Genomic DNA, 45298 nt, shown 5'->3' with positions numbered 1-45298 from the left:
GCGCGCATCATTTCGAAATAGAATCGATCGCAAATCATCGTTGCACAAATGAAATGACGAAGCTTCCGGATTTCGAAGGGCTGGCAATGTTCGGCAAGGTGGCAGAGGAGGGGTCGTTCGCCGCGGCGGCGCGTACGATGGGGATCTCCGTCGCGACGGTATCGCGCGGGGTGGCAAGGCTGGAGGAGCGGTTGGGCGGGCGCCTGCTCAATCGCACGTCCCGGCACCTGGCCCTGACCGAGTTCGGTGCCACGATTGCGGAGCAGGCGGGAAATCTCTATCGGCAGGCAGAAGCAGCCGAGAACGTCGCACGCGAACTGTCGGTCAAGCCGCGTGGGCTGATACGGCTGGCGGTGCCGATGTCGTTCGGGGTCCGATGGGTGGCACCGTTGCTACCGGGATTCTTCGAGGCCTATCCCGAAGTGTCGATCGATCTGCATCTGTCAGATGCCACGGTGGACATCGTGGCGCAAGGGTTCGATGCGGCGCTGCGTATCGCTGCCTTACCGGATTCCTCGCTCGTCGCCCGGCAGTTGTGCCCGGTTTCCCAGATCGTCGTGGCGGCCCCGGCCTACCTGGAACGCGCTGGCCGCCCGACCCATCCGCGCGACCTTGAAGCAAGACCTTGTTTTTCCTATGCGTACCGGGCGCGCAGCGATGTATGGCGCTTCGTCAACGACGCAGGCGAAGAACATCCGGTGACGCCCGTTGGCCCGCTGCGCGTGACCAACTCCGAGGCCCTGCTGCCCATGTTGCTCGCAGGCGAGGGCATTGCCGAATTGCCCGAGTTCATGGCCGGTGAGTATCTGGCCGATGGAAGGCTGGAAACGCTCCTGCATGGCTGGCACCTGACGCGGGGCGGCTTGTATTTCGTCACCCCCTCGGCCCGCGCCAGACCCGCAAGAATCACGGCACTGATGGACTACTTTGCCAAACACCTGTCGTCGCCCGCGTGGGCTGGGCAGCGCGATACAACATTGCTTTCCAGATAGGGGTTTCCGCTGCGATCTGGCCTGATGTCCGCAAGCGGGGTGCGTGACTGGCTAGCGTCGACGCCGCTGGGTCCAGTCCGTTCGGGCTTCGCAGCTGCACATCTCATTTAACATAATGCTTATTCTTGCCAAAACAAATGTTGGCCACAAATAGTAATGTCACAAATAATCCGACATCACGCGAATGACCATCCCCGGTGGGTAGACCCACACGGCGGATGGTCGCTGTGTTGTTCTCGAACCAGGCGGACGGGCTGCTTAAGCGAATTGGCCTGCGGTCTTGAAATACATCACCTCGTCCTTCATACCCACTGCCTGCTCGCGAAGAGCCTGCGCTGCTGCGGAAGACTCCTCGACCAGCGCTGCATTTTGCTGGGTCGCCTGGTCGATCTGGGTAATGGCAAGACTCACCTGTTCAAGGTTCTTGCTTTGCTCGTCGGAAGCCGCGGAGATTTCGCCGATGATGTCCGAGACGCGCTCGATTGCCGTATTGATCCGTTCCATTGCGGCACTGACGCCTTCGGCCTGCTGGGCACCCACTTGCACCTTCACGGTTGATGCCTCGATCAGTTCCTTGATTTCCTTGGCTGCGCCAGACGCCCTTTGTGCCAGCGATCGTACCTCGCCCGCGACAACCGCGAAGCCTCGTCCTTGCTCGCCAGCACGTGCTGCCTCGACTGCGGCATTGAGTGCCAGGATATTCGTCTGAAATGCGATGCCTTCGATCATGCCGGTGATCTCTGCGATCTTCCTCGACTCGGCACTCACCTCACCAACCGTCTGCACCATCGCGGCCACATCGGAACGCCCGGACTCCGTCATTTCTCTGGCACTGCCGGCGAGGGAAGTCGCCTGGCGCGCATGGTCGGCATTCTGATTCACCGTTTCCGTCAGCTCGACCATGCTCGCCGCAGTCTGCTCGATCGAAGCAGCCTGCTGTTCGGTGCGAGAAGAGAGATCCAGATTGCCGGATGCGATCTGGCCCGCAGCGCTGGCGACCGCCACGCTGGCCGTTCGGATATTTCCGACCGTGCCCCCGAGCTTGTCATTCATGTCCTTCAGCGCTTGCAACAGCTCGCCGGTCTCGTCACTGGATTTCACAACGATCTCGCTGGACAAGTCACCATCGGCCACGCGACGCGACACGCTGACAGCTTGTGCCAGCGGACGGCTGATGCTGCGCGTCAGGAAGTACGCACAGATGATCCCAAGTACCAGGATGAGTCCTTCGAGCACCAGCAGCAGTGCGCGACTCTTGGCGGCAACGCCATCAATCTCCTTGGCGGTATCGTCAATGGTGCGTCGCTGCACTTCAACCAGCTCGCGCATCGTGCCCTGATAGGCGTTCGCCGCTGGGGTGAACACCTTGTCCAGAATACGCGTGGCTTCATCGACATTACCAGCCGCCTTGGCCTTGTTGATCTCGTCGCGAGAACTCAGGTAGGCCTTCCGGGATTCGCCGATCTTGCTGAACAGCGCCCTTTCTTGTTCCGTGGAGATCAGTGCTTCCACTTTTTTCTGAAGTTCGCCCGAGCTCTTGGACGACGCCGCGGCCTCTTCGGCGAAATATGGGCCCAGCGCAGGATCAGTACTCTTCGCAATGGCGCTAGTGCGTCGGATGCCCGATGCCAGATTGGCATACCAGTCGCCAATCAGTCTCTCCTTGAGGAGCGGCACCTTCATCATCTCGCGCGTCGCGGCTGCAACGTTGTCAAGCCGCCAGATGGCGATAGCGGTAATAGCAATGGAAAATGCCAGAATCAGGGAGAAGCCAAGCCCCAGCCGCTTGCCAATCTTCATATTGCCGATAAACGCCATCCGTATCTCCGTTGTCCCTACGCCCTCGGCAATAGGGTCTGCTTGGTTTTTGTCTGCCCTGCCGCGTAGTCGACGCGCAAGATTAGGCACTGTCGCTTGCAGAACGGCTGTTCAATTGCCATCCTCAACCCAACTTTGGTGGGGTATAGATAGCGACCAAGACGGATCCTCGGTCCCTGCCGGCCCAGAGCTGGGCCTACTGGCCAAAGGCCGCGAATTTTTCGCCGAGATACTCGACGAACAGCCGGATTCGGGACGACAGTTGATGCCTTTGCTGGTACACCGCGTAGATGTTTGCCTCCGGGGTGGCATATTGCGGCAGCACCTGCACCAGCCTTCCGCTGCGGAGATAGCGGTCGACGTCCCACTCGGCGCGCAGCACGATGCCGTGCCCCTCCAACGCCCAGTTCACGGCAATTTCGCCGTCATTCGTGGTGAGGTTGCCTCGGACATGGATCGCTTCGGTACGTGCCTTGGCACCTTTGACTGGCGTGAGCCGCCAAACGCCGTAGGCATCGCTCCCCTGCCGGATGCCAATGCAGTTGTGGCGCTGCAGGTCTGCTGGCGTTTGCGGCGTGCCGTGCTCGCGCAAGTAACGTGGCGAGGCAACCAGTAGCCGCCGGTTTGGTGCGAGTTTGCGCGCCACGATGCGCGCGTCGGGCGGCTCGCCGAACCGCACGCAGACATCGAATGCATCCTCGGTCAGTGGCGGCGGGTCCGCAGACAGTTGCAGTTGGACATCGACTTCGGGGTACATCCGGCTGTAGCCGGAGATCACCGGCGCCACATGCATGCGGCCGAAGCCGAGCGTGGCATTGACGCGGAGCAAGCCGCTCGGCTTGCCCTTGGCACTGGTCAGCAGTTGCTGCAGATCGTCCAGTTCGCCCAGGATACGGCGGGCATGCTCGAGCAAGACCTCCCCTTCCGGTGTCAGGCTCATGCGCCGCGTGGTACGCGTCACCAACGGCATGCCGATGCGCGCCTCCATCTGGCCCAGCCGCTTGCTGACCGCCGCCGTCGTGATGCCCAGATCCCGCGCTGCGGCGCTCAGGCTGCCAGCCGTGGCTAATGCCGCGAAGAAGCCCAGCTCGGCCGGTTGGATCGCACTGTTGGCAACCATATTCACTTTCAACCTACAGGTTAAGAATGGTTTAACTTTAGCCACGATCCAAAACTTCGTCCACCGTCCAGAATCCGTCCCATGCTCTCGACAGCACGAAGGCACCAAAACGGATTTCCAGACCAGACAGGAGACGAAAGATGAAGACGTACAAGATCGCAACTATTCCGGGCGATGGCATTGGCAAGGAAGTGGTCCCCGCTGGCCGCGAAGTCATGGAAGCCTTGGCCGCCGCTGGCGCAGAATTCCGCTTCGAGTTCGAAAACTTCGACTGGGGCGGCGACTACTACCGCAAGCATGGGGTGATGATGCCGGCCGATGGCCTCGACGCCCTGCGCAACAAGGACGCGATCCTGTTCGGCTCCGCTGGCGACAACCAGATCCCGGACCACATCACACTCTGGGGACTGCGCCTCAAGATTTGCCAGGGCTTTGACCAGTACGCCAATGTGCGCCCCACGCGCATCCTTCCCGGCATCGATGGGCCGCTCAAGCGTTGCGCACCGGAGGACCTGAACTGGATCATCGTCCGCGAGAACTCCGAAGGCGAATACTCCGGCGTGGGCGGCCGCGTGCATCAAGGTCATCCGATCGAAGCCGCGACCGATGTGTCAATGATGACGCGCGTCGGTGTGGAGCGCATCCTCCGGTACGCGTTCAAGCTGGCCCAGTCGCGGCCGCGCAAGCTGCTGACCGTGATTACCAAGTCGAACGCACAGCGTCACGCGATGGTGATGTGGGATGAAGTGGCCGTGCAGGTAGCGAAGGACTTCCCTGATGTCACATGGGACAAGGAACTGGTGGACGCCGCCACCGCACGTATGGTCAACCGCCCCGCCACACTCGACACCATCGTCGCCACCAATCTCCACGCCGACATCCTGAGCGACCTGGCCGCTGCGCTGGCTGGCAGCCTGGGCATTGCCCCCACCGGCAACATCGATCCGGAGCGCCGCTATCCGTCTATGTTCGAGCCGATCCACGGCTCCGCCTTCGACATCATGGGCAAGGGCCTGGCCAATCCGGTCGGCACGTTCTGGTCCGTGGTCATGCTGCTGGAACATCTGGGCGAGAACGCCGCCGCGCAACGCGTGATGGCCGCGATCGAAGCCGTGACCGCCAATCCGGCGCTGCATACCGGGGACCTCGGCGGCAAGGCAAAGACCGTGGACGTGACCAAGGCGGTCTGCGACTACCTGGCGGCGCACCACCAGGCCAAGGCTGCATAAGGCTGCGTTCGCCCCTTCACCTGTAGACCCTTCGCACCCGGCCATGGCCGGGCTGCCAGCAGGCGCGCGCCCACCGTGCGTCTGCTTCCTTGCGGACTCCGACAACGGCCAGCAGAGCCCTCGACCGCAGGCGACTCACCTCGAATCAGCAGGAGACAGCCATGATTCAAAGGCTATTGGGCAAGCTGTACGTGCAGGTATTGCTTGGCGTCGCACGCATGAAGAGCAGGAAGGAACTGGGCCGCGTGGGCGTGCGCGCCCTGCTCTGTCGTTTGTCTCGCGTCGCCGATGCGCACGCTGGCCTGATGCACTGAGGCGATGACGATGACATTCGACACCCCACAGGCCAGCGCGTTGCTGCGCAGCATGTTCGATGCGGCCATCGCCGCCGCGCAGCCGTCGCTCACGCTGGCGCGCCATTTGCCAGACCGCCCCAAGGGACGCACCATCGTGATCGGTGCCGGCAAGGCATCGGCAGCCATGGCGCACGCCTTCGAGAAAGCCTGGCAAGGTCCGATGCAGGGTCTGGTGGTAACCCGCTACGGCTATGCGGTGCCATGCGAGCAGATCGAGATCGTGGAAGCGGCGCATCCCGTGCCCGACACAGCTGGCAACGAGGCGGCCCGCCGCATGCTGGAACTGGTATCCGGGTTGACGGAGGATGATCTGGTCGTAAGCCTGATATCCGGTGGAGGTTCCGCCCTGCTACCGCTGCCGCTTGCAGGTATCTCGCTCGATGACAAGCAGCAGATCAATCGCGATCTGCTCAAGTCAGGCGCCACGATCACCGAGATGAACTGCGTCAGACGCCATCTCTCGGCGATCAAGGGCGGACGGTTGGCAGCGGCCTGCTACCCGGCTCGCGTCTGCAACCTGCTGTTGTCGGACGTTCCGGGCGACGACCCGATCGACATTGCATCCGGCCCCACTGTCCCAGATCCTTCAACCCGTCAGGACGCCATCGATATTCTCCGGCGCTACGGACTGGCGTTGTCAGAGCACGTCATGCGCGTGCTGGAATCGGAGGTGGCCGAATCGGTAAAGCCCGGCGATACGCGACTCCCGCGCATCGACACCACGTTGATCGCCACGCCACGGATGGCACTGCAAGCGGCTGCGAGCGTTGCCCGCGACGCGGGCCTCGGGGTGCATCTGCTGGGCGATGCGATCGAAGGCGAGTCGCGCGACGTGGGGCTGGTGCTCGGCGCTCTCGCGCTGGAATCGGCCAACCACCAGCTGTTCCCGTCGCCGTGCGTGCTGTTGTCGGGCGGAGAAACGACCGTGACCGTACGCGGCACAGGACGTGGCGGTCGCAACGTCGAATTCCTGCTCGCGCTTGCCATGACGTTGCGCGGCGATGCTCGCATCCATGCCCTCGCGGGTGACACCGATGGCGTCGATGGCCAGGAAGAGATTGCCGGCGCCATCGTGACGCCCGACACCTTGCGGCGTGCCTGGGCAATGGGTATCCGTCCGCAGGATGCGCTGGGCAACAACGATGGCCACGGCTTCTTTGAAGCCCTCGGGGATGCCGTCGTAACCGGCCCCACCCTCACCAACGTCAACGATTTCCGCGCGATTCTGATCGCGCCCTGATGGAGTATGACCATGAGACGCCTCCGCAACGCGAAGATCGTGGCGACGCTGGGTCCTGCCAGCACGTCACCCGAGATCATCGAGGCCCTGTTCGACGCTGGCGCCGATGTGTTCCGTCTGAACTTCAGCCATGGCAGCCATGACGACCATCGGCAACGGCTCGATACGATCCGGGAAATCGAGCAAGCGCGCGGTCGCCCTATCGGCGTGCTGCTCGATCTGCAAGGCCCGAAGCTGCGGATCGGCACGTTTGCCGACGGCCCCATCCAGCTTCCGGCGGGCGCATCGTTCCGCCTCGACCTGGACCGCGATCAGCCGGGCACGGTTTCCCGCGTCAGCCTTCCGCATCCAGAGATATTCGCCGCACTGCGTGAAGGCACCGAACTGCTGCTTGACGACGGCAAGATCCGCCTGCGCGTGGACCATTGCGGTAGAGACTTTGCCGAAACCACGGTCGTCAATGGCGGGCCCCTGTCCGACCGCAAGGGCGTCAACGTGCCGGGCGTGGTGCTGCCGCTGTCGGCGATGACCGAGAAGGACCGTCGAGACCTCGACTTCGGACTCACGCTCGGCGTCGACTGGATTGCGCTGTCGTTCGTGCAGCGTCCCGAGGATATCCAGGAGATCAAGGCGATCGTGCAGGACCGCGCCGGAATCGTTGCAAAACTGGAAAAGCCTGCCGCGATCCAGAGTCTGGACGCCATCGTTGCCGAAGCCGACGCGGTGATGGTGGCGCGCGGCGATCTCGGCGTGGAGATGCCAGCCGAGCAGGTGCCATCGCTCCAGAAGCAGATCGTGCGCGCCTGCCGCAAGGCGGGCAAGCCAGTCATTGTGGCCACGCAGATGCTGGAGTCGATGATCGCGACGCCTGTACCCACGCGCGCCGAAGCCTCCGATGTGGCCACGGCCGTCTACGACGGCGCCGATGCGGTCATGCTCTCGGCGGAATCGGCCTCGGGCCGGTATCCCGTGGAAGCTGTGACGATGATGAACAGCATCATCACGCGCACCGAATCCGATCCGCATTATCACGACGCGATTCAGTCTTCGCATACCCCACCGCGCGCCGAGGCAGCCGATGCCATCGGCTATGCGGTGCGACATGTGGCCGGGCTGCTCAAGGTCCCGGCCACAGTCGCCTACACCAGTTCCGGCTATTCCGCGCTACGCATGGCACGTGAGCGGCCCGAAGTGCCAATCCTGGGCATGACGCCGCGTATCGCCACAGCTCGCCGCCTGGCACTCGCATGGGGTGTCCATGCCGTGCTGTGCCATGAAGTCGTCGATGTGCTGGAAATGACCGACCTGGCAAGCCGAACCGTCGTCAAGGAACGCTTCGGCGAACCCGGTCAGTCGATCGTGATCTCCGCCGGCTTGCCGTTCACCGTGGCGGGCACCACCAATCTTCTGCGCATCGCGCAGGTCCAGTAAGGGGAAACCGCATGTCAGTGATCCAGGAAGTGCGTGGCTACGAAATCCTCGACTCGCGCGGCAACCCAACCGTGGCTGCCCGGGTGCTGCTGGCCGATGGCAGTGAAGGGTTCGCGGCGGCCCCCTCGGGCGCTTCGACGGGCGCGCGCGAGGCCATCGAGCTGCGCGATGGCGAGCGGGATCGCTACGCCGGCAAGGGTGTGCGCAAGGCTGTCAGGCACATCGACGTGGATATCGCACGAGCGCTGGCAGGCATGCGTGCATCGGAGCAGTCGGACATCGATCAATGCCTGATTCGGCTCGACGGCACGGCCGACAAGTCGCGACTGGGCGCCAACGCGTTGTTGGCCGTCTCGTTGGCCACGGCGCGCGCGGCTGCAGCTTCGGCAGGTGTACCGCTTTACCGCTCGATTGGCGGCGACCGCGCACAGATGCGCTTGCCCATGCCGATGATGAACATCATCAACGGTGGTGCGCATGCCGACAACAGCGTGGATATGCAGGAGTTCATGATCCTGCCAGTTGGTGCCCCATCGTTCTCGGAAGCCGTGCGTTGGGGTGCGGAAGTGTTCCATACGCTCAAGGCGCTTCTGAAACAGCGCGGCCTTTCCACGGCAGTCGGCGATGAAGGCGGCTTTGCGCCGGACCTGAAATCCAACGAACAGGCGCTGGAAGTCATCATGCAAGCCATCCACGCCGCCGGCTTCCAGGCTGGCCGCGATATCGCACTGGGCCTGGACGTGGCGAGTTCCGAGTTCCATCGGGACGGAAGCTATGTCCTGCAGTCCGAGAACCGCAGCTACGACAGCGGCGGCTTTGTCGATTTGCTCGCAGGCTGGGTGTCGCAATACCCCATCGTCACGATCGAAGACGGCATGGCCGAGGACGACTGGCAAGGGTGGAAGTTGCTGACCGAGCGTCTGGGCGACCGCGTGCAGTTGGTAGGTGACGATCTGTTTGTCACCAACACCGCCATCCTTCAGGAAGGCATCGATTGCGGCGTGGCCAATGCCATCCTCATCAAGCCGAACCAGATCGGCACGTTGAGCGAAACACTGGCGGCCATCGAGATGGCGCATCGCGAGGGCTATGCATCGGTGATGTCGCACAGGTCCGGCGAGACCGAAGATACGACGATCGCCGATCTCAGCGTCTGCACCGCTGCCACGCAGATCAAGACCGGTTCGCTGTCGCGTTCCGACCGCGTTGCCAAATACAACCGCCTGCTCTACATCGAGGCCGAACTTGGCTGCGCAGCCACGTTCGCCGGTCGTGCTGCGTTTTCAAGTTCGCGCCAGATCTAGCACATCAACGCGCATTGCCATCACTACAATCAAAGGAGACAAACATGCGTACATTCACCACTCAACGCGTCCGTAGCCTCTGCGGGCTTTTCGTGATCGGCTTTGGAATCTGCGCAGCGTCGCAGGCATCTGCACAGGACTGGCCGGCCAAGCCGATTAGCTTGGTCGTTCCGTTCCCGTCTGGCGGCACGACCGATGTCCTGGCACGCGCGCTGGGCGATCAGTTGTCCAAAGCGCTCGGCCAGCCCGTCATTGTCGAAAACCGTCCAGGCGCGGGCGCCACGGTCGGAGCTGACTACGTTGCGAAAGCCAAGCCCGATGGCTACACGCTGTTGATGGGCGCTGTGCACCACACCATCGCCACGTCGGTCTACAAGAAGCTCCCCTACAGCTTCCAGAAGGACCTGACCCCGGTCTCCACACTGGCGATGGTCCCCAACGTGCTGGTCATCAACAGCGCGAAGACGCCTGCAAAGAATGTGGCCGAGCTTGTCGCACTGGCGAAGAAGGCATCTCCAGAGTTGTCGTATGGCTCCAATGGCAACGGCACTGCGCAACACCTGATCGGCACCCAGTTCCAGGCGACAACCGGCGTCAAGTTGCTGCATGTGCCGTACAAGGGGAGTGGTCCGCTGACCACGGACCTGCTGGGCGGTCAGGTCTCCATGTCCTTCGACACCCTGACGACGGTGCTGCCGCATATCAAGGGCGGCAAGCTGAAAGCGCTGGCAGTCACCACGGCAAAGCGTTCCAGCGCCTTGCCTGACGTACCGACGATGGATGAGGCGGGTCTCAAAGGCTTCGACATTGGTACGTGGTTCGGCGTGCTCGCTCCCGCAGCAACACCCAAGCCCGTCGTCACCAAACTTAACACCGAAATCGTGAAGATTGTCAGCTCACCCGACTTCCAGCAACGTATGCTCGCTGCAGGTGCCGAGCCAATGTCTAATACGCCTGAAGCTTTTGCCAAGCGCATCAATGATGAGACCAGCAAGTTCGCTACCCTCGTAAAGGAGGGCAATGTCACCATCGAATAGTTTCGAGATGCTGCCTCAGGGGAAGTGAACAGTGATGCGCGACTGGAGACAGGCCGCCGAGTGGGTCTCCTGCGCCCCAGCCGCGCAGAGCATTAGATATGACGTGGCATCTGTCTGATAGGGGATATCAACGGCCCCGCACGCCCGTGCTGACATCTGAAAATGGCCAGCCCTACGACAGATGAGCAAAGCCTGGACACGTGATGTTGGCGCATTATCCGGATGAACAACTTCACCGCGCTTTCTCCGGTTGCATATGAGCGAGTGGCTCATTGACAACTTGAGCATCGTCAATCTTCGCGGCACGGGCCGTCATCCATGCCAGTACTGCACCGATGAGCAGCAGCGTTGCGCTGGCTTCAAGCGTGCTGCGGTAGCCGTATGTATCGAAGAGGATGCCACCCACGGTAGAGCCCAGTGCGATCGAAAGTTGGACGACTGCCACCATCAGGCCACCGCCTGCTTCGGCATGGTCCGGAAACGTGCGCGTGATCCAGCTCCACCAACCGACGGGCGCGGCAGTTGCCACCAGCCCCCACAATGCCAGAAGCACGACCACACTGATGGTGTGATGGCCCAGGCCGATCAGTGCGAGTGCGATGGCGGCCATCAACATCGGAATTGCCACGAGCGTGGCGTGGAACGCCCGCTTCAGCACGGCGCCGATCAGCATGGTGCCGACAAATCCCGCCATGCCGATGGCCAGCAGGATCAGGGACAAGCCGGATGCATCGACATGCGTGACCGTTTCGAGAAACGGCCGGACGTAAGTGAACAGCGTGAATTGCCCGGAGAAGAATACGCCGGCTGCGAGCATGCCCAGCCGCACTACCGGGCGCTTCAGGTGCACGAAAACATTGCTGCTGCCTTTGGGCCGGATCGGCACTGGCATGGCGGGAAGGCTGAACCATTGCCAGGCGAGTGCGAGGAGGGCAATCGGGACGAGGCAATAGAATGCGCCGCGCCAGCCGATGAGTGCGCCGAGATAGCTGCCGACCGGCGCCGCCACGACTGTGGCCAATGCGTTGCCGCTATTGAAGATTGCCAATGCGCGTGGCACCTGGTGCGTGGGCACCAGGCGGATTGCCGTGGCCGCCGACATCGACCAGAAGCCGCCGACCACAACCCCGATCAATGCGCGCCCGGCCATGTAAACGCTGTAGTTCGGGGCCGCCGCGATAACGGCACCCGATGCCGCCATGACCGCCGTAAGCCCAAGCAGCAGCAACTTTCGGTTCATGCTGCCCGCCATGGCTGAGATGAACAGACTCGTGACGACGGCAAAGGCGCCGGAGATGGCAATGCCCTGCCCTGTCATTCCTTCGGTGACACGCAGGTCTGCGGACATTGGTGTCAGCAGACTTACGGGCATGAACTCCGAGGCAATCAGCGCGAAGACACAGAGCGTCATAGCGAAGACGCCGCTCCAGTAGGCCGGCGGCTGCGAACCTTGCGCAGGCGAGTCCGGATATGTTGGGGAGGTGCTGGGTAGTGCGGTGTTTTCCATCGGCCGAATGATCCGGGCTACGGCCGCCGGCGACTAGCCGGTCAATACTTGTTGCCTTGATGAGCCGGACTCATGAAACGATTGATGAACTGCTTTCATGATGGCAATGAGCCATTGTGCGTAATCGAAACGCCGCCTATTCGATACCATACCGCGATCCCCCGCCTCTCTTCCGTCCATGACAACGATAAACATCAACGGCCAGGTTCATGAGGTCGACCTCTCCCCCGACACCCCACTGCTGTGGACGCTGCGCGATGCCCTGGGCTTTACCGGTACCAAGTTCGGTTGCGGCATGGCGCTTTGCGGCGCCTGCACCGTACATGTGGATGGGCAACCCGTCCGCTCCTGTGTCACGCCGATCTCCGGGATTGGTACCAAGCGCGTACGCACGATCGAATCGATGGATGCCGATCGCGTAGGCCGGGCCGTCCAGGATGCCTGGGTCGAGCTGGGCGTGGCCCAGTGCGGCTATTGTCAGGCCGGGCAGATCATGACGGCTACCGCGCTGTTGAAAGCGAATCCGAAGCCCACTGACGAGCAGATCGTGGCGGGGATGAGCGGCAATCTGTGCCGCTGTGGCACGTACACGCGCATCAATGCTGCGGTGAAGCTGGCATCGTCACGCCTTGCGGCCAACAAGACGGGAGCCAAGGCATGACTCGCACCGACCTCGAAACCCTCGAACAACCGGCGCGCCGTCGCATCCTGCAGGCAGGCGCGGTGTTCGCGCTGTCTCTGCAGTTCGGCGGACTGGTCACCAAGGCCGCCGCTGCCGAACCCGAGAAGAAATTCGGTGGCGCGGCGATGCCGGGCGGTGTCGTTGACGATCCGCTGGTGTTCGTCTCGATTGCGCGGGATGGCACCGTGACCATCGTGGCGCATCGAGCCGAGATGGGCACGGGGGTGCGAACCAGCCTGCCGATGGTTGTCGCCGACGAGATGGAGGCGGACTGGAGCCGCGTCAGAATCGTTCAGGCCGATGCCAACGAAGCGCGCTACGGCAGCCAGAATGTGGACGGGTCGCGCAGCATGCGGCATTTCCTGGCGCCGATGCGCCGGGTGGGTGCGTCGGCAAGGCAAATGCTCGAAGCCGCTGCTGCCGCGCAATGGAAGGTGCCGGTCACGGAGGTGCAGGCGCGTAACCACGAAGTGATTCATGCAGCCACGGGACGCCGGATCGGATATGGCGATCTGGCCGCAGCCGCGATGCAGCAGCCAGTGCCGAAGCGCGACCAACTTCGGCTCAAGCAGCCGGACGCATTCCGCTACATCGGCAAAGGCAGGATCATGCCGGCCGACAGTCGTGATATTGCGCAAGGCAAGGCGACCTACGGTATCGACGTGCGGCTGCCGGGCATGGTCTACGCGGTCATCGCCCGCCCGCCTGTCCATGGTGGCAAGCTGCGCAAGGTTGACAGCACCGATACGCTGAAGGTTCCGGGAGTCCTGCGGGTCGTCGAGCTGAAAGGCTACGACGGTCCGCCGTTGTTCAATCCCGTGGGTGGGGTGGCCGTGGTGGCTACCAATACATGGGCGGCGATGCAGGGCCGCGCGGCGCTCAAGCTCGAATGGGACGATGGCGCCAATGGCCGCTACGATTCCGTCGCGTTCCGCCGCACGCTCGAAGCGGCCGTGCGACAGCCAGGCAAGGCGCTACGCAGCGATGGCGATGCCGTGGCGGCGTTGTCGGCGGCCGGCAGCCAGCGCAAGGTCTCGGCCCAGTACTACATTCCGCATCTTGCGCATGCCTCGATGGAAACGCCCGTGGCAACGGCGCGTTTCGTTGACGGCAAGTGCGAGATCTGGGCGCCTTCGCAAGCGCCCCAGGGTGCATTGGAAAGCGTGGCGAAGCACGTCGGCCTCGACGTCAAGGACGTCACGCTGCATGTCACGTTGCTGGGCGGCGGCTTCGGCCGCAAGTCGATGGCCGACTTCATTTCCGAAGCGGCGTTGGTGTCGAAGGCGATGGACGGCAAGCCCGTCAAGCTGCAGTGGACGCGCGACGACGATATCCACCACGACTATTTCCACACGGTATCGGTCGAGCACATGGAGTCCGTGTTGGATGCCAGCGGCAAGCCGACGGCATGGCTGCACCGGTCCGCCGCGCCGACCATTACCTCCACGTTCAAGGTAGGCGCCGAAGGCAAAGCTGCATTCGAAGCGGGCATGACGGCCATCAACGTCCCGTTCCAGATCCCGTCGATCCGGCTGGAGTCGGCCGACGTGCCGGCGCACACGCGCATTGGCTGGTTCCGCTCGGTGTCCAATATTCCGCACGCATTTGCCGTGCAGAGCTTCGTTGCCGAGCTGGCGCATCAGGCGCGGCGCGATCCGAAGGATTACCTGCTGGAGCTGATCGGCCCGCCGCGCAAGATCGATCCCTCGACACTCTCGGACACGTGGAACTACAACGAATCGCCGGACGTGTATCCCCTGGATACCGGACGCATGCGGCGCGTCATCGAGGAAGCGGCGCGCAGGGCGAATTGGGGTCGCAAGCTGCCCAAGGGGCACGGCCTTGGCATTGCCATGGCGTACAGCTTCGTGACCTATGTGGCCACCGTTGTGGAAGTGGCAGTGGATGGCAAGGGCCAGATCACCATTCCGCGCGTGGACATGGCGATCGATTGCGGACCACAGGTCAACCCCGAGCGCATCCGTTCACAGGTGGAAGGCGGATGCGTGATGGGGATCAGCCTGGCGATGCTGGGCGAGATCACGTTCAAGGACGGCCGCGTCCAGCAAAGCAACTTCCACGACTTCGAGATCCTGCGCTCGCACATGGCACCTCGGGCCATCCATACGTGGATGGTCGGTGGCGATTTCGACGTACCGCCCGGTGGTGTGGGCGAGCCGCCCGTGCCGCCCATCGCGCCTGCACTCTGCAACGCGATCTTTGCGGCAACGGGGACACGGATCCGGTCCCTGCCTATCCGTGACCAGCTTTCGCAGGCTTAGCAGCGGTGACGCCATCCGGGTGGTACCGGATGGCGTCGATCACGATCTTGAGCGCGCGCGACGACTGCCTGCGGCTCGGATAGAACGCGTGATAGCCCGGGAAGGTCGGGCACCAGTCCTCCATCACCTTGATGAGTTTGCCTTTCTCCACGTAGGACTGGACGACCGGCGTCGGCAGGAACACCAGCCCAAAGCCATCCAGGGCGGCATTGATCATCTGGTTGACGCTATTGCAAATGACCTGCCCTTCCACACGGGCCTGCAACTTCCTGGATCCCTTCGCCAGTTCCCACGCATAGAGGCCGCCGCTAGTGGGAAGGCGCAGGTTGATGCATCGGTGCGACAACAGGTCGCGCGGCACCATCGGTTTTTCGCGGCCCTTGAAATATGCGGGTGACCCCGCCATGGCCATTTTCACATCGGGACTGATGCGCACTGCAATCATGTCCTTCTCGATCTGGTCGCCAAACCGCACGCCGATGTCGTAGCGATCACCCACAATGTTGGTGAGTCCGTAATCGACCGTCAATTCGACGTTGAGGTCCGGATAGTGCGGAAGTACCTTGGCGAGGCGTGGCCAGATGATGGCATCGATCGGATGGTCGACGGACGTAATGCGAATGGTGCCCGCCGGGCGTTCGCCAAGTTCGGCCACGGCGGACAGGTCGGCTTCGATTTCCTCGAATTTGGGACCAATGGACCGGACCAGCAGTTCGCCCGCGTCGGTCGTCGACACACTGCGCGTGGTCCGCGTCAGCAGCCGCACACCTAGTTTCGCTTCCAGATTGCGGATGGTGTGGCTCAGCGCGGATTGCGTGACGTCGAGGCGCGCTGCTGCGCGCGTGAAGCTCCGCTCGCGGGCGACGGTGACCAATGCAAGCAGATCGTTGAGATTGTGGCGGGGCATCGCAGCTCGCTGTGAAAAAATGCAGCCTGGCGTCGAGAGTGACGCAATGAAACCATTTCATGAATGGTCCGGCTATTGTTCAGCTTGGCACGTGCGACGCGCAAATGTTTTGTGGATAAGCCCTGTGCAACCCTCGGATATTCCAAGTCTCCCCGCTCAGCGTCCTAGCCGACGAAGCACCCATTGCTCGAGAGTTGTAGGTAGCACAGATGTCCCCGCCCTCTCCTGCTCTTACCCGCTGAAATACTGCGACATCACGCGGATGAACATGCCCGGCGTTTCCGAGAACGGAAAGTGCCCGGCATCCTCGAACTCCACCAGCAGCGCACCGGGAATGCCGCGTGCAATGGCGCGGCTGGCGCGCGGCGGGCAGACCCAGTCGTGCTTGCCAACGAGCACCAGCGTTCGGGTATCGATCTTTTCGAGCCGGGGGCGCAGGTCGTAGGACGGTGCCACGGCGGTCATGAAGTGCCGCATCATGTCGACCGAAGCAATGCTGAGTGCGGTCAGGACGGGCGGCACGTCCATATGGGCGGGCGCCGCGTAGTACGGGCCCACATGGCGGAAGAACGCGTCTACGCTTTCGGCGGAGATGTCGCCGCCGAATAGACGGGCCGCCACGGCCAGTGTTTCCGGGTTGGCGCGCGAGGCAAGCGACGGAGCCGGCTCGCCGGTGTCGTCCATGATCGGCTGCACCGTGGGCGAACTGCTGCACAGCACCATTCCCTGCACCAGCGCCGGATGGCGCAGCGCCATGTGCATGGCGACGAAGCCACCCGCCGAGTGGCCGAACACGTGCACGTGATGCAGCCCGAGGTACGCGCAGAGCGCGGCAACGTCATCGGCCATCTGCTCCAGCGTGCAGGTTTCCAGCGGCGGACGCCCCGAGCGACCTTGCCCGCGCAGATCGACGTAGAGCAGTTGTGCCTCGTCGCGCAGGCCGGACAGGCCGGGTTTCAGATAGCCGTGATCGAAGCCGAGTCCGCCGTGGATCACCACCAGCACCGGTTTTTCAATCAGCCTGCCCGCCCCCGGGCGAAAACCTTCGCCGTCGATGTCGAAGAAGATTTCTGTGCCGTTGATCGTGGCCTGCATGAACGTCTCGCGGTGTCTGTGGTTTAAGCCGCGAAGCTTCTCAGGGACGGCGATCGCGATTTGTCGGAATCGCCCGGTTTTTCCGAAGGTGCACCGGCTTTTGGTATTAGCTCGCTAACTTGGAACGCGATGTCTTGCGAAGTGGCGGTCTCGTCGCTGGACGAAAGGATATCTTTCCCGGACGAATTGGCATCCCGGAAGGTCGCCGCGAGCCAATACTAGGGACACCATCAGACGCAGCAGGAGATCCCATCATGAATGCCCGCCACCCCCAACCCGCGCCTGCCCTGGTCGTCGACCAGTGGTTCAACACGGATCAACCCATCACGCTGGAAAGCTTGCGTGGCAAGGTTGTCGTGATCGAAGCCTTCCAGATGCTGTGTCCGGGCTGTGTGTCACATGGTTTGCCGCAGGCGGCGCGCGTGCACCAGACGTTCTCCGCATCAGAGGTGGCCGTGATCGGCCTGCATACCGTGTTCGAGCATCACGACGCCATGACGCCCACGGCACTGAAGGCGTTCCTGCACGAGTACCGCATTCCTTTTCCGGTCGGCGTGGACCGGCCCGACGGGCACGATGGCGTCCCGCAGACCATGCGGGCCTATGCGATGCGTGGCACGCCGACGCTGATCCTGATCGATGCCCGGGGCAATCTGCGCCAGCAGCATTTCGGATCGGTGGCGGACCTCACGCTCGGCGCGCAGATCGCGGAACTGGTGCTGGAAGCGCGGCAGGACTCGGCACAGGAGGCCGTGACGACAAGCCAGCCGGAACACGCCGCGCCAGATACGGACTGCGCATCGGGCGCGTGTCCGGTTGACGCGCGATGAGTGTCGGCAACGCGGTGTGAGCCATGTGGGCGGCGTGGCCTAGCCGCCCTCGCCCCGCACCGCCGCCTCGATCTTCGCCACGTCGATCTTCTTCATCGTCATCATCGCGTTGAAGGCCCGCTTGGCCGCTGCCTTGTCCGATCCCATCACGGCATCGGTCAGCACGCGCGGGGAGATCTGCCACGACAGCCCCCAGCGATCCTTGCACCAGCCGCAGTCGCTTTCCTGCCCGCCGTTGTTGACGATGGCATGCCAGAGCCGGTCGGTTTCTTCCTGATCGTCCGTGGCGATCTGGAACGAGAACGACTCGTTGTGCTTGAAATACGGTCCGCCATTCAGGCCCATGCACGGAATGCCGGCCACCGTGAAATCCACCGTCAGCACATCGCCTTCCTTGCCGTTGGGATAGTCGCCTGGCGCGCGATGGACGGCCGTTACCACACTGTCGGGAAACGTCTCTGCATAAAAGTTGGCGGCGTCGAGTGCGTCGCCGTCATACCACAGGCAGATGGTGTTCTTGCTCGTCATGCGGGTCTCCTGTTTGTCATCACTGCGTAAGAATTGGCGCCCGGCGCGGTGCTGCGCCGATGTGCCTCGCGTGTGTCAATCAATGTACTGCAATGTCGGCGAGCGAATGTGGACACCCGCGTGCGGAAATCGCCCGCAAGTGCGTCTCGCGTCATGAACCTGTCACTGGTGTCTCCTAGTCTTGCGGCCTGCCTCACCGGGCAGCCCCGATTCGAATAACGAGCCGATAAAAAAAGACACCATGGAAGAAACCAGATTCATACGCGGATTCGCAGCCGCGTGCCTCGCCGCGCTGTTGCTGAGCGCCTGCGGCGGGAGCGACGACGACAAGCCCACGCAACCTCCGGCCGGCACGCAACCCGGCGCCTCGGCCCCAGCCGTCGACAAGCGCTGCGCGCCCTGATCCGCTCGCATCGTCTCGCACGCCCGCTCCGCTCACTGACTCATTCGCTCAGTCATAAAAAACATGATCTCCCGCCGCAAGTTTCTGCAGGCGGCCACTGGCACGGCATTCTCCGCCGCCGCCCTGGCCGCCTTCCCGCCCAGTATCCGCCGCGCACTGGCCATCCCCGCGAATAACGCCACGGGCACCATTGCCGATGTCGAGCACGTCGTCATCCTGATGCAGGAAAACCGTTCGTTCGACCACTACTTCGGCACGCTCAAGGGCGTGCGCGGTTTTGGCGATCGCATCACGGTTCCGCTGCCGAACGGTCGCAACATCTGGCAACAAGGCCGCGCCAACGGCAGCATCCTGACGCCGTATCACCTCGATGGCACCAGTAACAACGCGCAGCGCGTGTCCGGCACGCCGCATACGTGGGTAGACAGCCAGAACGCCTGGGACCATGGCCGCATGTCGCGCTGGCCCGTGTCGAAGAACGATGTCTCGATGGGCTACTACAAGGAACAGGAAATCCCGTTCCAGTTCGCGCTCGCCAGGGCGTTCACGATGTGCGATGCGTATCACTGCGCGATGCACACCGGCACCGACGCCAATCGCTCATTCCACATCACCGGCACCAACGGCGTGATGCCGCAGAACCGTGCCTTCGTGAACAACGAGTGGGATGCGATCAACGGCATCGCCGCCGATGCCAACGTGGGCTACACGTGGACCACCTACGCAGAACGTCTGGAGACTGCCGGCATCAGCTGGATCAGCTACCAGAACATGCCCGATGAGTGGGGCGACAACATGCTGGGCGCGTTCCAGAACTTCCGCCGCGCGAACCTGGCTTCGGGCTTCCCGGTCTCCAGCGGCGGCGCGCCGCAGTCGGCTTACACCAACACCGGACAAGCGCTGCCGTACAAGGCTTACGATGCGGCCACGGACAACGCGGCCAATCCGCTGTACAAGGGCATCGCCAACACGCTGCCGGGCACCACGCCTGACCAGTACCTCGACGCCTTCAAGCGCGATGTCACGAATGGCACGCTGCCCAGCGTTTCGTGGATCAATGCCCCGTCGATCTACTGCGAGCACCCCGGTCCGTCGTCGCCGGTACAGGGCGCATGGTTCCTGCAGGAAGTGCTGGACGCGCTGACCAGTAATCCCGAGGTCTGGAGCAAGACTGTCCTGCTGATCAACTTCGACGAGAACGATGGTTACTTCGACCACATCCCGTCGCCGTCCGCCCCGTCGCGCCATCCGGACAACACGCTGGCAGGCAAGAGCACGCTGTCGGATACGGACATGGCTGCCGAGTACTACACGCAGTCACCGCCAGCAGGCAGCACGAGCCAGCCCGCGCGCGATGGCCGCGTGTTCGGCCCCGGCCCGCGCGTGCCGATGTTCGTGATCTCGCCGTGGAGCCGTGGTGGCTGGGTCAATTCGCAGGTGTTCGATCACACCTCGGTGCTGCGCTTCCTGGAAGCCCGTTTCGGCGTGCAGGAACCCAACATCAGCCCGTACCGTCGCGCAGTCTGTGGCGACCTGACCTCGGCCTTCAACTTCAAGACGCCGAACAACGAATTGCTGCCGCAGTTGAACGGACACCAGACGCGCGCCGCAGCGGATGCCCTGCGTGCGTCGCAGGGTGCCCTGCCCGCTGTGCCCGTACCTACCACCGCGCAATTGCCGCAGCAGGAAGCCGGCTCGGTGCCGTCGCGCGCCCTGCCCTACGAGCTGCACACCAGCGCCCGCGCCAACGTCAACGGCACCGTGCAACTGCTGTTCGCGAACTCGGGCAAGCAGGCTGCCGTGTTCCACGTCTACGATCGCAACGATCTGGACAGCGTGCCGCGCCGCTACATGCTCGAAGCGGGCAAGACGCTGTCCGACACCTGGGCTGCATCGTCATCCGATGCCGGTCAGTACGATCTCTGGGTGCTCGGGCCGAATGGCTATCACCGCCACTTCAAGGGCGATACCAAGGTGCTGGCCACTGCGCGTGCCAATCCGGAAATCCGCGTCTGCTACGAAGTGACGAATGGCGATGTCTACATCGACCTGATGAACTTGGGCAGCGGCTCGACCACCTTCCACATCACGCCGCTGGCCTACCGGACCGACGGTCCGTGGGAAGCCACGGTGGCGGCGGGCGCCACGCAGACGCTGAACTGGTCCCTCAAGGACAGCGGCAGCTGGTACGACTTTGCCGTCACCAGCAGCAGCGATCTCACGTTCTACCGCCGCTTTGCAGGTCGCGTGGAGACCGGCAAGGATTCGGTGACCGATCCGGCAATGGGACAGTTGTAAGAATTGCTGCCAGGCCAGCGTCGCGGCGGGCTTCCGGCCTGCTGTGACGTAATCCGTGCAAATCGGAAGGCCATGGCGCGAACCTTCAAGCGGGGAACGTGACGAATGACTATGGTTTAAGCCACGCCACCCACAAACAAGGAGCAGCGCCATGGCCAAGACGATTGCAGCGGACCTCATTACCCAAACGCTATACAACGTGGGGGTCCGCCGGATCTACGGCGTGGTGGGCGACAGCCTCAACGGGCTGACCGAATCGCTGCGCGTGCGCGGTGACATCGAATGGATTCATACGCGCCATGAGGAAGCCGCTGCCTTCGCGGCCGGCGCCGAAGCCCACCTGACCGGCGAACTCGCGGTCTGCGCCGGTAGCTGCGGCCCGGGCAACCTTCACCTGATCAACGGGCTGTTCGACTGCCACCGCTCGCGCGTGCCGGTGCTGGCCATCGCCGCCCATATCCCGAGTGCCGAAATCGGCCGGGGCTACTTCCAGGAAACGCACCCGGACCAGTTGTTCCGCGAGTGCAGTCACTATTGCGAACTGGTCACCAGCGTCGAGCAACTGCCCGGCGTGCTGGAGACCGCCATCCGCGCTGCCGTGGGTCATCGTGGCGTGGCCGTGATCGTCATTCCGGGCGATGTGGCGCTACGCGAGGCGGCCACGGCGATGCTCTCTTCGCCGGCTTCGCTGACCTTCTCGCAACCCGTGGTCACGCCGGATCGCGCGTCGCTCGAATCGCTCGCCACGCTGCTCAACGATGGCAGCAAGACCACGCTGCTATGCGGACGCGGATGCGCTGGCAGCCATGAACAGGTGCTGCGCCTGGCCGAAACGCTGAAGGCGCCCGTGGTGCACGCGCTAGGCGGCAAGGAGCACGTGGAGTACGACAATCCGTACGACGTGGGCATGACGGGCCTGATCGGCTTCAGCTCTGGCTATCACGCGATGGAACAGTGCGACACGCTGGTGATGCTGGGCACCGATTTCCCGTATCGCCAGTTTTATCCGACCGATGCGAAGGTCATTCAGATCGATGTCCGCCCCGAGAACCTCGGTCGTCGAACCCGGCTCGATCTCGGGCTGGTCGGTGATGTCGGCGCCACGCTCGATGCGCTGCAGCCGCTGCTGACCGTGAAAGCGGATCGCGCGCATCTGGACCAGAGCGTGGAGCACTACCATCGCGCCCGCGCCCAACTGGATGACCTGGCCACCGGTGACAGCGGCCGAAAGCCCATCCATCCGCAATACCTGGCAAAGCTGGTCAGCGACATGGCTGCCGACGATGCCGTCTTCACGTTCGACGTGGGCACGCCAACGATCTGGGCCGCACGCTACCTCAAGATGAATGGCCGCCGTCGCATGATCGGCTCGCTGGCGCATGGCTCGATGGCCAACGCGTTGCCGCAGGCCATCGGCGCACAGGCTGCGTTTCCGGGTCGCCAGATCATCAGCCTGTCCGGCGATGGCGGCTTCGCGATGATGATGGGGGACTTCCTGACGCTGGTGCAGGAGCGGCTGCCGGTGAAGGTCATCATCTTCAACAACAGCGTGCTGGGCTTTGTGGCGCTGGAAATGAAGGCGTCGGGCTTCCTGGAAGAAGGTACGCGGCTGGAAAACCCCGATTTCGCGGCCATGGCGCGGGCCATCGGCGTGCATGCGCAGCGCGTGGATGACCCACTGCTGCTGCCTGATGCCATCGAAGGATTCCTGCGCCACGACGGCCCCGCCCTGCTGGACGTGGTCACCAACACGCAGGAACTGGCCATGCCGCCCTCGATCAAGGCCGAGCAGGTGAAGGGATTCAGCCTGTGGGCGCTCAAGGCCGTGATGAACGGCCGGGGCGACGAACTGCTGGAACTGGCGAAGTCCAACCTGCTGCGCTAGGCCAGTTCCACCAAGGGGATCGATGCCCGATCAGTTGGCGCTGATCCCCTTCGCCTTGACGATGGCGCTCCAGCGGTCATAGTCCTTGTTGAGCCGCGCCTGCATCTGCTTGCCGTCCTGGAACGAGGCGATGGCACCTGCGGTGACCAGCTTCTGCTGCAGTTCCTTGTCGTTGCCGATGATGTCGCGTGTCTCCTTTGCGATACGGTCCACGATGGCCTGCGGCGTATCCAGCGGCGCAATGAGGCCGCCCCACGAATCGAAGTCGAAGCCCGGAAAGCCCTGCTCGGACACCGTCTTCACATTCGCCAGCAGCACCTTGGCGTTCGGCGAACTCAGCGCGATGGCCTTGAGCTTGCCCGCGCGGATATGCGGCAGCGCTGCCACCACGTCCGCAAACATCACCCCCACCTGACCACCCAGCAAGTCGGCCACGGCCGGCGCACTGCCGCGATACGGCACGTGCAGCATGTCGAAATGGCCCAGGTCCTTGAGTTGCTCCATCGCCAGATGGCCAAAGCTGCCGGTGCCCGAGCTGGTGTAGCTCAACGGCGTCTTGCTGGCCTTGGCAAAACGGATCAGGTCGGGCAGCGTCTCCACGCCTGGCACCACCGCCGGGTTGATGACGATGGCCATCGGCAGCACGTAGACAGTTGCCACCGACGTGAAATCCTTCTTCACGTCATAGGCGTTGGTCTTGTACATCAGCGGCGCCAGCAGCGCGGGCATGCCGAACATCGACAGGTTGTAGCCATCGGCCGGGCTCTTGATGAAGCTGGCCGTGCCGATCGACCCCGATGCACCCGGCTTGTTCTCGATGATGACTTGTTGCCCGAGCCGCTCCGACAGCTTCTGCGCGACGATGCGCGCGGCCGTGTCCGTGGGGCCGCCGGCGGGGAACGCCACCACCATCTTGATGAACTTGTCGGGCCACTCGCTCTTGGCAAAGGCGGCGGGCATGACGGCCGCCAGCGCGGCAGCGGCGCCAGCCTTCAGTACGTGGCGGCGGGTGATGGTTTGGCTCATGGTCTTGTCTCCTGCTTCCGAAATCTAAATCGTTGAATGTTGTCTTGATGTTCGATGCCTGGTGTTCAGATCACGCCCTGCGCCTGCAGCGCGGCAATGGTGTCGTCATCGAGCTTCAGCAGATCGGTGAACACCTCGCGGTTGTGCTCGCCCAGGTGCGGGGGCGCACGGCGCACCGGCATGCGCTGGCCGTCGAGTGCATAGGGCGGCGCCAGCACGGCCTGCGAACCGGCTTCGCTGTCTTCGAAGCGATGCAGCAGGCCGGCCTGCGCGGTGCGCTCGGACTCCAGCGCTTCCATCAGGCCCAGCACCTCGCCACAAGGAATCTGCGCGGCGGTCAGCCGCTCCAGCAGTTCGGCACGCGTGAATTGTGCGAGCGCCTGCCGTACCTCGGCCAGCAGGATCTCCCGATTGGCCGAGCGCGCGGTGTTGGTCGCAAAACGCTCGTCCTCGGCCCATTCCGGACGCCCGATTACCTCGCGGCAGAAGCGCACGAACTGGCCGTTGTTGCCGACCGTAATGACCAGTGGACCATCGGCGGCTTCGAACACGCCGTAAGGCACGATCGACGGATGCGCATTGCCGAACTTGGGCGGATCGCCGGCCTTGAGCAGCGCTTCCATGCCGTAGTACGAGGTGATCATCAGCCCGCAGTCATACAGCGCCATCTGCACGTGACGGCCCTGCCCCGTGGACTGGCGCGCGAACAGCGCGGCAAGAATGGCCTGCGCCGAGTACATGCCGGTGAACATATCGACGGCAGCCACGCCGAATTTCAGCGGACCCTGCCCGGCTTCACCGTTCGTCGCCATCACGCCCGATTCGCCCTGCACGACGAGGTCGTAGCCCGGACGCTCGGCTTCCGGCGTGAAACGCGCGTAGCCCGAGATCGAGCAATAGACCAGACGCGGATTGATGGCGCTGAGCTGTTCGTAGCCGAGGCCGAGCTTCTCGGCACCGCCTACCTTGAAGTTCTGGATCACCACATCGCTGATCGCCGCCAGTTCGCGCGCCAGCTTCACGCCGGCCTCGCTCTGCAGATCGAGCGTGATCGCGCGCTTGTTGCGGTTGGCGCTGTTGAAATACGAGGTGTTGCGCGACCCGATGCGCACGCCCCAGTCGCGGGTATCGTCACCGCGCGAGGGGTGCTCCACCTTGATGACATCGGCGCCAAGATCGGCCAGCGCCATGGCGCACATCGGCCCGGCCAATACGCGCGAGAGGTCCAGTACCCGCACGCCTGCCAGCGGCAGCGCTGCGGCTGTGTTCGTTGAAATCATGCTGTGTCTCCCCGGTCCACGCGGATCCTGGGAGTGGTCCGGTTGTTTCTGGTGAAGCACGATTGTGGATATGTTCTCGATGCTTGACAATTGCAACGGAATTTCACCATATCTGCATACCAAAGGTTGACAATGGACCCGAATGTGGACCTGAACGCACTGTCCCTGCTGGTCGACATCATCGACGCGGGCAACCTGAGCCGCGCCGCAGCCCGGCTTGGCATGAGCCGAGCCAACGTCAGCAAGCGGCTCAATCACTTCGAACGGCAACTGGGCGCCGAACTGCTCCGCCGCAGCACGCGGCAACTGGAGCCCACGGAACTGGGCTGGCAACTCTATGAAAACGGCCGCGCCATCCGGCACCAGTTGCTGGCCGCGCAGGAATCCGTGCAAAGCCTGGGAAAGAAACTCAGCGGTACGGTTCGGCTCAGCGTGCCGAGCGGCTTTGGGCAACACACGATGTCCGCATGGTTCATCGAATTCATGCGGCGCTACCCCGACATCACGCTCAACGTGATTTTCGACAACGACCTGGAAGACCTGATCAAGGGCGCGGTGGATTTCTCGGTACGGGTGATGGCGGAGACGCCATCGAACGCGGTGGCCTGCAGCCTTGGCGATGTGGAATACGTGGCCTGCGCCACGCCGGGCCTGCTGGCGGAACTCGGCGAACTTCCGGATACGCTCGCCGGCTTTGCAACGTTGCCACTGGTGACATCGGAACTCACGGGCCAGAAACTGCGCGTCAATCGCCCCCGACTGGTGTCGGCCAATTTCTTCTTCCTGCGCGACACCATCCTGCAGGGCCTCGGCGTGGGGCTGGTGCCGCGCTACATGGTGGATCAGGACATCAAGGCCGGGGCACTGGTCCGCCTGCCTCTACCGCAGCAGGAACTGGCATTCCTGCGCACGACGATGTATCTGCTGTATATGCCAGCGCGGTATCAGACAAAGGCAGTGACGACGTTGATTGCGTTTTTGAGGGAGAAGGCGGGGGCGTTAGTCTGACTGCTGCATTTCTCCCCTCTCCCACTTCGCGGGAGAGGGGAGAAAACCGGGAGCGAATCAAATCAATGCCCAGCCTCCCGCACACCCCCCACCTTGTCATGCGTCCCAAACCTCTCCACCATCGTCACGCTCGCACGATTCAGCCCAAACACTTCAACCTCCACCCCATTGCGGCGGAACTTGTGGACGACCCGGTCCAGCGCGTCGATGGCCGTGATGTCCCAGAAATGCGCATGCGAGAGATCGAGCACCACATGGCGCACCGGCTCCTTGAAATCGAACTCGCTGACCAGCGATTCTGAAGAGGCAAAGAAGACCTGTCCGCGCACGAAGTAGCGGCGCGTATCGGCTGCGGTGGATTCCGACGTCACTTGCAGTACACGGGTCACCTTCGACGCGAAGAACAGCGCGCTGAGCAGCACGCCTACCAGTACGCCTAGTGCCAGGTTGTGGGTCAGCACCACGATGGCCACGGTGGCCAGCATCACCACCGACGAGCTTTTCGGATGGGTGAGCAGGTTCCTCAGCGACTGCCAGCTGAACGTGCTGATCGACACCATGATCATCACGGCCACCAGCGCGGCCATCGGGATCTGCTTGACCCACGGCCCGAGGAACACCACCAGCACCAGCAGCAGCGCGCCGGCCACGAAGCTCGACAACCGGCCCCGCCCGCCCGATTTCACGTTGATGATCGATTGCCCGATCATTGCGCAACCGGGCAGGCCGCCGAGTATCCCCGCCACGATATTGGCAATGCCCTGCCCCCGGCATTCCCGGTTCTTGTCGCTGCCCGTATCGGTGAAGTCATCGATGATGGCGGCCGTCATCAGCGATTCCAGCAGGCCCACGACGGCCACCGCCATCGCATAGGGGAAGATGATGCGCAGGGTTTCCCAGGTCAGCGGCACGTTGGGCAAGGCTGGCACGGGCAGATGCTCGGGGAAGGCGCCCATGTCGCCGACGGTGCGCACCGGCAGGTCCAGGTAGATGGCGATGGCGGTCAGCACGACGATGCAGACCAGCGGCGACGGAATCGCCTTGGTAATCCTCGGGAACAGGTAAAGGATGGCCAGCCCGCCTGCGGTCAACCAGTAGACGGCGGCCGGCGCGTGCGTCAGTTCCGGCAACTGCGCAAGGAAGATCAGGATCGCCAGCGCATTGACGAAGCCCGTCACCACCGAGCGCGACACGAATCGCATCAGCGCGCCCAGCTTCAGCCAGCCCGCGCCGATCTGCAGCACGCCAGCCAGCAGCGCCGTGGCGAACACGTATTGCACGCCATGGTCCTTCACCAGCGAGGTCAGCAGCAGCGCCACCGCCCCGGTGGCCGCCGAGATCATGCCGGGCCGACCGCCCGCAATCGATGTCACCACGGCAATCGAGAACGCGGCATAGAGCGCCACCTGCGGGTCCACACCGGCGATCACGGCGAATGCGAGGGCTTCGGGAATCAGCGCCAGCGCCACGACAAGGCCAGCGAGACAGTCGCCACGGATATTGGACAGCCAGTCCTGGCGAAAGGTGTTGGGGGCGAACAAGGGAAAACTCCAGCGGAAACAGCGACTTAGGCGAGGCGCGGAATGATAGGGGGTTGAGGGGTTTTGAGCAACCTGCGTTGGCTTCCTCACCGCTGGTTTTCTCCCCTCTCCCGCGAAGTGGGAGAGGGGCGGGGGTGAGGGCATGAGGTTCAAATTGCGATTTGTTGGTGATTGCACCGCCGGCCCTCACCCCCAACCCCACTCCCGCCATGCGGGAGAGGGGAGCCAAAACCCGAGAGGATCGCCCAAACCGCATATAGTAAAAAACCCCGTCCCCGCGTTAAGGAGTCTCCCCATGGCAGCATTTCGCACCGCTACCGTTCTTGCTTTCGCCCTCCTCGTCACCCCCCTCGCCCACGCCCAGCTCGGCGATCTCATGAAATCCGCCCCCGGCGGCACTTCTGGGCAGAGCGCCACCGGTGCCCTGGGTACGCTAGGCAGCCTCGCACCGTCGTCGGTCAGCGCGGGCACGGCCGGCAATGCCGCAGGCGTGATCGAGTACTGCGTGAAGAACAACTACCTGAACGCCGATTCCGCCACATCGGCGGTCAAGGACAAGCTGCTCGGATCGACGTCGGGCGGGACCAAGGATGCCGGCTATGGCGAAGGCGCGAAAGGCATGCTGTCCACCAGCAGCGGCAGCAAACTCGATCTGAGCGGCGGCGGGCTCAAGGCCGAAGTGACGAAACAGGTCTGCGAGAAGATCCTGGCGCAGGGCAAGTCGATGTTCTGAACCGCAATCTCTCAGCCACGCGGTTTCTTCTCCGTATTGAGCGCCACGGCCGCCCGGATCAGTGCCGTGAGCGCCTTTTCCACCTTGGCATCGATCTTGTCGCCCTCATGGAAGTCGATGGCGCGACGGGTGTTGCCCTCAAGGCTGGCATTGAACAGGCCGGCCGGATCGGGTAGCGACGCCCCCTTGGCGAACGTCATCTTCACCGCGCTCTTGTAGGTCTCGCCCGTGCAGAGGATGCCGTGATGTGACCAGGTCGGCACGCCGCGCCATTTCAGTTCCTCGATGATCCCAGAATCGGCGGCACGGACGATCTTGCGGACCCGCGCGAGGGTCTCGCCCCGCCAGTCGTCCAGCGAGGCAATCTTCTCGTCGATCTGTGCGGACACATCGGATACATCGGAATCCTTGGTCATCGGGTCTCCTTGTCGTTATCGCGGGGGGCTGCGTGTGCGTGAGGATAGTGCCACGGCATCTATCGGCTGTCCTACCATGACAGCACCCGTCCCCACCTTCAGGCCCCCCATGTCCGAGATCGCCTCTCCTGTTGTGCTGCCCCTGCAAACCACCCTCCGAGGCGGCCGGGCCGTGCTGCTGCGCGAGATCTGCGAGGCTGACCGCGCCGGGGTGATCGAAGCCTTCACGCATCTCTCCGACGCGTCGCGTTATACGCGCTTCATGGGTCTGATGAAGACACTGCCCGATGCCCTGCTTGACGATGCCGTGCACTCGGAGCCGGGCCACGACTTCGCACTCGTGGCCATGGCCGTTCCCGGCGAGGGCCTGATCGGCGGCGCCCGCTATGTGGAAATCCCCGACCGTGGCGCCTGCGAGTTTGCCATCACCCTGCTGGACGCCTGGCAGGGGCAAGGACTGGCGCGGCTCTTGTTGCAGACGCTGATCGGGCATGCCCGAACGACCGACATCCGGACGATGGAAGGCTATGTCCTGGCCACGAACCGCCCGATGCGCGGCCTGGCGCATCGGCTCGGTTTCTCCGATGCGCCGTGTCCGGACGATCCCACCGTGCGCATCGTCACGCTGGCGTTGTAGGCCCTCCCCCGCTCCTGAAGTCTCTGACCTATCTGATCCATCCGTGTGGGCAACCGTACGGAAGCGCACCCGTGCGCGCCCGTACATTGAGTTCCGGACAGGTCCGCGGGCACGCCCTGCGGACCATCCGCATGACGCCAACGACAGACGCCCGTAGACAAGACGCCACACCGACGGCGAAACCGGAGAGGCTCCCATGGCACTGACCACCTCGTCGCCGGCCGCGACAATGCAGACGCGTGTCTGCGTGATCGGGTCCGGACCCGCCGGTATCGCGTGCACGCTCGAACTGGCCAAGCAAGGTATCGACGTCATCCTCGTTGAGGGCGGCGGAGATGCGTTGCAGCCAGACAAGCAAGCCGCGAGCGATGCGGAAATCGTCGATGGTCTGCGCCACGCGCCAATGGCCGATGCCGTGGGACAGGCGCTGGGCGGCACTTCCTGGCTGTGGGGGGGCCGCTGCATCCCGTTCGATCCGGTGGATTTTGCGCCCCGTGACCATGCACCGGGCGCGGCCTGGCCGATTGCCTATGAAGACGTGGCGCCGTGGTATCGCGCAGCGTGCGAGTACGCCAACTGCGGCCAGCCGAGCTTCACGCTCGGGGAGATGGACGTGATGGACGCGGCGACGGCCCGGCAGCCGCTGACCGGCTCCTTCCGCGCTGGCGACGTGATTGCCACCGATCTGGAGCGTTGGGCCGGTGAGCCCGTATTTGCGCGCCGCTACGCCGAAACCCTGCGCGACCATCCCAACGTCCGGCTGCTGCTCGACGCGACGTGCATCGACATTGATCTCGATCCCGATACCGAGGAAGTGCGCAGCGTCGTGGTGGCCCAGGGCGGCGCGGAACATGGGCTGCTGCGCATCCGTGCCGACCGCTTCGTGCTGGCCTGCGGCGGACTGGGCGTGACCCCGGACTGGGCGTGACCCAACTGCTGCTGGACGCCAACACGCGATGCGACAACCGGCTCGGGAATCGCAGCGACATGCTGGGCCGACACTACATGGGCCATATTTCCGGCAAGATCGCCAGCGTGCGGTTTCATGCCGACCCCAGGCGCACGGTCTACCACTTCGAGCGCGACCGCGACGGCTTCTATGCGCGGCGCCGACTGACCATGCCGGCCGAGGTGCAGCATCGCGAGCGGCTGCTCAACACCGCGATGTGGCTCGACAACCATCCACCGGCAGATCCCGCGCACGGAAACGGCGTGCTGTCGCTGGCCTACCTCGCGCTGCGCACGCCCGGGCTGAACCGGATGCTGACGGCGCCGGCTATCGCCAAGGCCGTGACCGCTGCCAGCGCGCGCGGCGGGCTCGGCGCGCACTGGGGCAACGTGCTGCGTGCCCTGCCACAGATCGCGGGTTTCGTGCCGCCCTTCATCTATCGACGCTATCTGGCACGGCCCCGGCTGCCCGGCTTCTTCCTGCGCAGCCCGAACAATGTCTACGCACTGCACTATCACGCCGAGCAGTTACCGCATGCGGACAGCCGCGTGACGCTGGCCGATGCCACGGATCGGCACGGCCTGCGCCGGCTCCGAATCGACCTGCGCTACCAGCAGGCCGATGCCGAATCGGTGGTGCGCACCCATCAACTGCTGGACCGGCACCTGCGCGAAACCGGCGCCGGGCAACTGGATTTCTGGATGCCGGAAGCCGAGCGTGTGGATCACGTCATGGCGCATGCGTCGGATGGCTTTCACCAGATCGGCACCGCGCGCATGGCGTTCGACTGGCGCGGCGGCGTGGTGGATACCAATTGCCGCGTCTTCGGCACGCGCAACCTGCACGTGGCCAGCAGCGCCGTGTTCCCGTCATCGGGGCAGGCCAATCCCACCCTGACCATCCTGGCGCTTTCCGCCCGACTGGCCCACCACCTCGGGGCGCAGTTGCGCGGCGGCGGCACGCTGTACGACATCAACACCCTTGCTGCCACCCCCGCAGTGCCAGAAACGATTGCCGATGTGCCCATGGCTGCGCGTGCAGCCGGAGGAATTGCGACATGACCGCCAAGCCACCCTTGCGATCCTGGCCTGATAACCGATCTCCGAGGAGCCTTGCATGAGCCGGCTGGGATTCGGATGCGGCGCCATGCTCGGTCGGGTTGGCCGCGCGCAAGCACTGCGCGCTCTGGAATTGGCGTTCGATAACGGCATCACCCATTTCGATGTGGCGCGTTCCTACGGATTCGGGGAAGCGGAGATGCTGCTGGGCAGGTTCCTGCGCGGCAAGCACGATGCCGTGACCATCACGACGAAGTTCGGCATCGTGCCGCCTCGCAATGCATCGGGGCTGGGCCTTGCCAAGTCCGCCGCGCGTACCGTGTTGTCGCACCTGCCGGGAGGCCGCCGGCTGGCGCGGGTCGCGGCGCGCAAGATGCTGGCGCATCGCGACTATTCGCCGGCCTATGCCCGCGCATGCCTGGATACGTCATTGCGCGACCTCGGCGTGGAGCGCGTGGACAACTATCTCGTCCATGATCCCGCCGAGGCGGACCTGACCGATGAACTGCTGCAGTTTCTGGAAGAGGCGCGCCGCGCGGGCAAGATCGACCGCTGGGGCATCGCCACGGATCATCATCCGGTACTGTCGAGCCCCGCTGCGGCGCATGCCCAGGCGCTGCTCTATGAAGGCAACCTGAACGTGCTCGACGCGCTATGCAAGGCCCCCGACGCCGCCGGCCGCCCGGTATTCCTGGCGCGGCCGTTCGGCGGCGGAGGCGGCGCCGTCCAAGGGGCGGTCATGCGCCCGCCTATCTATCACGTACTGCAGACACTCGGCCTGACGCCGGTGGATGACAGTACGCTGGCCATGTATTTCGCACTGAGTCACGCCGGGCGAACCGGCATGGTCGTCACATCCATGTTCACCGAGGCGCATCTGCGGCAGAACCTGGCGCTGGTCAGCCAGTTCGAGGCGCTGGGCGAACGCGGCCACTGGATCGCGCCGGCCATCCTCCAGGCCGTATGCCCGCCTGACTGCTCCCGCGACCGCGCCCGCAACGCGCTGGCCACCGCACTGAGCGTGGCGGCCACGGTGCCCGTGACGATGCTGCTCGACTAGATGCTGGCCAACTTCTGCCCGGTCAGCCCTGCCCTTTCAGCACGGCCTGCTGACCGCTCAGCTTCGCACCCATGGCCTCGGCCAGCGCGTGCAGGCCGGACATCGGCCGCACCATCACCTCGAATTCCTCGATCTTCCCGGCATCGTCGAAACGCAGCATGTCGATGCCCTTCAGCGCCTTGCCATCGATGGTGGCACTGAACTCCAGCACAAGGCTTTTGCCGTCCTCAGTAGCAAACATGCGGTGATACGTGAAATCGCGGAACACGGTGTTCACGGTCTTCAGCACCAGCTTGATGGCTTCGCGCCCCGGATAGGCCGTATGCGCCACCGGCGAGCGGAACACGATCCTGTCCGAGAGCAGCGGGTCCAGCTCCTCCATGGCATTGCGCTTGAGCAGGTCATGCCACACGGCAAGCGTGGATTGCGCGGCGGGAATCAGGCCAGGTACATGCATGCGTCTCTCCTTGATATGGGTTTTCTTATCCATCTTTATGCAACTGGTTGCATAAAAATGGATGGTAGCCGGTTCCTGCGAAAACCGCCAGTCGGGCTCGCCCAAACGTGCGCACAGGCAGTGGGTGCGCTATCCAACAGACCCTCCGAAGGCACCGCCAGATACTGCGCTGGTCTGCCCGGGGTCTTTGTTGCCCGGCTGCCTGACGCCTCAAGGAGAGAGCCGACGTGCTGCCCAACGCCAATGCGAACGATGCCGTAGCTGCCCACGTGGTCAGGCCCCGTCTGCCCGCGCATGGGTTGGCATGGGCGTTCCCGGTGGGTTACGTGCTGCTGTGGGTGCTCTATGGTGCCGTGGCCTGGCTGTCCTACGGCTACGACGACGAATTCTCGAACATCCTGCAAGTGGAGCGCCACGGCTTTGGCGTGGTGGCGCTGATGCAGACGCAGGATGTCCATCCGCCCGGCTCGTACTTCATCAACTGGCTGTTCCACAGCGTCACGGGCGATTGGTCGCTGGTGCGGCTGGCCACGGCTTTGCTGACTGTGGCGTCGCTGGTCTACGCCACCGAGGCTATCCGCCAGCGCCACGGCGAGCGCGCGGCGGGGCTGCTCTTCGTGCTGCTGTGCCTGAACCCCGCCATCCTGATGTGGTGCACGGGGTTGCGGTGGTACGCCTACTTCGTACCTGTGCTGATCTGGCTCAGCATCACGCCGCGCCGCGATGGCTGGCGCTACTGGGCCAAGTGCTTCGGCGGACTGGTGGTGCTCGGCTACATCGGCTATGCGGTGTTTGTCGTGGCGCTGCCGGTGTTGCTGCTCTACTGGGCGGGCTCGCAGCAAACGGTGCGACAGAAACTCGCGGGCATCTTCTGGGGCGGGCTGATCGGCGCCCTGCTCTATGCCTACCAGTTCCATGTGTTCCTGACCGTCCATCTGCTGTCGAAGGATTCGCAGGTCACGTCGATGGCCAGCAACTTCATGGGCTTTGCCATCGCACAGGTGTCCAATCAGGGCGTGTTCCCGATATCACTGCCCGCCGTGCTGTCGGCGCTGGGCCTGGCGGGCATGGTGATCTTCGCGGTGCAGGGCAACCCGGCGAACCTGCGCGACCGATACCTGCATGCCTACGGCATCGGCGCGGTAGCGACCATCGCGCTCGGCATCGCCGGCAAATGGCGCAACCTCGTGATCATCTCGCCATGGCAGGCGCTATGGCTGGCCACGCTGGACGTGCCGCAGCGCCGCATGCGCGCGTTCCTGTGGAGTTTTGCGCTGCTGGCCGTGGCCAATCTCTGGGGCGTCTACAACGTGGCGACGCATCAGGACACCACCAAGAACAGTTGGGACCTGCGCATCGGGCCGGTGCTGGCCGATCTGGCGCGCGAACGTGACGCCTGCAATGACGACCTGGTCATCGTGGCGCACGATCCGGCGCTGAGCTGGCATGTGGATCATGCGGGCTTTGTGCAACTGGGGCCGTTTTCGCGCCAACACCTGCCGGCAGCCACGCTCGATGCGCCGCACCGCTGCGTGGTGGTGGTGCGCAGTTTTGCGGGGCACCTTGGCGACGACGAGTACGCGCGCATGGTCACTCAGCTCGGCACGCTTGGCACCGCCGAAGGCACACCGCGCCAGTATGGCCGCGATGGGTTCTTCCGCATCAAGCAGCGGCTTGACGCGCGCTATCCCGAATACCAGTTCGAGATCACCACGTACCGCAACGTGAACAGCGTGGCGGGCCTCACCGCATGGCAGCCGCTGACACCATGAACGAGACCACCCTGGAACCCAGCGGCGCGCGCATCGCCACCACGTATGCGGTGCTGGCCGCCATTGCTATCGTCGTGAACATCGGTGCGCAGGACGCCTTCCTTCAGGTGTACGACGGCGACTACGCAGCGCTGCTGTCCGTGGCCGTGGGCACTGCCGTGGGGCTGGTGGTCAAGTACGTACTCGACAAGCGCTACATCTTCGATTTCCAGGCCGACAACGCCGCGCACGACGCGCGAACCTTCGTGCTCTACACCGTCATGGGGCTGGCCACCACTGCCATTTTCTGGGCGTTCGAATTCGGTTTCGACTACGTGTTCGGCACGCTCGCCATGCGCTACCTGGGCGGCGTACTGGGTCTGACGCTGGGCTACTACACCAAGTATCAGCTCGACAAGCGCTACGTGTTCCGGCGCGCCGATACCGAGTCATCTGAACTACCCCTTCGCATGGGAGAAGGACAATGAGCCACGCCGCCGTTCCGCTATGCGTCGATCTCGACGGCACGCTGATCCACGGAGACCTGCTCATGGAGACCTGCGTGGCGCTGCTGCGCAAGAATCCGCTCTACCTCTTCCTGCTGCCGTGGTGGCTGTTCCGGGGCGGCAAGGCACACCTCAAGGCGCAGATTGCCAGTCGTGTGCTGCTCAACCATGCGGTACTGCCTTTTCATCGCGAATTCGTGCAGTGGCTGACCGACGAGAAACGAGACGGCCGGCAGATCTGGCTCTGCACCGCATCGAACCAGCGGCTGGCCGAGGCCGTGGCCACGCACCTGCAACTGTTCGACGGCGTGCTGGCCAGCACCGACACACTGAACCTCTCCGGCAAGCAGAAGGCAGACATGCTCGTGGCCAAGTTCGGCTCGCGCGCCTTCGACTATTGCGGCAACGATCGCGTGGACCTGCACGTCTGGTCCGTCAGCCGTGGCGGCGTGGTGGTCAACGGCCACGGCAATCTGGAAGCGCGCGCACGCAAGGTGACCGAGGTCTATCGCACTTTCGGCTCGCCCGGCCACCATGCCCGCGCCGTGTGGAAGCTGCTGCGTCCGCACCAATGGGCCAAGAACGTGCTGTTACTGGTGCCACTGCTGGCCGCGCATCGTGGGCTCGATCCCACGGCACTGGGTCACGCGGCGCTCGGTCTGCTGGCGTTCTGCCTGTGTGCGTCGTCGGTCTACGTGCTCAACGACATGCTCGATGTCGAAGCCGACCGCCAGCATCCGCGCAAGGCATTGCGACCATTCGCCAGCGGCGCGCTGCCGCTCAAGGCTGGCTTTGTGCTGATTCCGCTGCTGCTGTTCGCCACGGCGGGCATTGCCATGCTGCTACCGCTCAAGTTCGGCCTCGTGCTCGCCGCGTACTACCTGCTGACGCTCGGCTATACGCTCGGCATCAAGCAGTTGGTGATTGTGGATGTGCTGTGCCTGGCCGGTCTTTACACGATTCGCATCGTGGCCGGTGCCGCCGCCGTGGACGTGCCGCTGTCCCTGTGGCTGCTGCTGTTCTCACTGTTCCTGTTCCTGAGCCTGGCGCTGGTCAAGCGCTTTGCCGAACTGCAGGTGATGAAAGGCGAAGGCAAGCTTGAAGCGGCGGGACGTGGATATCGGCTCGACGATCTGGCGCTGCTGGAGAGCCTGGGCACCGGTGCCGGCTATATGTGCGTACTGGTGCTGGCGCTCTACATCAACAACCCTGTGGTGGAGGTCCTGTATCGCCAGCCGCAGGTGCTGTGGGCGCTGTGTCCGCTGATGCTGTACTGGATCACGCGCGTCTGGGTAGTTTCGCATCGCGGCCAGATGCATGACGATCCGGTGATGTTCGCGCTGCGCGACCGCGCCAGCGTGGTCATTGGCGTGCTGGCAGCGGTGGTGGTCTGGGCCGCGACATGATGCAGCAGACGGTCTATGCCTGGGGACACACGACGCCAAGCGATAGCGAGGTGCGCGCACTGCCCAGCCGCTTCGACACCCTGCCACCCGTGCCCGAAGGCCAGACCATGCTGCCATTCGGCAACGGGCGCAGCTATGGCGACAGTTGCCTGAACCCGGGCGGCACGCTGCTCTCCACGCGCTACCTCGACCATTTCATGGCATTCGATCCGGCGACCGGCGTGCTGCGCTGCGAAGCCGGCGTGTTGCTGGCCGATATCCTGCGCGTAGCCGTGCCGCAGCACTGGTTCCTGCCCGTGACGCCGGGCACGCGATTCGTCACCGTGGGCGGCGCCATTGCCAACGACGTGCACGGCAAGAACCACCTCAGCCACGGCACCTTCGGTCGCCACGTGCGGACGCTGGTGCTGCGCCGCTCCGATGGCACGCTGCTGCAATGCTCCCCCACGGAGAATGCCGACTGGTTCGCCGCGACGATTGGCGGCCTCGGGCTGACCGGCCTGGTGCTATGGGCCGAGATTCAGTTGCGCCCCATCGCTTCGCCGTGGGTGGCGGAGACTACCGAGCGCTTCGGCAATCTCGACGAATTCTTCGCGCTGTGCCGCGGCGCCGACGACGAATATACGGTGGCATGGATCGATTGCGCGGGCGGCACACGCCGTGTTGGGCGTGGACTGTTCACGCGCGCGCATCACGCCGAGTCGGGCGCCGAGCCAGCCGGTCAGCATCGCACGGCGTCGCGCAGCATGCCCTTCACCCCGCCGTTGTCGCTGGTCAATCGGATCAGCGTCACCGCCTTCAACACGATGCATTTCCACCGCGCCAGCCGCACACCGGCCAGCAGGCTGGAGCATTGCGAAACGTTCTTCTATCCGCTCGATCACATCCTGCAGTGGCATCGCATGTATGGACCGAAAGGCTTCTTTCAGTACCAGTGCGTGATTCCGCCAGAGGATGCGCCGCGTGTATTGCAGACACTGCTGACCGAAATCGGACGCAGCCGTGCGGCGTCGTTCCTGGGTGTGCTGAAACAGTTTGGGCCGCTGGTGTCGCCGGGCTTGCTGTCGTTTCCGCGTCCGGGCTTCACACTGGCTTTGGATTTTCCGAATGCAGGGCACGCGGTGCATGCACTGTTCGAACGGCTCGACGCCATCGTGATCGGCGCGGGCGGCCGGCTGTATCCAGCCAAAGACGGACGCATGAGCGGCGCGTGCTTCCGCGCAGGCTTTCCGCAGTGGGAAGCACTGGCACCGTATCTCGATCCGGCGTTTTCGTCGGGCTTCTGGCGACGCGTCACGGATGGGCCATCCCATCGGGAGTTGGAAACATGAAGAAGACCTTGATCATCGGTGCAACGTCGGCCATTGCCGAAGCCACCGCCCGACGCATGGCCCAGCGCGGCGACGCGCTGTTCCTCGTGGGCCGCAGCGCCCCACGCCTGCAGACCATGGTGGACGACCTGCGCGCCCGTGGCGCCAAGCAAGTGCATATGGCCGTGATGGACGCCAACGACTTCCACGCTCATGACGCGATCCTCCGCGCGGCCGACACGGCCCTGGACGGCATCGACACCGTGCTGATCTCGCACGGCACGTTATCCGATCAAGCCGCGTGCGCGCAGTCGGTTGACCTGACCATGGCCGAGCTTCGCACCAACGCGTTGTCCGTGGTGGCCATGCTGACATTGATCGCCAACCTGTTCGAACGCCGCCGCGCCGGCACCATCGCCGTCATCTCGTCCGTCGCCGGCGAGCGCGGCCGGCAAAGCAATTACGTGTACGGCAGCGCCAAGGCCATGGTCACGGCCTTCATGTCCGGCCTGCGCCAGCGACTCGCCAAGGCAGGCGTGTCCGTGGTCACGATCAAGCCGGGTTTCGTCGATACACCGATGACCAGCGCATTCCGCAAAGGCGCACTCTGGATCAGCCCAGATGCAGCCGCCGGCCACATCGTCAACGCCATCGACAGCGGCGTGGCCGTGGCCTATGTGCCCGGTTTCTGGCGATACATCATGCTGATCATCCGCGCGATCCCCGACGTGGTGTTTCGACGCCTCGCACTTTAAATTTAGTGGGGCTAATGCCTTGTTGTCTGTTAGATCATGCAATGATGCAAAGCCGCCAAATCCCCGCAAACCGTTGGCACGACTAGGCATTCCGCAGGGCAGCTCAATTTCGCCAAACCTGTATAGAAAATGCTAGAAATGCAAAATCAGACAAACTCCTACAGCCGCATGCTGCGACGCACCCTACGATGCATCACAGGACCTTGACCCGTCCTGTATGACAACTCCCCCTGCAGCCCGCCTGACCTCACCGCCAGGCGGGTTCTTTTTTTGGAAGTCGCACCGGGGTGCGATGCCTGTTCCTCGATGAACGTCCACTCTTTGTACGCCACCGCATATTTCCGCCGCGCCGCTTGGTGAACCATCGCTCTTATCCGACCACACCTGCATAGACGGGGGAGAGAGAAGCCATGGGAGACTTGCCCGAACAGCAGCGCCATGCCGGGACCTTCGGGAGTATTCGCGCCCTGCCCGATTCGCCGTGTCCGATCGAGGCATCGTGGATGCGCAGCGGGTCGCCCACCACGCGCTGCAACCTGCATTCGTCCACCGTCGACGGTTTTGCCTGGACCATGGTATGGGACTGCACGCGCAGCTCATTCGAGTGGCACTACGACATCGACGAGATCGTAGTCGTGCTCGAAGGCAGCGTGCGCGTGACTGACAGCCAGGGGGTGACGCACACGCTCGCGGTGGGCGATGTGGGGTATTTCCCGCAAGGTACGTCGTGGTTCTGGGAGGTGGATGACTACGTGCGCAAGGTGGCGTTCTGCCGCAACGAAGTGCCTCGGGGCGTGCGGCTGCCGATGCGGATCGTGCGCCGACTGGTGCGTGAGTTCCACGGCGCCAATCCCATCCGGGCCATTGCACGTATCGCAGGCGAATGCTGGCGGCGCGTGGTCGGTGTGAGCCGGACCACGGCCACGGTGATGCTGATGGGGATTCCGCTGTAGCCTGAGAAAACTTACCGGGCCGGCGTGGTCTGATCCAGCGCCTGCAAGATCCGATACGCACCCTCGATACGCGCCGGTACGGGCAGATTCCGGTTCGCCAGGATCACTACGCCAATCCGCCGCGCCGGGACGAACGCCACGTAGGTGCCAAACCCGTTTGTCGAACCCGTCTTGTTGAAGAGTGCCGAGGCCGGCTCAGGCTCGGGTGGCGCGATGCGCTGGACGGCGTGCGACTCCAGCACGATGCGCGCGTCGTTGCCGGCCTGCAGGTCCGATAGCGCCACGGGCCAGCCGTATCGCTCCCACCCCAGACCCTGCGTCATGCCACCAAGCCGGAAGTAGCCAGTGTGCGTAGCCACCAGTGCCCGCTGCAGCGTCTCGTCCTTCACCGTGCGGCCGTCGATATTGAGTTCCACAAAGCGGATCATGTCCGTGGCCGTGGTCTTGATGCCATAGGCCTGCGCATCGAACACGCCCGGCGTGACGCGCACCGGCTTGTTGTCCTTGCCGATGCCCCATGCGTAGTCGCCCATTCTCGCCTTGGGAACCTGCAGCCACGTATGGTGCAAACCCATTCCGCCGATGATCCGCTGCGTCATGATCTGGTCGAAAGGTTCGCCCATCGCTTTCGCGGCGAGGTGGCCGAACAGGCCGATGCTGACGTTGGAATAGCGGCGTTGCGTACCGGGCGCGGCCTCGGGTTGCCAGTGGCGCAGCCATTCGGTCATCTGGGCGAGATTGCCAGCTGCGGGCGGTGGCTGCAGCGGCAATCCTCCCGCCGTGTACGTGCCGAGTTCCAGCAGGCTGATGCCGTCGAACGCGCTGCCTGATGGCGCCGGAAGATACTTCACGGCGCTATCGTCGAGCGACAGCGCGCCGCGTGCCTGCGCGTACGCGCCGAGTGTGGCCGTGAACGTCTTGCTGACCGAGCCGATCTCGAAAATCGTGGCGTCCGTGACCGGCTGGCCCGACTGACGGGACGCCACGCCGAAGTTGAACACGCGATGCTTGCCATCCACCGTGACCGCTACCGCCATGCCGGGCACCTTGTACTCGGCCAGGATCGGGCGGATGGCGGCGTCCACGGCCTCCCGTACCGGATCGACCGAGGGTGCGGCGACGACACCCGCGCAGGCGGTCGACAAGGCCAGCGAAGCCAGGATCTGGCGAGACATCGAGCGCGATGGCAGCAGCGGAAGCGAGGGCATGGAACATTCCGATAGCCGCGAAACCCACGGCGGGATGGCATTGTATCTGTCCCCCTGCGCCGTACAATGGCTGCCTCGGCTGACATCCCAGTCGCATCTGGCGGGCTTGCCCGCGCCTGCATCCATGCCAAACGGTGACGCGCTGAACGTAATCGAAATGGGTGGCCTGCTCGTCGGTGGGCTGGCGTTGTTCCTGTACGGGCTCGAATGCATGACCGCCGGGCTCAAGGCGATTGCCGGCTCACGGCTTCAGTCGTTGCTCGGCACATTGACCGCCAGTCGCTGGCGGGGCGTGCTGGCCGGTGCCGGCATCACCGCGCTGCTCAATTCCTCCACGATCACCACGGTCCTGCTGGTCGGCTTTGTGTCGGCGGGGCTGCTCTCGCTGGCGCAATCGGTGCCGGTGATCATGGGCGCCAACATCGGCTCCACGCTGACTGCCCAGATCATCGCGTTCAACATCTCGGCCGTGACGCCGTTCCTGCTTGCGGGCGGCTTCGTCATGCAGGCGTTCGCCAGAAAGGAACTACTGCGCCAACTGGGTGGCGTGCTGCTCGGGCTGGGCCTGCTGTTCCTGGGGATCGAGTTCATGGGCGATGCCACGCGGCCGCTGCGCAACTACCAGCCGTTCATCGCCACGATGCAGGACATGCGCAACCCGGCCATCGGCATCCTGATTGGGGCGCTGTTCACGGCGGTCGTGCAAAGCTCGGCTGCCACACTGGCGATTGTCATCGCGCTCGGCAGCCAGGGGCTGATTCCGCTGGAGTCCGGCATCGCGCTGATCCTCGGCGCCAACGTGGGCACCTGCGGCACGGCGCTGCTGGCGGGCATCGGCAAGAATGCGGAAGCGACACAGGTGGGCATCGTCCACCTGCTGTTCAACGTGCTGGGCGTGTTGTTCTTCGCCTTTCTGATCCCGCAGTTTGCCGATCTGGTGCGCGCCATCTCCCCCAGTGCGCCCGAACTGACCGGCGCCGCGCGGCTGGCCGCCGAGACACCGCGCCAGGCGGCCAATGCCCACACCATCTTCAGCGTGTTTAGTACGGCGATCCTGATCTGGTTCGCGGGTCCGATCGGTCGGCTCGCGCAGCGTCTGGCGCCCGCATCGCCCAGGCCACTGCACGATCCGGGTGTGCCGCGCTACCTGGACGACGCGCTGCTGGCCACCCCGACGCTCGGCATTCCGCGTGTGCAGCTCGAACTTGGCAGCCTTGGCACTCAGGTGCGCGAACTGCTGGAGTGCAGCGCCCAGGTCGCGTTGAACGGCTCGGCACAGGACATCGTCACGCTGGCTGATCGCGACAACTCGGCCGAGGCGCTGAGCACGGCCATCCTGGCCTATATCGGCAGGTTGTCCGACGCAAACGAATCCGAAGACGAAAGTCGGCAACTGCTCGATCTGGCGCGTATCGGCGCCGGGCTCGACGCTATTCGCGAGGTGGCTACCACGAGCATGCTCGCACTGAGCCAGCGGCGCATGGCGCTGGGCGCGGATATCGAAGGCATGCGCAATGACCAGACCACGGCGTTCGCGAGGACGGTGCTCGGCTACTTTGATGAGACGCGCGATGCCATCGTGCATCCCGACGCCACGGCGGTGGGCCGCATCGTCGGCGCCAAGGCCGAAATCGAAGCACTGGCCGGTGCCGCACGTGAATCGATCGTAGCCGCACTGCCGCTACGCAGCGCCGAGGACGTCAGGAATTTCCGGCTGGCGAACGACATGCTGGAACACATGAACGAGGTGGCACGTTTGTCGCGTGCCGTCGCCAAGGCCACCACGAAACTGCGCGATGTGCGAATGGCCGAAGGTGCCGAGGCGACCCCTCCGCCAAATACGGCCCCTACCTTGCAGGAGATGCCATGAAACCGCGAATCACCGTACTGACATTGGGTGTGGCCGATCTCGACCGCGCCGTGGCGTTCTATCGCGATGGACTCGGACTGCCCACCGGAGGCGTCATCGGACGTGAGTTCGAACACGGCGCCGTGGCGTTCTTCGATCTTCAGCCGGGGCTGAAACTGGGACTCTGGCCGCGCAAGGATCTGGCCTGGGACACGGGGCTGCCTGCATCCGCACCCTGCCCGACCGGTTTCTCGATCGGGCACAACGTCGCGGACAAGGCCGAAGTGGATCTCGTGATGGCGCAGGCAAAGCAGGCCGGCGGCCACATCGTCAAACCGGCGCAGGACACCTTCTACGGCGGCTATGCCGGCTACTTCCAGGACCCTGACGGCAACCTGTGGGAGGTGGTCTGGAATCCGCAGATCCTGCCGGCTGACTGACCGCGCTTATTCCTTCGGCTGCGAGAAGCAGAGCCGGTTGCCGAACGGATCGGTCAGCCGCACCTGCCGCGCCCATTCCACATCCTCCACGCCGGGCTTGGCATGGCGGTAATCCTTGGCGATCAGTTCGCGCTGCAGCGCGTCGGCATCGTCGATAGGGATATAGGCGGCCGAGCCGGGGGTGGCGTCGCCGTAGTGTTCGCTCAGATGCAACGTCAGACCGGAGCGCGACACCTGCATGTACAGCGGGAAGTTCTCGCCGAAGGTGTGCTCCCAATCCACCTTGAAACCCAGGAAATCGATGTAGAACTCGCGCGCCTTCTCGACAGAGAAGATCCGCAGGATGGGGATGGCTGGCGACAGGTTCATGGCGAGGGCGACAAATTCAAGGAAAGTGCGTCGTATTGTGCCTGCACTCCATGCTTTCGCCGATGAGCCCGCCAAAAGTTATTGATGACGCACTAAAATCGGCTTTTACTTCGCTTTATGAAATCCCTATAATTATTGGAATTCAATAATTCACGATAAACCGGACGATGAGCGACATCTACCGCCGCCCTGAACTGGCGCGGCAAATGGCAAAACAGTTGCTGTTTCCGGGCGTGCTTGACGAGGGCCTGCGTTCGGGGCTGTTCCTCTCCGGCCTGCGCCGCATCGGCAAGACCACGTTCGTGATGAACGACCTGATCCCGGCGCTGGAGGAAATGGGCGCGCTGGTCATCTACGTCGATCTCTGGAGCGATACCCAACGCAGCCCTGCCGCCCTGATCCTTGCCGCGGTAAAGAAGGCGCTCGGCGAGCTGGAGTCGCCGACCAGCGCCATCACGCGCCGGCTCAGGCGACTGACCGGTGCGGATGTGGGCGCGCTGGGATTCAAGTTCGGTTTCAAGCTCGATAGCCTGGGCGATCCGGGCGGCGCCACGCTGGCGCAGGCACTGACCGAGGTGGTGGATCAGGCGCGCACGGATGTGGTCCTGATCGTCGACGAGGTGCAGCACGCCATCACCTCGGACGAAGGCAACCAGATGCTGCTGGCCCTGAAGGCGGCGCGCGATGCGATCAATCCCCGGCCCGATACGCCAGGACATTTCCTGTTCGTCGGCACCGGCTCGCACCGGGCACTCGTCGGCGAACTCACTGCGCGGCGCAACCAGGCGTTCAGCGGGGCCACGTCGGTGGCCTATCCCGTCCTCGACAAACGCTATGTCGATCACCTGCTGGAGCGGCTAGCCGCCGAAGGCGCCACCGCCCTGCCCTCGCCCGACGTGGCGATGAAAGCGTTCCAGACGCTGGGGCACCGACCCGAGGAAATGATCCGGGCGTTGCGGCAGTTGCACTTCCACCTGCCGGAAGGCAGCAACCCCGACGAATACCTGCCGGTCATCGCGAACACATTGCGTTCTGCGGCGGCCGATCTGGAGCTCGTCAAGCTGGAGCAACTGGGCGGGCTGGCTACCGCAATCTTTGACCGGATTGCCTCAGCGGAAGGCGATGCGCGCGGCCTGTTCTCCGCCGAAGCGGCGGTGGCGTATTCGAAGGCCATCGGCCGGGAGGTCAAGGTCGAAGAAGCCCAGCCGCTGGTCAATGAACTGATGGCCGGCAACCTCATCATGCGCAAGGGGCACGGGCTGTATGGGGTGACAGATCCGTTTGTGCAGGAGATGTGGAAGGAACGAAAGGCGTTGGAAGGCAAGCTCTGACCGCCTGCCTTCCAGCATTTACGCCCGCATCAGCACTCGCCCTTTTTCGCCTTGCCGGGCGGGCAGAACGATTCGTTTCCGTATCCGTCCACGCGGCAGTTGCCCTTCTTGGCCTGCCCCGGCGGACAGCCGGGACCACCGCCGCCTGGTTGATCGTAAGGCGCTACCACGCACCCGCCAAGCAGCACCGCGCATGCTGCCATCAGCAACGTTAGTTTTTTCATTGTGTTTCTCTTTGTTGTGTGAGGACGCGGCGAGGATAGCTTTAGTGATGGTTTGGGGCTGTAACGAAGTGAAAGGTGCGGGCGTTT

General features: G+C 63.8%; 42 protein-coding genes. 28 read left to right on the top strand and 14 right to left on the bottom strand.

Annotated elements, in window-relative coordinates; translation table 11 throughout:
* Positions 1–53 precede the first annotated feature (53 nt).
* Complete coding sequence (locus ABDB81_RS21370) at positions 54–992, top strand: LysR family transcriptional regulator (RefSeq protein WP_346813474.1); 939 nt, start codon at positions 54–56, stop codon at positions 990–992.
* Between the two features lie 258 nt (positions 993–1250).
* On the opposite strand, the gene ABDB81_RS21365 is transcribed toward ABDB81_RS21370, so the two are convergent.
* Together ABDB81_RS21365 and ABDB81_RS21360 are read right to left on the bottom strand one after the other, a co-directional pair.
* On the bottom strand, positions 1251–2810 hold the full coding sequence (locus ABDB81_RS21365) for a methyl-accepting chemotaxis protein (protein WP_346813473.1): 1560 nt from the start codon (positions 2808–2810) through the stop codon (positions 1251–1253).
* Positions 2811–3006: 196 nt separating this feature from the next.
* Entirely contained in the window at positions 3007–3930 is a 924-nt protein-coding gene (locus tag ABDB81_RS21360) for a LysR family transcriptional regulator (protein WP_346813472.1), read from the bottom strand.
* 140 nt (positions 3931–4070) lie between these two features.
* Here ABDB81_RS21360 and ABDB81_RS21355 point away from each other — a divergent pair, with 140 nt between their 5' ends.
* From ABDB81_RS21355 to ABDB81_RS21330, 6 genes are all read left to right on the top strand, one after another.
* A complete protein-coding gene (locus ABDB81_RS21355) occupies positions 4071–5159 on the top strand; it encodes a tartrate dehydrogenase (protein WP_346813470.1) in 1089 nt (362 codons plus the stop codon).
* Positions 5160–5320: 161 nt separating this feature from the next.
* On the top strand, positions 5321–5473 hold the full coding sequence (locus tag ABDB81_RS21350) for a hypothetical protein (protein ID WP_171020366.1): 153 nt from the start codon (positions 5321–5323) through the stop codon (positions 5471–5473).
* 4 nt (positions 5474–5477) lie between these two features.
* On the top strand, positions 5478–6755 hold the full coding sequence (locus ABDB81_RS21345) for a glycerate kinase (protein WP_346813468.1): 1278 nt from the start codon (positions 5478–5480) through the stop codon (positions 6753–6755).
* A 12-nt stretch (positions 6756–6767) separates the two neighbouring features.
* Complete coding sequence (gene pyk, locus ABDB81_RS21340; protein WP_346813467.1) at positions 6768–8186, top strand: pyruvate kinase; 1419 nt, start codon at positions 6768–6770, stop codon at positions 8184–8186.
* Between the two features lie 11 nt (positions 8187–8197).
* Entirely contained in the window at positions 8198–9490 is a 1293-nt protein-coding gene (gene eno / locus ABDB81_RS21335; RefSeq protein WP_346813465.1) for a phosphopyruvate hydratase, read from the top strand.
* A 44-nt stretch (positions 9491–9534) separates the two neighbouring features.
* Positions 9535–10527 carry a tripartite tricarboxylate transporter substrate binding protein gene (locus ABDB81_RS21330; protein WP_346813464.1) on the top strand — a complete coding sequence of 331 codons (993 nt, stop codon included), beginning with the start codon at positions 9535–9537 and terminating at the stop codon, positions 10525–10527.
* Between the two features lie 232 nt (positions 10528–10759).
* Here the strand turns inward: ABDB81_RS21330 and ABDB81_RS21325 are convergent, their stop codons facing one another.
* Entirely contained in the window at positions 10760–11938 is a 1179-nt protein-coding gene (locus tag ABDB81_RS21325; protein ID WP_346813462.1) for an MFS transporter, read from the bottom strand.
* Between the two features lie 274 nt (positions 11939–12212).
* On the opposite strand from ABDB81_RS21325, the gene ABDB81_RS21320 reads away from it, so the two are divergent.
* Together ABDB81_RS21320 and ABDB81_RS21315 are read left to right on the top strand one after the other, a co-directional pair.
* The gene (locus ABDB81_RS21320) at positions 12213–12695 is read left to right on the top strand and encodes a (2Fe-2S)-binding protein (protein ID WP_137924755.1); all 483 of its coding nucleotides are present in this window, start codon (positions 12213–12215) and stop codon (positions 12693–12695) included.
* Positions 12692–14998 (top strand): molybdopterin cofactor-binding domain-containing protein, encoded by a 2307-nt coding sequence (locus tag ABDB81_RS21315; protein ID WP_346813457.1) that lies wholly within the window; start codon positions 12692–12694, stop codon positions 14996–14998. Before ABDB81_RS21320 ends, ABDB81_RS21315 begins: the two co-directional genes overlap by 4 nt.
* Here ABDB81_RS21315 and ABDB81_RS21310 read toward each other — a convergent pair.
* Both ABDB81_RS21310 and ABDB81_RS21305 read right to left on the bottom strand, forming a co-directional pair.
* Positions 14970–15905 carry a LysR family transcriptional regulator gene (locus tag ABDB81_RS21310; RefSeq protein WP_137924753.1) on the bottom strand — a complete coding sequence of 312 codons (936 nt, stop codon included), beginning with the start codon at positions 15903–15905 and terminating at the stop codon, positions 14970–14972. The genes ABDB81_RS21315 and ABDB81_RS21310 overlap by 29 nt on opposite strands.
* 231 nt (positions 15906–16136) lie before the next feature.
* Positions 16137–17000: an alpha/beta hydrolase gene (locus ABDB81_RS21305; RefSeq protein ID WP_346813451.1), complete on the bottom strand. Its 864-nt coding sequence runs from the start codon at positions 16998–17000 to the stop codon at positions 16137–16139.
* A gap of 254 nt (positions 17001–17254) precedes the next feature.
* Between ABDB81_RS21305 and ABDB81_RS21300 the strand changes: the two genes are divergently transcribed.
* Positions 17255–17830, top strand: coding sequence for a redoxin domain-containing protein (locus ABDB81_RS21300; RefSeq protein ID WP_346813447.1), 576 nt, complete (start codon positions 17255–17257; stop codon positions 17828–17830).
* Positions 17831–17869: 39 nt separating this feature from the next.
* On the opposite strand, the gene ABDB81_RS21295 is transcribed toward ABDB81_RS21300, so the two are convergent.
* Complete coding sequence (locus ABDB81_RS21295) at positions 17870–18358, bottom strand: VOC family protein (RefSeq protein ID WP_137924750.1); 489 nt, start codon at positions 18356–18358, stop codon at positions 17870–17872.
* A gap of 241 nt (positions 18359–18599) precedes the next feature.
* Here ABDB81_RS21295 and ABDB81_RS21290 point away from each other — a divergent pair, with 241 nt between their 5' ends.
* The 3 genes from ABDB81_RS21290 to poxB all read left to right on the top strand — a co-directional run bounded on the left by ABDB81_RS21290 (position 18600) and on the right by poxB (position 22944).
* Positions 18600–18761: a hypothetical protein gene (locus ABDB81_RS21290; protein WP_160472402.1), complete on the top strand. Its 162-nt coding sequence runs from the start codon at positions 18600–18602 to the stop codon at positions 18759–18761.
* 63 nt (positions 18762–18824) lie between these two features.
* Complete coding sequence (locus ABDB81_RS21285; RefSeq protein WP_137924749.1) at positions 18825–21059, top strand: phospholipase C, phosphocholine-specific; 2235 nt, start codon at positions 18825–18827, stop codon at positions 21057–21059.
* A gap of 151 nt (positions 21060–21210) precedes the next feature.
* On the top strand, positions 21211–22944 hold the full coding sequence (gene poxB, locus ABDB81_RS21280; protein ID WP_160472397.1) for a ubiquinone-dependent pyruvate dehydrogenase: 1734 nt from the start codon (positions 21211–21213) through the stop codon (positions 22942–22944).
* A 30-nt stretch (positions 22945–22974) separates the two neighbouring features.
* Here poxB and ABDB81_RS21275 read toward each other — a convergent pair whose 3' ends face one another.
* A complete protein-coding gene (locus ABDB81_RS21275; RefSeq protein ID WP_137924747.1) occupies positions 22975–23970 on the bottom strand; it encodes a tripartite tricarboxylate transporter substrate binding protein in 996 nt (331 codons plus the stop codon).
* Positions 23971–24035: 65 nt separating this feature from the next.
* Positions 24036–25250: a CaiB/BaiF CoA-transferase family protein gene (locus tag ABDB81_RS21270; RefSeq protein ID WP_137924746.1), complete on the bottom strand. Its 1215-nt coding sequence runs from the start codon at positions 25248–25250 to the stop codon at positions 24036–24038.
* Positions 25251–25394: 144 nt separating this feature from the next.
* On the opposite strand from ABDB81_RS21270, the gene ABDB81_RS21265 reads away from it, so the two are divergent.
* Positions 25395–26258, top strand: coding sequence for a LysR family transcriptional regulator (locus ABDB81_RS21265; protein WP_137924764.1), 864 nt, complete (start codon positions 25395–25397; stop codon positions 26256–26258).
* A 62-nt stretch (positions 26259–26320) separates the two neighbouring features.
* Here ABDB81_RS21265 and ABDB81_RS21260 read toward each other — a convergent pair whose 3' ends face one another.
* Positions 26321–27799, bottom strand: a complete 1479-nt coding sequence (locus tag ABDB81_RS21260) for a SulP family inorganic anion transporter (protein WP_346813445.1) — start codon at positions 27797–27799, stop codon at positions 26321–26323.
* A 295-nt stretch (positions 27800–28094) separates the two neighbouring features.
* Here ABDB81_RS21260 and ABDB81_RS21255 point away from each other — a divergent pair, with 295 nt between their 5' ends.
* Positions 28095–28532 (top strand): DUF2501 domain-containing protein, encoded by a 438-nt coding sequence (locus ABDB81_RS21255; RefSeq protein WP_160472394.1) that lies wholly within the window; start codon positions 28095–28097, stop codon positions 28530–28532.
* An 11-nt stretch (positions 28533–28543) separates the two neighbouring features.
* On the opposite strand, the gene ABDB81_RS21250 is transcribed toward ABDB81_RS21255, so the two are convergent.
* Complete coding sequence (locus tag ABDB81_RS21250; protein WP_160472393.1) at positions 28544–28948, bottom strand: DUF1801 domain-containing protein; 405 nt, start codon at positions 28946–28948, stop codon at positions 28544–28546.
* Between the two features lie 109 nt (positions 28949–29057).
* Here ABDB81_RS21250 and ABDB81_RS21245 point away from each other — a divergent pair, with 109 nt between their 5' ends.
* The 4 genes from ABDB81_RS21245 (at position 29058) to ABDB81_RS21230 (ending at position 32652) form a co-directional block, all read left to right on the top strand.
* Complete coding sequence (locus ABDB81_RS21245) at positions 29058–29585, top strand: GNAT family protein (RefSeq protein WP_346813443.1); 528 nt, start codon at positions 29058–29060, stop codon at positions 29583–29585.
* A 196-nt stretch (positions 29586–29781) separates the two neighbouring features.
* Positions 29782–30513, top strand: a complete 732-nt coding sequence (locus ABDB81_RS21240; RefSeq protein ID WP_346813442.1) for an FAD-dependent oxidoreductase — start codon at positions 29782–29784, stop codon at positions 30511–30513.
* Positions 30510–31595 (top strand): GMC family oxidoreductase, encoded by a 1086-nt coding sequence (locus ABDB81_RS21235; protein WP_346813440.1) that lies wholly within the window; start codon positions 30510–30512, stop codon positions 31593–31595. Before ABDB81_RS21240 ends, ABDB81_RS21235 begins: the two co-directional genes overlap by 4 nt.
* Positions 31596–31650: 55 nt before the next feature.
* A complete protein-coding gene (locus ABDB81_RS21230) occupies positions 31651–32652 on the top strand; it encodes an aldo/keto reductase (protein ID WP_346813438.1) in 1002 nt (333 codons plus the stop codon).
* A 22-nt stretch (positions 32653–32674) separates the two neighbouring features.
* Here ABDB81_RS21230 and ABDB81_RS21225 read toward each other — a convergent pair whose 3' ends face one another.
* A complete protein-coding gene (locus ABDB81_RS21225) occupies positions 32675–33109 on the bottom strand; it encodes a nuclear transport factor 2 family protein (protein WP_137924739.1) in 435 nt (144 codons plus the stop codon).
* Positions 33110–33336: 227 nt separating this feature from the next.
* On the opposite strand from ABDB81_RS21225, the gene ABDB81_RS21220 reads away from it, so the two are divergent.
* The 6 genes from ABDB81_RS21220 to ABDB81_RS21195 all read left to right on the top strand — a co-directional run bounded on the left by ABDB81_RS21220 (position 33337) and on the right by ABDB81_RS21195 (position 39790).
* Complete coding sequence (locus ABDB81_RS21220; protein WP_346813436.1) at positions 33337–34881, top strand: hypothetical protein; 1545 nt, start codon at positions 33337–33339, stop codon at positions 34879–34881.
* Entirely contained in the window at positions 34878–35348 is a 471-nt protein-coding gene (locus tag ABDB81_RS21215) for a GtrA family protein (protein ID WP_137924732.1), read from the top strand. Before ABDB81_RS21220 ends, ABDB81_RS21215 begins: the two co-directional genes overlap by 4 nt.
* Positions 35345–36772, top strand: coding sequence for a UbiA family prenyltransferase (locus tag ABDB81_RS21210; RefSeq protein ID WP_160472374.1), 1428 nt, complete (start codon positions 35345–35347; stop codon positions 36770–36772). The genes ABDB81_RS21215 and ABDB81_RS21210 overlap by 4 nt, the downstream gene beginning before the upstream one ends.
* Positions 36769–38103 (top strand): FAD-binding oxidoreductase, encoded by a 1335-nt coding sequence (locus ABDB81_RS21205; protein ID WP_346813433.1) that lies wholly within the window; start codon positions 36769–36771, stop codon positions 38101–38103. The genes ABDB81_RS21210 and ABDB81_RS21205 overlap by 4 nt, the downstream gene beginning before the upstream one ends.
* Positions 38100–38837: an SDR family oxidoreductase gene (locus ABDB81_RS21200; RefSeq protein WP_160472371.1), complete on the top strand. Its 738-nt coding sequence runs from the start codon at positions 38100–38102 to the stop codon at positions 38835–38837. The genes ABDB81_RS21205 and ABDB81_RS21200 overlap by 4 nt, the downstream gene beginning before the upstream one ends.
* A gap of 410 nt (positions 38838–39247) precedes the next feature.
* Complete coding sequence (locus tag ABDB81_RS21195) at positions 39248–39790, top strand: cupin domain-containing protein (protein ID WP_137924728.1); 543 nt, start codon at positions 39248–39250, stop codon at positions 39788–39790.
* A gap of 11 nt (positions 39791–39801) precedes the next feature.
* Here ABDB81_RS21195 and ampC read toward each other — a convergent pair whose 3' ends face one another.
* Positions 39802–40998, bottom strand: coding sequence for a class C beta-lactamase (gene ampC / locus ABDB81_RS21190; protein WP_346813431.1), 1197 nt, complete (start codon positions 40996–40998; stop codon positions 39802–39804).
* A 124-nt stretch (positions 40999–41122) separates the two neighbouring features.
* Here ampC and ABDB81_RS21185 point away from each other — a divergent pair, with 124 nt between their 5' ends.
* Both ABDB81_RS21185 and ABDB81_RS21180 read left to right on the top strand, forming a co-directional pair.
* The gene (locus tag ABDB81_RS21185) at positions 41123–42868 is read left to right on the top strand and encodes a Na/Pi symporter (protein WP_137924705.1); all 1746 of its coding nucleotides are present in this window, start codon (positions 41123–41125) and stop codon (positions 42866–42868) included.
* Positions 42865–43287, top strand: coding sequence for a VOC family protein (locus tag ABDB81_RS21180; RefSeq protein ID WP_346813429.1), 423 nt, complete (start codon positions 42865–42867; stop codon positions 43285–43287). The genes ABDB81_RS21185 and ABDB81_RS21180 overlap by 4 nt, the downstream gene beginning before the upstream one ends.
* 6 nt (positions 43288–43293) lie before the next feature.
* Here the strand turns inward: ABDB81_RS21180 and ABDB81_RS21175 are convergent, their stop codons facing one another.
* Positions 43294–43656: a glyoxalase superfamily protein gene (locus ABDB81_RS21175; RefSeq protein WP_160472340.1), complete on the bottom strand. Its 363-nt coding sequence runs from the start codon at positions 43654–43656 to the stop codon at positions 43294–43296.
* Between the two features lie 167 nt (positions 43657–43823).
* On the opposite strand from ABDB81_RS21175, the gene ABDB81_RS21170 reads away from it, so the two are divergent.
* Positions 43824–44987 carry an AAA family ATPase gene (locus ABDB81_RS21170; RefSeq protein WP_137924702.1) on the top strand — a complete coding sequence of 388 codons (1164 nt, stop codon included), beginning with the start codon at positions 43824–43826 and terminating at the stop codon, positions 44985–44987.
* A gap of 29 nt (positions 44988–45016) precedes the next feature.
* Here the strand turns inward: ABDB81_RS21170 and ABDB81_RS21165 are convergent.
* On the bottom strand, positions 45017–45298 hold a 282-nt coding region (locus tag ABDB81_RS21165; protein WP_346813476.1), incomplete at its 5' end, for a hypothetical protein.

Source organism: Cupriavidus sp. DL-D2 (assembly GCF_039710735.1).
Taxonomy (GTDB): domain Bacteria; phylum Pseudomonadota; class Gammaproteobacteria; order Burkholderiales; family Burkholderiaceae; genus Cupriavidus.
The sequence above is the reverse complement of the archived record's forward strand: the minus strand, read 5'-3'. Positions and strand labels throughout refer to the sequence as shown.

Bases quoted from the DNA above. Each gene is read 5' to 3' on its own strand.
- ABDB81_RS21370 (WP_346813474.1), top strand. From the start codon at position 54: ATGACGAAGCTTCCGGATTTCGAAGGGCTGGCAATGTTCGGCAAGGTG.
- ABDB81_RS21365 (WP_346813473.1), bottom strand. From the start codon at position 2,810: ATGGCGTTTATCGGCAATATGAAGATTGGCAAGCGGCTGGGGCTTGGC.
- ABDB81_RS21360 (WP_346813472.1), bottom strand. From the start codon at position 3,930: ATGGTTGCCAACAGTGCGATCCAACCGGCCGAGCTGGGCTTCTTCGCG.
- ABDB81_RS21355 (WP_346813470.1), top strand. From the start codon at position 4,071: ATGAAGACGTACAAGATCGCAACTATTCCGGGCGATGGCATTGGCAAG.
- ABDB81_RS21350 (WP_171020366.1), top strand. From the start codon at position 5,321: ATGATTCAAAGGCTATTGGGCAAGCTGTACGTGCAGGTATTGCTTGGC.
- ABDB81_RS21345 (WP_346813468.1), top strand. From the start codon at position 5,478: ATGACGATGACATTCGACACCCCACAGGCCAGCGCGTTGCTGCGCAGC.
- pyk (WP_346813467.1), top strand. From the start codon at position 6,768: ATGAGACGCCTCCGCAACGCGAAGATCGTGGCGACGCTGGGTCCTGCC.
- eno (WP_346813465.1), top strand. From the start codon at position 8,198: ATGTCAGTGATCCAGGAAGTGCGTGGCTACGAAATCCTCGACTCGCGC.
- ABDB81_RS21330 (WP_346813464.1), top strand. From the start codon at position 9,535: ATGCGTACATTCACCACTCAACGCGTCCGTAGCCTCTGCGGGCTTTTC.
- ABDB81_RS21325 (WP_346813462.1), bottom strand. From the start codon at position 11,938: ATGACGCTCTGTGTCTTCGCGCTGATTGCCTCGGAGTTCATGCCCGTA.
- ABDB81_RS21320 (WP_137924755.1), top strand. From the start codon at position 12,213: ATGACAACGATAAACATCAACGGCCAGGTTCATGAGGTCGACCTCTCC.
- ABDB81_RS21315 (WP_346813457.1), top strand. From the start codon at position 12,692: ATGACTCGCACCGACCTCGAAACCCTCGAACAACCGGCGCGCCGTCGC.
- ABDB81_RS21310 (WP_137924753.1), bottom strand. From the start codon at position 15,905: ATGCCCCGCCACAATCTCAACGATCTGCTTGCATTGGTCACCGTCGCC.
- ABDB81_RS21305 (WP_346813451.1), bottom strand. From the start codon at position 17,000: ATGCAGGCCACGATCAACGGCACAGAAATCTTCTTCGACATCGACGGC.
- ABDB81_RS21300 (WP_346813447.1), top strand. From the start codon at position 17,255: ATGAATGCCCGCCACCCCCAACCCGCGCCTGCCCTGGTCGTCGACCAG.
- ABDB81_RS21295 (WP_137924750.1), bottom strand. From the start codon at position 18,358: ATGACGAGCAAGAACACCATCTGCCTGTGGTATGACGGCGACGCACTC.
- ABDB81_RS21290 (WP_160472402.1), top strand. From the start codon at position 18,600: ATGGAAGAAACCAGATTCATACGCGGATTCGCAGCCGCGTGCCTCGCC.
- ABDB81_RS21285 (WP_137924749.1), top strand. From the start codon at position 18,825: ATGATCTCCCGCCGCAAGTTTCTGCAGGCGGCCACTGGCACGGCATTC.
- poxB (WP_160472397.1), top strand. From the start codon at position 21,211: ATGGCCAAGACGATTGCAGCGGACCTCATTACCCAAACGCTATACAAC.
- ABDB81_RS21275 (WP_137924747.1), bottom strand. From the start codon at position 23,970: ATGAGCCAAACCATCACCCGCCGCCACGTACTGAAGGCTGGCGCCGCT.
- ABDB81_RS21270 (WP_137924746.1), bottom strand. From the start codon at position 25,250: ATGATTTCAACGAACACAGCCGCAGCGCTGCCGCTGGCAGGCGTGCGG.
- ABDB81_RS21255 (WP_160472394.1), top strand. From the start codon at position 28,095: ATGGCAGCATTTCGCACCGCTACCGTTCTTGCTTTCGCCCTCCTCGTC.
- ABDB81_RS21250 (WP_160472393.1), bottom strand. From the start codon at position 28,948: ATGACCAAGGATTCCGATGTATCCGATGTGTCCGCACAGATCGACGAG.
- ABDB81_RS21245 (WP_346813443.1), top strand. From the start codon at position 29,058: ATGTCCGAGATCGCCTCTCCTGTTGTGCTGCCCCTGCAAACCACCCTC.
- ABDB81_RS21240 (WP_346813442.1), top strand. From the start codon at position 29,782: ATGGCACTGACCACCTCGTCGCCGGCCGCGACAATGCAGACGCGTGTC.
- ABDB81_RS21230 (WP_346813438.1), top strand. From the start codon at position 31,651: ATGAGCCGGCTGGGATTCGGATGCGGCGCCATGCTCGGTCGGGTTGGC.
- ABDB81_RS21225 (WP_137924739.1), bottom strand. From the start codon at position 33,109: ATGCATGTACCTGGCCTGATTCCCGCCGCGCAATCCACGCTTGCCGTG.
- ABDB81_RS21215 (WP_137924732.1), top strand. From the start codon at position 34,878: ATGAACGAGACCACCCTGGAACCCAGCGGCGCGCGCATCGCCACCACG.
- ABDB81_RS21210 (WP_160472374.1), top strand. From the start codon at position 35,345: ATGAGCCACGCCGCCGTTCCGCTATGCGTCGATCTCGACGGCACGCTG.
- ABDB81_RS21205 (WP_346813433.1), top strand. From the start codon at position 36,769: ATGATGCAGCAGACGGTCTATGCCTGGGGACACACGACGCCAAGCGAT.
- ABDB81_RS21200 (WP_160472371.1), top strand. From the start codon at position 38,100: ATGAAGAAGACCTTGATCATCGGTGCAACGTCGGCCATTGCCGAAGCC.
- ABDB81_RS21195 (WP_137924728.1), top strand. From the start codon at position 39,248: ATGGGAGACTTGCCCGAACAGCAGCGCCATGCCGGGACCTTCGGGAGT.
- ampC (WP_346813431.1), bottom strand. From the start codon at position 40,998: ATGCCCTCGCTTCCGCTGCTGCCATCGCGCTCGATGTCTCGCCAGATC.
- ABDB81_RS21185 (WP_137924705.1), top strand. From the start codon at position 41,123: ATGCCAAACGGTGACGCGCTGAACGTAATCGAAATGGGTGGCCTGCTC.
- ABDB81_RS21180 (WP_346813429.1), top strand. From the start codon at position 42,865: ATGAAACCGCGAATCACCGTACTGACATTGGGTGTGGCCGATCTCGAC.
- ABDB81_RS21175 (WP_160472340.1), bottom strand. From the start codon at position 43,656: ATGAACCTGTCGCCAGCCATCCCCATCCTGCGGATCTTCTCTGTCGAG.
- ABDB81_RS21170 (WP_137924702.1), top strand. From the start codon at position 43,824: ATGAGCGACATCTACCGCCGCCCTGAACTGGCGCGGCAAATGGCAAAA.